The following is a 56391-nucleotide window of genomic DNA, read 5'->3' on the forward strand; positions in this document are numbered from 1 at the left end:
GACGCTCCTGCACCTGCCGAACAATGTCGGCGTCGTGCTCGGCCTTGGCCTGAACCTGCTGGTGGCGCTGCAATTGGCTGACATGCGGATCTGGAAGCTGCGCCGCACCGGCTATCTCGAAGCCGGCAGCGTGGTTGCCCGCGATATCGACGAGGCGGAACGCCGCTTCTTCAAATATTGGACCCCGCCGCGCCCGCCGGTGCTGCAAGGGCCGCTCATCCGCACCCAGCCCGCCACCGCTGCGCCCGGCTATGGCGCGCCTATCATCGGTTCGTTCCCGGAGCCGCGCGCATCATGAAAGTGGCCATTGTCGATTATGGCTCCGGCAATCTGCACTCCGCCGCCAAAGCTCTCGAGCGGGCCGCCAACGGCCTGGGCGCGGACGTGATCGTCACCAGCGATCCCGAAATTGTGCGCACGGCTGACCGGGTGGTGCTGCCCGGCGTCGGCGCGTTCGCCGATTGCCGGCGCGGGCTTGAAGCGGTGGACGGCATGGTGGCGGCGCTGGAAGAGGCCGTGCACGGACGCGGGCGGCCGTTCCTCGGCATCTGCGTCGGCCTGCAATTGCTGGCCGACCGCGGGCTGGAACACGGCGTCACCGCCGGCCTCGGCTGGATCAAGGGCGAGGTGGACCGCATCGCCCCTTCCGATCCTGCGCTGAAGATCCCACACATGGGCTGGAACACCCTGACCCTCGCCCGCCCCCACCCGCTGTTCGAGGGCATTCCCACCGGGGAAAAGGGGTTGCACGCTTATTTCGTCCATTCCTACCAGTTCGTCCTCGCCGACCCCGCCGATCTCGTCGCCACCACTGATTACGGCGGCACGATCACGGCGGCGGTGGCGAAGGACAATGTGGCGGGAACCCAGTTCCACCCCGAAAAGAGCCAGACCCTCGGTCTCGCCCTGCTCGGCAATTTCCTGAAGTGGCGCCCGTGATCCTGTTTCCTGCCATCGACCTGAAAGACGGCCTCGCCGTGCGCCTCGAACAAGGCGACATGGAGCGCGCGACCGTATTCAGCCGCGATCCCGCCGCCCAGGCGGCGGAGTTCGAGACCCTGGGCTTCCGCTATCTCCATCTGGTGGATTTGAACGGCGCTTTCGCCGGTCATCCGGTGAACGCGGCGGCGGTGGACCGCATCCTGGAGACGATCTCGATCCCGGTACAACTCGGCGGCGGCATCCGCGACCATGCCACCATCGAGGCCTGGCTGGAAAAGGGCGTCACCCGCGTCATTCTCGGCACCGCCGCCGTGCGCGACCCCGGCCTCGTGAAGGAAGCCGCCAAGGCTCATCCCGGCCGCGTTGCCGTGGGGCTCGATGCGCGCGACGGCCGCGTCGCGGTGCAGGGTTGGGCGGAAAGCTCCGACGTCTCGGTGGAGGACATCGCCCGCCGGTTCGAGGATGCCGGGGTTGCCGCCATCATCTTCACCGACATCGCCCGCGACGGGCTGATGAAGGGGCTTAATCTCGATGCCACCATCGCGCTCGCGGACGTGGTGAATATCCCGGTCATCGCCTCCGGCGGCCTCGGCGCGCTGAGCGATGTGGAGGCTCTGCTGGAGCCACGGGCGAAAAAGCTTGCCGGCGCCATCTCCGGCCGCGCGCTCTATGATGGACGTCTCGACGCGCGCGAGGCGCTGCAGCTCATGGCCGGGCGCTGAGGCTTGGACCTCCGCGTCGGCCCGGCGGCCGCTCTACCGCTACGGCAGCTGGAAATTTGAGGTGCTGTGCCCCATTTTCCGGCAAAAGATGACATCAGGTTTGAATTCGGCCATAGGTTTGCGCCGCACGCTCGAGTTGTTCCACCATGCTCAAAGTCCGCGTCATTCCCTGCCTGGACGTGAAGGACGGCCGCGTCGTCAAGGGCGTCCAGTTCGTCGACCTGCGCGATGCCGGGGACCCGGTGGAAGCCGCGCGCGCCTATGACGCCGCCGGCGCGGACGAACTGACGTTTCTCGACATTACCGCCAGCCACGAGGATCGCGGCACCATCCTGGATGTGGTGCGCCGCACCGCCGAGCAATGCTTCATGCCGCTGACCGTGGGCGGCGGCGTGCGCACCGTGGAGGATGTGCGCACCTTGCTGCATGCCGGAGCGGACAAGGTCTCCATCAATACCGCCGCCGTGAACCGCCGCGCCTTCGTGGGCGAGGCGGCGGAGAAGTTCGGCGAGCAGTGCATCGTGGTGGCGATCGACGCCAAGAAGGTGAGCGCCCCCGGCGAAGCCAATCGCTGGGAGATCTTCACCCATGGCGGACGCAAGCACACCGGGCTCGACGCCATCCAATATGCCCGCGAGGTCGTGGACCTCGGCGCGGGCGAGATCCTGCTGACCTCCATGGACCGCGACGGCACCGGCATCGGCTTCGACGTCGCGCTGACCCGCGCGGTCTCGGACGCGGTGCATGTGCCGGTCATCGCCTCCGGCGGCGTCGGCGCGCTCGATCATCTGGTGGAAGGCATCCGCGACGGCGGCGCCGCTGCGGTGCTCGCCGCCTCCATCTTCCATTTCGGCACCTTCACCGTGGGCGAGGCCAAGGCCCATCTGGCACAGGCCGGCCTTCCGGTGCGCCTGGATGCGTGAGGCACCGCCTGCGGCCTTCCCGCCTATTGGACATGAGCATGACTGACGCGACACCGACCGATGCGATGCCGAGCGATGGGCGCGTGACCCTGGTCGACCTCGAAGGCATCGTGGCCGCCCGCGCCGCCGCGACGGCGGATGCGTCCTACACCCGCTCCCTGCTCGACAAGGGGGTGGCCAAATGCGCGCAGAAGCTGGGCGAGGAAGCGGTGGAGACGGTGATCGCCGCACTTTCCGAGCCGCCGGCGGCGCTCGTCGCGGAAACCGCCGATCTGCTTTACCATCTCGCCGTTCTCCTTCACGCACGGGGCGTGTCCCTTGATGACGTCCACGCCGAACTCGCCCGACGCACCGCTCGATCCGGTCACGACGAAAAGGCTGCGCGACCCCGCGGCTGAAGCCTCGTCGGCAAGGAGACGCCAGATGGACCAGCAGGTCGATCCCGGCCTATCGCCCTATCGCACCTTCTCCCGTGAGGAATGGGCGGTCCTGCGTCAGGACACCCCGATGCCCTTGCGGCAGGAGGAGATCGTGCGTCTCCAGGGCCTGAACGACCGCCTGTCCATCAGCGAGGTGGAGGAGATCTACCTCCCCCTGTCGCGCCTGCTCTCGCTCTATGTGGGCGCGACGCAAAGTCTGTTCCGCGCCATGAGCCACTTCCTCGACCATGGGAACCGGGGCGACGGCAAGATGCCCTACATCATCGGCGTCGCCGGCTCGGTGGCGGTGGGCAAGTCCACCACCGCGCGCGTGCTCCAGGCTCTGCTCGCCCGCTGGCCCAACACCCCGAAGGTGGACCTTGTGACCACCGACGGCTTCCTGCTGCCCAATGCGGTACTGGAACGCGAAGGTCTGATGGAGAAGAAGGGCTTTCCCGAGAGCTACGACCTGTCGCTGCTGCTGCGCTTCCTCACCGACATCAAGGCCGGCCGCCGACCGGTGCGCGCCCCGCTCTACAGCCATTTCTTCTATGACGTGATGCCCGACCAGCGGGTGGAAGTGGACCGGCCCGACATTCTCATCGTCGAGGGGCTGAACGTGCTCCAGACCGGACGCCTGCCGCGCGATGGCAAGGAAATCCCGTTCGTTTCCGACTTCTTCGACTTCTCGGTCTATATCGACGCCGACGAGGACATTCTCCAGCAATGGTATGTGCAGCGCTTCATGCGCCTGCGCTCCACGGCGTTCATGGACCCCATGTCCTATTTCCATCGCTATTCGAAGCTGACCGAGGAGGAGGCCAAGGCCACCGCCCTCTCGATCTGGCAGCGCATCAACCTGCCAAATCTGCAGGAAAACATCCTGCCCACGCGCCAGCGCGCCGACCTGATCCTGCGCAAGGCGGGCGATCACGAGATCGCCGAGGTCAGCCTGCGCAAGCTGTGACACCACGGGGCAGGAAGTCGCGAGTGGTCGGCATCATTTTGCTTCTGTCGAACAGCTACCCAAAGGTAAAATCACCTGAATGTGATGGTATTTTTGACGCAACTCCTGGTGCGCTGCACAAATATTTTCAGTCTTCATAAAATTCAATCGTTTCAAATGAATCTCGGGTGAAGCAAATTTTAGCTTTCCCAGCGTCATATCTTTTTCAGCATCGATTAATGCTCTGACGGCCGCCGTCATTACGTTCCGGCATTTGCGCGGCGCGGCATGTACAGCGCGGCGATCCGCCCTAGCATCCCGGCAAAATAGATCGGGAGGATCGTTATGCTGAACGCCACGGGGACGCCGCGCATCCGGCGCACCCAAACCATAACCCTCGCCCTGTTGGTGACCGCGGGGGTGGTGAATTACGTGGACCGGGCGACCCTGGCAGTCGCCAATCCACTCATCCGCGAGCAATTGCATTTCTCCATCGGCGAGATGGGCCTGCTGCTTTCCGCCTTCCTGTGGGCCTATGCTTTCTCCCAATTGCCGGCCGGCGCGCTGATCGACCGGTTCGGGCCGCGCTTGTCGCTCACGGTGGGGCTCACCTGCTGGTCGCTGGGACAGATGCTGGGCGGGCTGGTTCAGAACTTCTGGCAGTTTGCCGGCGCCCGCTTCATCCTCGGCATGGGCGAAGCGCCCCATTTTCCCACCTGCGCCCGCATCTCGCGCGACTGGTTCAATATCCGACAGCGCGGCACCGCGACCGGCATCTGGAACAGCGCCTCCTCCCTCGGCACGGCGATCGCGGTGCCGCTGCTCACGGTGCTCATGCTGACTTTCGGCTGGCGCTGGATGTTCGTGGCCATGGGCCTTGCCGGCCTCGTGCTTGCTGCCACCTACTTCCTGATCTTCCGCAACCCGGAGCAGGCGAACCTCACGGCGGAGGAAAAAGCCTTCCTGAAAGAGGGCGATCCGCTCGACGCGCCCGCCCGCGTCACGTGGGCCGACTGGAAACGCCTGTTCGCCTATAAGACCACCTGGGGCATGATCGCAGGCTATTTCGGCTGCATTTATGTCACCTGGCTCTACACCGCCTGGTTGCCCGGCTATCTGGAAATCGAGCGGCACTTCACCATCTCGAAGACCGGCTGGGTCGCCACCATCCCGTTTGCCTTCGGCGTGGTCGGCGCCGTGTCCGGCGGCCGGATCGTCGATGTCCTGGCGCGGCGCGGCGTCGAGCCCATGATGGCGCGCAAATATCCCATGGCGGGCGCACTGGTGCTCACGGCGCTGTTCACGCTGATAGCCGCCGAGGCGCCGAACGACGTGCTCGCCATCGCCTGCATCTCCGCCTCGCTGTTCCTGGTCTATTCCTGCTCGTCCTCCGCCTGGGCCATGGCCTCCGTCGCGGCGCCGGCCAATTGCACCGCCTCCATCGGCTCGGTGCAGAATTTCGGCGGCTATATCGGCGGGGCGCTCGCCCCCACCGTGACCGGCTTCATCGTGCAGGCGACGGGCACCTTCACTCCGGCCCTGATCACCGGCTCGGCGGTGGCCCTCGCAGCTGCCGTGATCTACTGGATCCTGGTCCGCCATCCGATCCCGGCCACGCTGGCCGGCCCGGCGGCGAAAGGCGCTCTGCTCGCCGGCGCGCCGGCGGAGTAGGTCGCGGAACTCCGCACCGCGATGCGCCCAATAAAAAAGGCCCGGAACGACCGGGCCTTTTTCGTGTCTCGCAAGAGGCGGATGCCTCACTCGCCGAGGCTGGGCTCCACATCCCCTGATGCCACCTGACCGGCGGCCTCCTCGGCGCGCTCGGCGCGCGAGCGATAGCGGCGGCGGCGACGGAAGGGAGCGGCATCCTCCTCGCCGGCGGCTGCAGGCTCGCCGGGTGCGGCATCGGCAGGCGCCTCGGCGCTCGGGGCGGGTGCCGGGCTTGCAACCGGATCCGGCGCGGGTGCCACAGGTTCCACGGCAGGCGCCGGGGGCGCCTCGAACGGCAGTTCGGCAGCGGTACGCTCCGGCGCGGGGGCAGCCTCCTCGACCGGGCGCGGGGCTGCGCGTTCCGCACGCACCGGACGCTCGCGCGGCTCGGCGCGTTCCTTCAGGGGCAGGCCGCCGGTGATGAAGGACGGCAGGCCGAGATCGGCAGGTTCGGCACGCTCTTCGCGCGGTGCACGGGGCGCACGTGGGGCATAGGTGCCCGCCCCCTCCTCCTCGCCGCGCGGCGCGCGCGGCGGACGGGGGGCGTAGCCCTGCTCATCCTCGGACCGGGGCGGGCGCGGCTCGCGCGGCGGGCGGGGGGCATAACCCTGCCCTTCCTCTTCCACGCGCGGGGCACGCGGTTGGCGCGGCGCATAGCCCTGGCCCTCTTCTTCCGCGCGCGGCGGACGGGGCGGACGGGCGGCATAGCCCTGCTCCTCCTCGGACCGGACCGGACGCGGCTCGCGCGGCGGGCGGGGAGCATAATTGCCCTGCCCTTCCTCTTCCACGCGCGGTGCGCGCGGTTGGCGCGGCGCATAGCCCTGCTCGTCGGAGCGCGGGCGATAGTCCCGGGGCTGCTGCTGGTAGCCCTCGCCACCCTCTTCGGTGCGGCGCTGGAAGCCGCCCTGGCGGTTGTCGCGCGGCTGGCGATCGTCGCGCACAAACCGCTCTTCCCCACGCGGCTGGCGATCGTCCCGCTGGGGGCGATCCTCGCGCGGCGGACGCGGCTGGAACTGCGCCTCCCGGCCATAGGGCTGCTGCTGGGGAGGCTGCTGGGGCTGCTGGCCCTCGCCGGCGGAATTCTCCTCGCCGTCCTCGTCCTCCTGGTCCTCGTTGCCGAAGCCGGGCTGCGGCTGCGGCGCGAACTGGCCCTGCAGGGAGGCGATCAGGCGTATATAATGTTCAGCGTGCTGGAAATAATTCTCCGCAGCCACATAGTCGCCGGACGACTGGGCATCGCGGGCCAGTTGGAGATATTTCTCGGCAATGTGGTGGGCGGTGCCGCGCACCTTCATGTCGGGGCCATTGGACTCGTAGACCCGCGTCAAAGGGTTGGAGCCGCGGCGATTGTTGTTGTTATTATTGTTATTATTGTTGTTACGGCCGCGCGGACGCTTCTGCTGACCATTTCTCATCTGAATCGTTCTCTACTCGCTCGGCGGTCACCGCCGTTCTGCGTCCGGTCCGCTCGGACGGGTGCCGGAAAGGCGCCCGCCGCAGCCGGGGTCAAAATCCGTCGGGGTGTCGTCAACCACGACCGCAGGCTGTGCCCGCGCTCAGTTCCGGTCCACACTGGGTTTGAGTTCGGATCGGTTCGACCATAAGCCCCGTTCCGCGCCAAAAGCGCGGCCAGCCAAGCCATTTCCCGACGCTCCCGTTGGCGGTTTGCGTGCGAGACAGTGGGTATTCGATCGTCCCGTGAAGGAAAGTCACGGCGCAACATCGGTGCGCCATCAACTTTCGCCTGCCACACCCCTGAAACAATCCCGTCTCAGACGCGGGCCTCAACCAAATGGACCGAAGCCCCGGTACGATTCCTGAGATGACACTAGCCAGTTCGCTTAGCCCTTCCAAGCGGTTTTTTCGCGGCGGGGCATCAAACGGCCTCCGGTCTCGGGCCGCGGCGAAGTTCCTGCGAATCGATATCAGCGCCCCCGCACAACCAATGCGCGCGGAATTCCGCCGAGATCGCGCCGGGCCGGGCCATCGACCCTAAGACCGGCGGCATGCACCAGCGCGGCCACGTCCGCCTCCTGCCCTACCCCGAGTTCGAGCACGCAAAGCCCGTCCGACGCCAGGAGGCGCGGCAGCGCAGTAAGAATCGCGCGATAGGCGTCGAGCCCATCGGCCCCGCCGTCCAGGGCCGCCGCAGGATCGAACAGCCGCACCTCGCGCGCCAGCGCGGGCAGATCGCCGCTCGGAATATAGGGTGGGTTGGAGACGACGAGATCGAACGACCCTTCCAGATCCTGCGCCCAGTCGCCTTCTCGCACCAGGCTGCGGGGCGAAAGCCCCAGTCGCGCCAGATTGTCGCGGGCGGTGCGAACCGCACCGGCCGCCCGATCCACGCCGGTTCCGAACGCCTGCGGCAATTCGCTCAGCAGGGCCGCGAGAATGGCCCCGCTGCCGATGCCGAGATCCAGCACCCGCAACTTCTCCGCCCGCCGTCCGGCGAGCGCGGCCAGGGCCGCTTCCACGAGGGTCTCGGTGTCGGGGCGGGGCACCAGGGTTTCTGGCGAGAGCTGGAACGGCAGGCTCCAGAACTCCTTCTCCCCGAGAATGCGCGCCACCGGCTCCCCCGCGAGGCGGCGCGCCATGCGGGTCTCCACGGCGGCAAGCGCCACAGCGTCCACGGTGCGATCGGCATCGAGCACCAATTCAGCGGGCGTCACATGGAGCGCATCGGCCAGCAACAGGCGGGCATCGAGATCGGCGCTCTGCACCCCGGCTGCGCTGAGCCGCGCCCCAAGGCTGCGGCGCAAGGCGGCGCGGGTGAAAGCGACGCCCGCGCCCATGCTCAATTGGCCTCGGCCGAGGCCATCAGCTCGGCCTGATGCTCGGTGATCAAAGCGTCGATGATCTCATCGAGCGCTGTGCCCGCAACCACCTCCTCCAGCTTGTAGAGCGTGAGGTTGATGCGATGATCGGTCACGCGCCCCTGCGGGAAATTATAGGTGCGGATGCGCTCCGACCGGTCGCCCGAGCCCACTTGCCCGCGCCGGTCGGCGGCACGGCCGGCTTCCTGGCGCTGGCGCTCGCCGTCCAGCAGGCGCGAACGCAGGAGCGCCATGGCGCGCGCCTTGTTGCGATGCTGGGAGCGCTCGTCCTGCACCGCCACCACGAGGCCGGTGGGCAGATGGGTGAGGCGCACCGCGCTTTCGGTCTTGTTCACATGCTGTCCGCCGGCCCCCTGGGCGCGATAGACGTCGATGCGCAGGTCGCTTTCGTTCAGCTCCACGTCCACCTCCTCCGCCTCGGGCAGCACCGCGACGGTGGCGGCGGAGGTGTGGATGCGGCCGGAGGTCTCGGTGGCAGGAACCCGCTGCACCCGGTGCACGCCGGATTCAAACTTCAGCCGGGCGAAGGCCCCGCGCCCGTGGATGGCCGCGATCACTTCCTTATAGCCGCCCATGGTCCCCTCGCTCTCGGAGAGGATTTCCACGGTCCAGCCCTTTTCCGCGGCATAGCGCGAATACATGCGGAACAGGTCGCCGGCGAACAGGGCGGCCTCGTCGCCTCCCGTGCCGCCGCGCACTTCCAGGATGATGCCGCGCTCATCCATGGCGTCCTTGGGCAGCAAAGCGAGGCGCACCGCCTTCTCCAGCCGCTCGATTTCGCCCGTGAGCCGCTCCTGCTCGCCCTCGGCCAGCGCCCGCATCTCGGGATCGCCGCCGGCTTCCGCCGCGAGATCGCGCGCCTCGGCAAGGCCGCGCTCGGCCGCCATCAGCGCCTGGACCTGCTCGACCACCGGGGTGAGATCGGAAAATTCGCGCCCGAGGCGGACATATTCGTCCCCCTCGGCGCCCGCCGAGAGCAGCGCCTCCACCTCGCGATGGCGCGCGACCAATTGTTCGAGCTTGGCGAGGGGCAGATCACTCACGAAACACCGCACGACAGGAGAAACGGGCTCAAAGCAGCAGCCCGCTCTGCTCGGCGAAGGCGCGCAGCGTCGAACGCACATCCACGGCGCCGGTGGTATCCGCCAGCAGGGGCATCAGCACGGCGCGGGCCGCTGCCACATCCAGCCGCAGCAAGGTGGACTTCACCGGTCCGATGGCGGCCGGCGACAGCGACAGCGCGCGATAGCCGAGCGCCGCCAAGGCGATGGATTCCAGCGGGCGCGAGGCCAGTTCGCCGCACAAGGTCACCGGCTTGCCGTGACGCGCGCCCGCCTGCGCGACCATGTGGAAGGCGCGCAGCGCCGCCGGGGAGAGCGGATCGAACCGATCCGCCACGCGCACATTGGCGCGGTCGGCGGCGAACAGGAATTGCACCAGATCATTGGAACCGACCGAGAGGAAATCCACCCGCGAGAGGATCTCGTCCAGCTCGAACAGCAGCGAGGGCACCTCGACCATGGCGCCGACGAACACCCGCTCGGGCAGCCCATGGCCATGCTTGCGCAAATGGGTCAGCTCGCGCTCCAGGATCGCCTTGGCCTGGTCGAACTCACCCGAGGTCGCGACCATGGGGAACATGATGCGCAGCTCGCGCCCGGCGCCCGCGCGCAGCAGCGCCCGCAACTGGCTGCGCAGCAGGCCGGGGCGATCCAGGCCGAGGCGGATCGCCCGCCAGCCGAGCGCCGGATTCTCCTCCTCCACGGTGCGCATGTAAGGCAGCACCTTGTCGCCGCCGATATCCAGCGTGCGGAAGGTCACCGGCCGGCTGCCCGCCGCGTCCAGAACCGCGCGGTAGAGATTGAGCTGCTCGGAGATGCGCGGGAAGGTGGACGCGATCATGAACTGGAGTTCGGTGCGGAACAGGCCGATGCCGGTCGCGCCCGTCTCCGCGATATGGGGCAGGTCCACCAGCAGGCCGGCATTGAGGTGCAGATCCACCGCCACGCCGTCCTTGGTGACCGAGGGCAGGTCGCGCAGGGCGGCATATTGCGCCTGCCGGCGGGCACGGAAGCGCACCTTCTCGGCATAGGCGGCCTCGACATCGCCCGGCGGGCGCAGATGCACCTCGCCCGCCTGCCCGTCGACGATCACGGGATCACCGGGATCGGCGAGGCCGGCGGCATTCTCCACCTGCCCCACCGCCGCGATGCCGAGGGCGCGCGCGACGATGGTGACGTGGCTGGTCGTGCCGCCTTCTTCCAGGATCAGGCCGCGGATGCGGGTGCGGTCATAATCCAGCAGCGCGGCGGGGCTCATGTTGCGGGCGACCAGAACCGCGTTTTCCGGCAGGTCCGTTCGGTCGGAGGCGCGGCCGCGCCCGGTCAGTTCGCGCAGCAGACGGTTGGCGAGGTCGTCGAGATCGTGCAGGCGCTCGCGCAGATAGGGGTCGGAAGCGCGCATGATGCGGGCGCGGGTGTCGGACTGCACCCGCTCGACCGCGCCTTCCGCGGTGAGGCCGGACATGACCGCTTCGCGCATGCGGTGCATCCAGCCCCGGTCATGGGCGAACATGCGGTAGGCTTCGAGAATCTCGCGATGCTCGCCGGCCTTGGAGAGGCCGTCATCCTCCAGCAGCAGATCGATGGAGGCGCGCAGCTTGCCGATGGCGCCGTCGAGCCGGATCACCTCCTTCGGCACGTCGTCGGCGATAACATTGGTGACGATGATGCGGGGCTCGTGCAGCACCACATGCCCGAGGCCCAGGCCGTCCGCCAGGGCAACGCCGGTGAGATGCAGCGGGCGGCGCACCGCCGGCTCGGCGCCGGGCTTGGCGAGCGCGGTCAGCTCGCCGGAGGCGATCATCTCGGCCAGCACCATGGCGGTGGTCTGGAGCGCCTCGATCTCCTCTTCCGCATAGGTGCGGCGGGCGCGGTTCTGCACCACCAGCACGCCGAGCGTATTGCCCGCGCGCAGGATCGGCACGCCCAGGAAGGAATTATAGATTTCTTCGCCGGTTTCAGGGCGATAGGAATATTCCGGATGGTGCTGGGCGTCGGACAAGGCGAGGGATTCCGCCTCCCGCGCCACATGGCCCACCAGGCCTTCGTCCACCCGCATGACGGTCAAGTGAACCGCATCGCGGTTCAAACCTTCGGTAGCATACAGCTCAAGCGTCTGGTCGACGCGCAGCACATAGACCGAGCACACCTCCGCCACCATGTTGGCGGCGATCAGGACCACGATCTTATCCAGGCGGTCCTGGGCGCTGACCGGCTCCGCCATGACCTCGCGGAGACGTCTTAACAGCACCCGAGGCCCGCCGAGCGCGCCACGCATCGGCCGCATCCTTCAAGAGTTGCGAGGCGTTCTCACCTCGTTGATCGCCGACGACCGGTCCCCGCAGCCTGATTATCAGCTATCGAGACCGTATAGCGAATGGAGAGTCCGCACCGCAAGTTCGGTATAGGCGGAGTCGATCAGGATCGAGATCTTGATTTCCGATGTGGTGATGGCGCGGATGTTGATGCCCTTGCCCGCTAGAGCGCGGAACGCATCCGCCGCCACGCCCGCATGCGAGCGCATGCCGATGCCGATCACCGACACCTTGGTGACGTCGGTTGCCCCTTCCACCACCTCGAAGCCGATGGAATCGCGCGCCTTTTCCAGCGCCGCGCGGGCCCGGTCGTAATCCGCCGAGGGCACCGTGAAGGTGATGTCGGTGAAGCCGTCCGCCGACACGTTTTGCACGATCATGTCCACATTGATGTGCGACTCGGCCAGCGGGCCGAACACGGCGGCGGCGATTCCCGGCTTGTCGGCCACGCGGCGGATGGAGACCTGTGCCTCGTCCTTGGCGAAGGCGATGCCGGTCACCACCTGCGATTCCATCTGGTTTGCCACGATTTCCTCCTCGTCGCAGATCAGCGTGCCCGCCGCCTCGACCGTGCTCATGTGGGGCGCGTCCGGATCCTCGAAGCTGGAGCGCACGAAGGTGCGAACCTTGTGCACCATGGCCAATTCCACGGAGCGCACCTGCAAAACCTTGGCGCCCAGCGACGCCATTTCCAGCATTTCCTCGAACGCGATGCTCTTCATGCGCTTGGCACGCGGCACCACGCGCGGGTCGGTTGTATAAACGCCATCCACATCCGTATAGATGTCGCAGCGCTCCGCGCCAATGGCGGCGGCAAGGGCGACGGCACTGGTGTCCGAGCCGCCCCGCCCGAGGGTGGTGATGCGGCCGGAGGGCAGGTGAACGCCCTGGAAGCCCGCCACCACAGCCACTTCGCCCGCATCGAGCCGCCCGGCCAGCGCCGTGCCGTCGATCTCAAGGATACGGGCGGAGCCGTGGGCGTCGTCGGTGGAAATCGGCACCTGCCAGCCTTGCCAGGAGCGCGCGTTCAGCCCCTTGGCCTGGAGCGCGATGGCCAGAAGGCCGGACGTGACCTGCTCGCCCGAGGCGACCACGGCGTCATATTCGCGCGCGTCGTGCAAGGTGGAGGCCTCGCGGCACCAGGCGACCAGCTCATTGGTCTTGCCCGACATGGCGGACACCACCACCACGACGCTGTAGCCGGCATCCACCTCGCGCTTCACGTGGCGCGCCACGTTCTGGATGCGTTCGATCGTGGCGACGGAGGTGCCGCCGAACTTCATGACAAGCCGAGCCATGGCTCGCATTCTCTCTAACAGGGGCTTTGGATAAAGGGTTCAGCCGGCGTTGAGGCGCCGGGGGCCGTCATCGGCGAGGGGCGTGGCACCTCGCATTCGGCACGCATCATTTTCGCGCGCGTTTCTCCATGCCGCACCGCGGGGCGCGGATTGAAACGAACATGACGGTAGCCGTGTGGCACATTCCCTTGACCCTCCCCGCGCCCGGTTGAACGACACGGGTTCTTGAAAGTGGCGCCTCAATAGCGCTCCGGGGCGCTTGGGGCAACTGCGCGGTTTTGCGCAAGCGCCGGGGAGCCGTCTCAGGCGCGCCGCATTTGCTCCAGGAAGGCACGCACCTCGCCGCCGTCCACGTCCTTGGCGATGAAGGCCGCGCCGATGCCGTGCACCAGAATGAAGGTGAGCGCACCGCGACTGACCTTCTTGTCCTGGCCGATCAAGGTCATCAGCCCGTCCGTGTCCGGTAGCTCGCCCGGCACGTCGGCGATGCGCGTCGGCAGGCCGAGGCTTTCCAGATGGCGGGTCGCGCGCACCACATCCTGCCCGTTGCACAGGCCGAGGCGGGCGGAGAAGGCGAACGCCAGCGCCATGCCGATGGACACCGCCTCGCCATGCAGCAGCCGGTCGGAAAAGCCCGCGCCGGCCTCCAGCGCATGGCCGAAGGTGTGGCCGAGATTGAGCAGGGCCCGGTCGCCGGTCTCCTTCTCGTCGCGGGCGACGATGGCAGCCTTGGCGGTGCAGCTTGCCGCCACCGCCTCCACCCGCGCCGCGCCCCCGGCGAGCACCTCGGCGCCGTGCGCCTCCAGCCAGCCGAAAAAGGGCGCATCGCCCAGCAGGCCATATTTGGCGACTTCCGCATAGCCGGCGCGCACCTCGCGGGCGGGCAGCGTGTCGAGCGCGGCGGTGTCCGCCACCACCAGCACCGGCTGGTGGAACGCGCCCACGAGATTCTTGCCCTGGGGCGAATTGATTCCGGTCTTGCCACCCACGGAAGAATCCACCTGGGACAGCAGCGTGGTCGGCGCCTGGACGATATCCACGCCCCGGCGCACCACGGCGGCGGCAAAGCCGGCGAGATCGCCCACCACCCCGCCGCCCAGCGCCAGCACCAGATCGCGCCGCTCGATCCTTGCCGCGATCAGGCCCTCGGCGACCTGCTGCAGGCCGGCATAGCTCTTGGACTTCTCGCCCGGCTCGACGATGACGGCGGAATGGGGAATGCCGGCCTGCGCGAGCGAGGCCTCCACCGCGCCGAGATGACGCTCCGCCACGTTACGGTCGGTGACGATGGCCACCCGCGCACCCGGCCGCACGGCGGCGATGCGCCCGCCGATGCCCGCGAGCAAACCGGGGCCGATGGCGATGTCGTAGGGGCGGCCGGAAAGATCGACCCGCACGGTGCGGGCACTGGCCTCGGATGCGGTGGGAGACGGTGCGGCGGAAAGGCTCGGCATGACAGGCTAGTCCTGGATCGGCGAGAAGTGGCGCGTGACGGCGGCAATCACTTCTTCCACCACGGTTTCATGCACGACGTCGCGGGATTCCACCCGCACGTCGGCAAGGGCATAGATGTGCTCGCGCGCGGCCAGCAAAGCGGCGAGCTTGGCCTCGGCGTCGCCCTGGGCGAGCAAGGGACGGTCGTTGCGCTTCTTCACCCGGCGCAGCAGCGTGTGGAGGTCCGCCTCGAGCCAGACTGAAACCCCGGCATCGGAGATGGCCGCGCGGGTTTCCGGGCTCATGAAGGCGCCGCCGCCGGTGGCGATCACCATGGGGCCGGATTGCAGCAGGCGGGCGACCACGCGCTTTTCGCCCTCGCGGAATTCCGCCTCGCCCCGGCTGGCGAAAATCTCCGGGATGCTCATGCCGGCGGCCCGGACGATTTCCTCGTCCGCATCGACGAACGGCAAGGCGAGACGCCGGGCGAGGCGGCGTCCGACCGAGGATTTTCCCGCCCCCGGCATACCGACCAGCACGATCGAACGGGCCCCGAGCCGCGCCAGGAGGGCGCCGTTCGACGCCGCGTCCGGCATCGTCCCAGGCTCTCGCTCCGTATCGCCGCCCAAGGATACCTCCGTCCCAGCCCATGGCCCGAAATAGGCGCACGGCGCAAAAAAGCGCACTAGCATTGCCGTGGCGGAGGGGCAATGGCGGTTGAAAGAGCGGCGCGCGCATGTCACCTGTGCAAGGGCGCGTCGCCTTCGGGCGATTCGCCCGGAACGCACGTCAGGCAAACCCAGGTATACCGCACCGTGCCCAGTCTGATCCGCCTTCTGGCGGCGATCGCCCTTCTCGCAGCGCTGGTCTACGGCGGCGCTTATTGGCTTGCCAACCGGGTTGAGCCGGTAACGCGGGACGTGACCATCACCGTCCCCAACGACCGCTTCCAGAAATGAGGCGCGGGCGATGACCCGGGCCGGCCGCTCCCGTGCCGGCATCTCAACCAGCGGGCCGCTGGCCCTGTTTCTCGACATGCAGGCCGTGGAGCGCGGTGCGAGCCCCAACACGCTCGACGCCTATCGCCGCGACCTCGAGGATTTCTCCGCCTTCCTGACCGGCCGGGGGGAGCGGGTGGAAACCGCCGGGACGCCGGTGCTGCGCGCCTATCTCGCCGAGCTCTCGGAACGGGGATTCAAAAGCGCCACGGTGGCGCGGCGGCTCTCGGCGGTTCGCCAGCTCTATCGCTTTCTTTATGCCGAGGGCCATCGCACCGGCGATCCCGCCGCCGTGCTGGAGGGGCCGAAGCGCGGCCGGCCCTTGCCCAAGGTGCTGAGCGTGGAAGAGGTCGGCCGCCTCATCGATACCGCCCACCAGCGTGTGGCCGAGGCCGAGACGCCAGGTGAAAAACTGCGCCGGTTGCGGGTCGCGTGCTGCATTGAGGTGCTGTACGCCACCGGCCTGCGCATCTCGGAGCTGACCTCCCTGCCCGCCACCGCCGCGCGGACGCGGGCGGACGCGATCATCGTCACCGGCAAGGGCGAGAAGGACCGCCTTGTGCCCCTGAGCGGTCCGGCCAAGACGGTGATGGCGGCCTATCTCGATGCGCGCCGGGACAACGGGCTCGACGCCTCCCGCTGGCTGTTTCCCACCAGCGCGAAATCCGGCCATGTGACGCGCCAGCAAAGCGCGCGCGAGCTGAAGGATCTCGCCGTCGCCGCCGGCCTCGACCCTGCGCGCCTGTCGCCCCATGTGCTGCGCCATGCCTTTGCGAGCCATCTGCTGGCCCACGGCGCGGACCTGCGCATCGTCCAGACCCTGCTGGGACACGCCGACATCTCCACCACGCAGATCTACACCCATGTGCTGGACGAGCGGCTCAAGGCCATGGTGCGCGACCTGCATCCCCTGTCGGGCGAGTAGCGGGCGGGGCATTCCGCCGCCGCTGCGGGAAAACCCCTGCTTGCCCCTTTCATCATGCCGCACCGGGCCTTATATTCATCCGGCTGGCGCAAGCCAGATATGGCGATAAACGGTTGTCGGAATAAGCCTTTCGGACCCGGGGGCAGTACCCGGCGCCTCCACCAGAATCCGTTGATCCGCAGAGGTTTGCGGGTTGCGGCGGGGGCGAAATAGGATCGACGAGGGTGTAAAGGGCTTTCTTTCGCTCGGCATGGTTCCGCCGATATCGGGCCGACCTATAGTTGCGAATGACAACTATGCTCCGGTTGCCGTTGCCGCGTGAGCGGTAAAGGTACCGAAATAAAAGCCCTACCGGGTAGCACTGGATAGGCGGGGTTCGGAGGCACCTGGCAACAGAAGCCTCCACTTCCCTCCAGGGCCGGCCGGACCTGCGGGAAGCGGAGAGGTCTCATGTCGGTTCGCGCAGGAGGCATCCTGTCTTTTCGCGGCGCGCGAGTTCCTTCTGAATTGGACACCGGCCGCGAGCAGCGCACCCCATGTCTTCGGTCGATCATATCCGGTACGATCTTCTGGCGCAGGAAGCCCTGCGCGGCGTCGTCCGCCGCGTGCTTTCCGACGTTGCCCGCGACGGGCTGCCGGGCGACCACCATTTCTACGTCTCCTTCGATCCCCGCGCCCCCGGCGTGCGGCTCTCGCAGCGCATGCGCGAGAAATATCCGGAGGAAATGACCATCGTGCTCCAGCACCAGTTCTGGGACCTGAACGTGGGCGAGCACGCCTTCGAAGTGGGTCTCTCGTTCGGCGGCATTTCAGAGCGCCTGCTGGTGCCCTTCTCCGCCCTCAAGGGCTTCTTCGACCCTTCGGTGAGCTTCGGCCTCCAGTTCGAGCTGGCCGGCGGCGAGGAGATCGAGACCACGGGCGAGACTGCCACGGACGCCCCGACGCGCCTGCCCGGCGCGGGCGCCTCGATCCGCCCGCTGCGCGGCGCGGGATCGGAACCCGCCCTTGCCTCCGGAAAGGGCGAGGCCGGCGACGGCATCCTGACGATGAAGCCGGCCGCCACCGATATCGCCTCCGCCACCGGCAAGGTTTCCGCGCAGGACACCTCGCCCGGCACGGGCAAGGGAACCGAGAAGCCGGGAGCCGGCGAGGCCGGCAAGGACGAGCGTCCCGCTGGTGGCGCGGAAGTGGTGCGGCTCGACGTTTTCCGCAAGAAATGAGCCGGTGCGCCGCGTCTCGCCGCATCCGCTTTTTCCTGGGATCCGTTCCCCTGTCGCCGTTCCCCCTGTCTCCGCGCTCCCTGTCTCCGCGCTCCCTGTCCGCCCTGTGTGCGTGCTGGTCCCTCAGTCCGGCCGTCCCTGAGCATGTTTGATCATGAGCATGTTTGATGTCGCCGTGATCGGCGCCGGGGCCGCCGGCCTCGCGGCGGGGCGCGCGCTGCAGGGCAGCGGCCTGTCCGTGGTCGTGCTGGAAGCCGCCGCTCGCATCGGCGGGCGGGCTTATACCGACACCACCAGTTTTTCCATGCCGTGGGACCTCGGCTGCCATTGGATGCATTCGGCGCTGACGAACCCCTTCGTCGCCATCGCCGATAGACTCGGCTTTTCCTATCGTCGCTCCACCCAACATTATATCCGCAAGCTGCACCTCGGCGCCCGCTGGGCCGAGGCGGCGGAGCGGGACGCGGCGACCGACGCCGTCGAGGCGGCGTTTGCCGCCATCGCCGCCGCCGGCATGAACGGGCGCGACGTCGCCGCCTCCGACGTCATTGCCGACGCGGGCGAATGGGACCGCCTGGTGCGGCACTGGATCGCCCTGATGACCGCCGCAACACCGGAGGCCGTCTCCACCCTCGATTTCGCCAAGTATCACGACGGCGGCGAGAATTGGCCGGTGGTCGAGGGCTATGGCGCCTTGGTCGCCGCCCATGCGGGGGATGTGCCGGTCACGCTCGAATGTCCGGTGGCGCATGTGGACTGGTCCGGCACCGGGGTGCGCCTTGCGACGCCGCGCGGCGACATTGCCGCCCGTGCGGTGGTCGTCACCGTGTCCACCACCGTCATGGCGCGCGGGCACCTGCGGTTCGCCCCAGCCCTGCCGCCGGACCTTGCGGAGGCCATGGAGGCTCTGCCCCTCGGTGTTTCGGAAAAGGTGGCGCTCGGCTTTGATGCCGACGTATTCGGCTTTGCCGAGCGGGCCGGCGTCAATGCCATCGATTTTGCCCGGCCTGATTGCCCGCCGGTGAATTTTCAGATCATCCCTGGTCCGCGTCCGCTCGCCATCGCCCATATGGGCGGCGCGAGCGGGCAGGCGCTGGTGGCGGATGGCCCCGATGCCATGGCCGATTTTGCCCTGGCCGGGCTGGTGGACGTATTCGGCGCAGGTCTCCGCGACCACGTCACCGGATGGCGGGCGACGGCCTGGGCCGTCGATCCCCACATCGGCGGCGGCTATTCCTGCGCCCTGCCCGGCCAGGCCGATCTGCGGCGCCGCTTGTTCGCGCCGCTTGCGGAGCGCATCGTGTTCGCGGGCGAAGCGGTATCCGAGCATGCCTTTTCCACCTGCCATGGCGCCCATCTCTCCGGGCAGGCTGCGGCCGCGCGCGTGGTCTCCCTGCTGAAAGGCACCGGCTGATGCTTCCTCTCGCCCAGATCGTCGCCGTCGCCGAGAACGGCGTCATCGGCAAGGATCAGTCCCTGCCCTGGCATCTCTCCTCCGATCTGAAGCGTTTCCGCACCCTCACCTGGGGGCGGCCGGTGCTGATGGGCCGGCGGACTTTTCTCTCCATCGGCCGGCCCCTGCCGGGACGCATCTCGGTGGTGCTCACCTCCGATCGCGACTTCCAACCCGAAGGCGGTGTGCGCGTCGGCCATGATCTTGGGGAAGCATTGACCCTGGCGGAACAGGCTGCCCTGGAGCTGGGCGCCGAGGACATCATGGTGATTGGCGGCCAGCGGGTGTTCGCCGAGACCTTGCCCCTGGCGGATACGATCCACCTCACCCGCGTGCACGCCACCCCCGCGGGCGATGTGGTCTTGCCGCCGTTTGATCCCGCCGAATGGCGCGAGGTGGAGCGCGAGGGGCCGATTCAGGGGCCGAAGGACGATTACCCCTTCACCTACATCACCCTGACACGGGCCTGAGACTGGCCCTGCGCCCGCGCGGGCCTGCTCCGGAGGGGGCGGGCTTACCTCTAGAGGTCGACCGCGCAGCGGGCGGGTGAGGGGGCCGGGGCTTTCCGGAACGATCCAAGCCCCGCAGACAGGGCGCCATGCCCCCTCACCCCAACCCTCTCCCCGTCGGGGAGAGGGAGCACGGCGGCTTTTGCAGCTCACGCGAGGCCGGGGAGGCGCGAGACCCACCTCTCCCCGAGGGGGAGAGGTCGACCGCGCAGCGGGCGGGTGAGGGGGCCGGGCCTTTCCGGAACGATCCAAGCCCCGCAACGGGGCGCCATGACCCCTCACCCCAACCCTCTCCCCGTGGGGGAGAGGGGGCGGAGCGGCGCTATCCCCGGCGGGCAGAAGGAGCAGGCAGAGGAGAGCTGGGGTCAGTCTCCCGGCACCAGCGCGGGAGGCCGCAGCAAATTGCCGAAGCCGGGCGTCGGCGGGGCGTAGCTCCCGCCGTCCGAAGGCAGCGAGGGGCGGGCCGGACGGGCCCGGTTGGACGGACCGATCTCGATCGGCGGGGCGAGCGGCGGCGCAGGCGCGCGGGTTCGGCCCTCCACCTGGCGCGGCGTCTGGCTGGAGGGGCGTGCAGAGGGGTGCGTCCGCTCCGCCCCAGTCCTCGGCTCGGAGGTGTCCTGTGCGGCCGCCGCAGGTTCCCCCGCGCCACGGCCCTCCTCCGGCGCGGCCGGCGCCGGTGCGGCGGGCGTCGCAACGGGAGGCTGCGGCGGCGCAGGGTCGATGGCCGGAACATTGGACGGGATGCTTGCCGGCGCCGGAAGATTGACTGGCGCGGGGTTCGCCGTGCCGCTGCCGGCGGAGGGAGCGGGCACCAAGCCCTGCCGCTCCTCCAGCCTGCGGGTTTCCCGCTCGATGGCGCGCATGGAAATTGCCGCCACCAGCGCCGAGGCGGTCACGCGCCGTTCCGGCGTCGCCAGCGGACCGCGCCAGGAAATGCTGCCGCCGGGCACCGCCCCGCCGGCCTCGGTGGATTCCAGATCCAGCGTCGCATCGAGCCAGAGGCGCGGCAGGTCGAGCGTGCCGGAAAATGCCGTGCGCGTGGTTTGCACCTGCGCGCGCGCCGAGGGTAGGCGCACGACGCCGTTCACCAGGTTCACCGTGCTGTCGATCGCGTCGAGCTTGAGCGGGCCGCGCGCAAGGGCGCGGTCGAACATCGCCAGCACGCCGCGCTCTTCCGGCGGCTTGCCGGCGGCGGTATCGGCCAGCACGGCCTGGATGGCACCGGGATCGGCGGCGGGAATCTCCAGCGGCGCGAAGCTCAGCGTCCCCTGCCCCGACAGGCTCTGCACGATGGCGAGCGGCGAGCGGCCGACCCCGCCCATGTCCACCGAGGCGGACAGGCGGCCGGTGGGGCCGGCGCGCGGGGCAAGCGGCCGGGTCAAGGCGGCGAGGTCCACGCCGTCGAGCCCGAGATGTCCCTCGGCGGCCACCATGTCGGGGCGGCGGCGCAAGGTGAGGCTGGCGGTGAGCGTGCCGCCGCCGATCCCGCCCTTGAGGTCGCGCAGCTCCAGCGTGGAGTCGCGGGTCTGGAGTCGGGCCTTGGCATCCTGCAACACATAGGTGCCGTTCACATCGAGCTGGCGGGCGGAAAGGTCGAGCGCCAGCGCCAACGGGGTCGTCGGGACGGGCGCGAAGCGGGCCGCCGACCAGGGGCCGTTGCCCACCTCGGGACCGATGCTGCGGGCGCCCCACAGGCCGATCAGGCGCGGCAGGGAGAGCGCGTCGAGATCGAGCCGGCCGGTAAGGCGCGGCACCGCCCCGCCCTCGATCGCCACGGCACCCGCAACGGGCGCACCGCCCAGCAGGCCGGTCACATCGTCCAGTTTCCAGGCTTCTCCCGCCCGCGACACGGAGAAGCCGAGCGCCGCCGGCACCGGGCCGGCCTCGGCCGCGGCGGCCGCCGCAACGAACAGCCGCGCGGCGTCCGGGCCGTCGACGCGCATCGCGAGATGCGGCTGCAAGGTGCCGTCGGCGGCGCGGCGCACCGGGCCCTTGGCGCTCGCCACCATGTCGGCGAGCACAAGGCGCCCGTCGAGTTCGGCATCGTCGGTGCCTGAGGGCACCAGGGCAAGGGTGAGCTGGCCGGCGCCGAGGCCGGGCCGCACTCCGGGCAGGCCGGCGGCCTCCAGCACCCGCGCGCCGTCGCTCGCGGTCAGCGCCAGATCCACGCGCGGCGCGCCGGCATCCGCCGCCTGCACGAACGCCGCGCGGCCGGAGAGCAGGCCGAGCGTGCCGGTCATGCGCAATTCGCCCGCGCCCTTTTCGCCCCAGGCGGCGGTGCCGGTGAGAGCGACAGGCGCGGCGACCGGCAGCAGGCGCGTCATGATTTCGCCCGCGCGCGCCCCGGAGAGCAGCCGCGCCAGCGGCACGAGGCCGTCCGCCTTGGCGCCGGCGACCGACAGGTCGAGGCGCCCTTGCACCGGCGCGAGGCGGGTGAGGGTACCCTTGCCTTCCAGATGCAGGCCCGCGAGGTCGTCCAGGACCAGGCGCGAGACCGTCCAGGCCCCGCCGCTGCCCGCGGCCGCCAGAGACATCGTGCCGAGCGGCATGCCGCCGACCGTGAGCCGCCGGCCCTCCAAGGCGATGCCGCCGTCCAGCGCGCCGCCGGACAGAGCGAGCCCCTGGCGCGCCGCCGCCAGCACGGGATCGAGGTCGAAGCCGGAGATCGACAGGGAGAGGTCGAGCCGCGGCCGGTCGCCGGCCGCGAACTGCCCCGAGCCGGAAACCGCCGCCGCGCCAAAACTGCCGTCGAGTTGCTGCACGCCATAGCGCCCGTCCCCGGCCGTGATGCGGCCGACGAGCTTCACCGGGCCGGACACCGCCCCGGCATAATCCGCCGCGCCGCGCGGTGCCGCCCAGCGCAGGAAGGCGACGGGATCGTCGCTGGAAAACGCCAGATCGCCGGTGAACCCGGTGCCGCCCGCGCTGCCCGGCGCGCCGGAGAGGCGCAGCGCGCTCTGCCCGGGCAGCTTGGCTTCGGCGGTCTCGATGCGCCAGCCGGAAGGGCCACCGACGAGATCGAGCCGCACCTCGCGCATCACCGTGCCGGCATAGGTGAGCTGCTCCGCCGCAATGCCGATGCGCGAGGGCACGTCGAGCGCGGGCAGCGCATTGAACGCCGCCGCAAGGCCGGCCAGCGCCTCCGCCGGGCCAGATGGCGCGGCGCCCGACGGTGCGCGCAAGGCATCCGCATCCAGGGCGCGGGCATTCAGGACCACGTCGAGCCCCAGCGCCCGGCCGAGCCCCAGACGCGCCGAGCCGGCGAGTTGCACCGGGCGGGCGGTGTCGGCCAGAGACAGGTCCAGCGTTTCCGCCACCACCGCCTCGGGGCTGGCCCGCAGCATGCCGGACAGGCGCCAGCCATCCTGCCCCGGGGTGCTCGCCGCCCCGTCGCCGGCGCGGGCAAGGCTGCCGCGCCCCTCGAACCGGGGCATGCCGTCGTCGAGGCGGAAGGTGCCGTCGAGATCGAGGGTGAGCGGGCGCGAGCGGTCCTCGGCGATCAGGCGCATGCGGCTGCCGTCGGCACCGAAGGCGGCGAGGCTGAGGCGGGTACCATAGCGCCGGCCGCCAGTCTCCACCTCGCCCTCCAGGCGGAACGGCCCGGCGAGCGAGCGGGCCTCGCCGCGCAGGTCGAGGTCGGTGAAGCGCACGGTGCGATCGGCACCGCGATCGAGAATGTCGAGCGTCCCGCTCTCGATCGCGAGCTGGGACACGGAGAGGCCGCGGGGCGCGGCGGCGCCGGTGGGCAGGGCCACCCGGCCGGCGCTGTCCAGCACCAGGCGCATGTGCGGCCGCACCAAGGTCAGCGACTTCGCCTCCACCGTGCCGCGCACCAGCGCGCCCAAGGCGAGATCGGCCCGCAATTCGTCGGCGACCGCGCCGGTGGAAACGGCGTCGGCGCCGATCGACACGTTGCGCAGGATGATCCGGGGAGTGGGCAGGATGTCGGCGTAGATATTGCCGCGGATCACTACGGGCACGCCCAGGGTCCGGCTCGCCTGGGCCTCGAACGCGCCGCGCCAGGCGGTCCAATCCACCACGAACGGCGCCGCGAAGGCGGCGACGATCGCAAGGATCACCGCCGAGGCGATCGTGATCAGGACGCCTTGCACCAGCCGGTCCTCGCTTCATGGGGCGCGCCGCAGCGGGCGCGTTGGGGAAGTCTAGCGCGGAATGGTAACGTTGGGATGGTGGCGATCCAATGGACGCGGCGGGGCGGGCCTCAGATTTTGAGGATCTTGCCCGGATTCATGATGTTCAGCGGATCGAACGCCCGCTTGATCGCCCGCATCGCGTCCAGGGTCGCTTCGCCATGCTCGGCGGAGAGATATTTCATCTTGCCCTGCCCCACCCCGTGCTCGCCGGTGCAGGTACCCTCCATGGCGAGCGCGCGGTCCACCAGCCGCGACATGAAGCTCTTGGCCTTGGCGAGGTCGGCGGGGTCCTCCACGTCCACCATCAAGGTGGTGTGGAAGTTTCCATCGCCCACATGGCCGACGATGGGCGCGATCAGCCCCATCTCGACGATGTCGCGCTTGGTCTCCATGACGCATTCGGCGAGGCGAGAGAGCGGCACGCACACGTCGGTGGCCACCGCCTTCGCGCCCGGCCGCATGGGCATGACCGACCAATAGGCATCGTGCCGGGCCTGCCACAGGCGGGTGCGGTCTTCGGGCTTGGCGGCGAACACGAACGGGCCGCCGGAAAATTCCGCCGCGATCTCGCCGAACCGCTCCGCCTGCTCGTGGGCGCCGGCTTGCGTGCCGTGGAATTCCACGAACAGATGCGGGGTCTCGGGCAGATCGAGCTTGGCATAGGCGTTGGAGGCCTTCACCTGCTCTTCATCCAGCAATTCGATGCGGGCGACCGGAATGCCCGACTGGATGGTGGCGATCACCGCGTTGCAGGCATCCTCGATGCTGGCGAAGGGGCATACGCCGGCGGTGATGGTCTCGGGAATGCCCTGGAGGCGCAGCGTCAGCTCGGTGATGATGCCGAGCGTGCCCTCGGCCCCGACGAACAGGCGGGTGAGATCGTATCCCGCCGAGGATTTCTTCGCCCGGCGCGCGGTGGTGATGAGCTCGCCGTTCGGCAGCACCGCTTTCAGCGCCAGCACGTTGTCTTTCATGGTGCCGTAGCGCACCGCATTGGTGCCGGAAGCGCGGGTCGAGGCCATGCCGCCCAGCGAGGCATCGGCGCCGGGATCGATGGGAAAGAACAGCCCCTGGTCGCGCAGATCCTCGTTCAGCCGCTTGCGGGTCACGCCGGGCTCAATGACGCAATCGAGGTCCTCGGCGTGAATGGCGAGAATTCGATTCATTCCCGACAGGTCGATACAGATTCCACCCTTCGGCGCATTGACGTGGCCTTCCAGCGAAGTGCCGGTTCCCCAGGGGATGATCGGTATTCGATGGGCTGCGCAGATGCCGACAACGGTCTGCACATCTTGTGTGCTCTGCGCGAAAACAACGGCATCTGCCGGCTCATTAGGCAAATAGGTCGTGATATTTGCATGCTGCTCGCGAACAGCATGGGAGGTAACGACTTTGTTACCTAATGTCGCTTGCAAAGACTCCAGGGCTTGCTGCAGCCCCGGCAACGATTCGCGCGTGACCGCGGCATCGGCAGCAAACATTTAAGAATCCTTTAAAATCAGGCCGTCCAGCGGAATGGGGCCAGCAGCTTAGCGGCCTGCCGGCATTCGGCAAGGGGCCTGCGCCGGTAGCGCCCTGCCTCAGCTTTGCATGATGTTTCCGCATGGCAGCCAATCTTGTGCCATTTCGTCGGTGACCAATGTCGAAACTCACGGCACACTGCGTAGCGAGCAGGCAATTCTCTGAATTCCGTGCCCCCTCGACCAGGGAGAGCGCCATGTTGGACAGGATCGACTTCGAACCGGTATTCTTCGCCCCCTTCGTTTCTTCGCCCATGCGGGTGGAGAGCCAGTGGATCGACTATAACGGCCATCTGAACATGGCCTATTACAACGTCCTGTTCGACCGGGCCTTTGACGAGGCTTTGGCCCTGCTCGGCCTCGGCCCGCAATATGTGCGGGTGCGCGGCTTCTCCTTCTTCACCGCCGAAGCCCACGTGCGCTATCTGCGGGAACTGCCGGCCAACGCCGACGTGCGCGCCACGCTGCGCCTGATCGATTACGACGAGAAGCGGCTGCATCTCTTCCAGTGCCTGCACCACGGGACGGAAGGATGGATCTCCGCGACCTCGGAGCAGATCGCCCTGCATGTGGATCTGGCGTCGCGGCGAGTGACGCCGTTCGCGGACGACGTGCTGGAGCGGGTGGCCGGCATGCGCTCGGTCCATTCCGCGCTGCCGGACCCGGAGGGCATCGGCCGGCACATCACCCTCGGCGCGCGCTGCTGATCACGCAAGCGGCACGCTGCCGATTTAGGCATCGGCGCCGCCCCGCGGCGCCGAAATCCTTTAAGAATCCCATTTTCTACGCTGCGCAGGGTGCAGGTCAGCCATGCTGACTCATGTATTCTAGTGCGGCGCAACACAGGCCATATTGCAACGCATCATCAGCCGCACGGGGCGGCCAAGCGTTGGAGGCCTGTCATGGGCACCCTTACTTTCTCGACCGATACCTTCTCGACCGCCAAGACCACCGACACCACCGCCGCCAAGCCGGCTGCGGCCAAGAAGGGCGTCTTCGCGCGCATCTATGATTCGATCGTCGCCGCCCGTGCCGCCCAGGCCGAGCGCGACTTCATCACCTATATGCAGCGCACCGGTTTCGACCCCCGCAAGTGATCGACCACGGCAAGTGATCGGTCAGCGACAGGTCTGCGCCCCGCAACCCGGGGCGCGCCACCTGCCGACCAAATTGCCGACACCGAACACGCGGTAGCCTAACGCGCGGTCGTCGCGGTCACACGCAAGCCGCCGACACGCACAAGCAGCCGAGCGCACGGGACCGCCACCCCGGCGGAACAGTGCGGCCGGTCGCGGGACATGCCGACGGTTCCATTTCAAGGTGAGGCCACCTGTTCTCAGGCGGCCCAGCGCGGGGTCGGCTTGCTGCCCGCCACCGACAAGGTCAGCGTCGTCCAGCCGTCGATGTCGCGGCGGCGCACCAATTGCAAGCCCTGCGCCCGATAGGCGGCAAGCGCCGCATTGGCATGGGACGGCAGCAGCCCCGACAGCACGACCCGTCCTCCCGGCGCCAGCAACGGGCGCAGCGGCCGCGCGAGGCGCTTCAGCGGCGGCAGCAGAATATTCGCCAGGATCAAGTCATAGGGGCCTGGCCGGCGCACCGCGTCGGCACCCGCGCCGGCCGCCAGCACCATGCGGATGTAAGGCCCGGCAAGATTAGCCCGGGCATTTTCCCGCGCCGTCCGCACCGCCACTTCGTCGAGATCGCTCGCCACGACAGGCACGCGGAATTGCCGCGCCGCCGCGATCGCCAACACGCCGGTGCCGGTGCCGACGTCCAGGACCCGGGTGGGCCGGCCGACCCGCGCGGCATCCACGATGGCCGCGAGGCACCCTTGCGTGGTGCCGTGATGGCCGGTGCCGAAGGCAAGCGCCGCTTCGATCTCGATGCCGATGCCATTGACCGGAACCCGGGCCCGATCGTGCGAGCCGTGGACATGAAACGGCCCCACCTTCACCGGCGCCAATCCCTCCAGGCTGGCGGCGACCCAGTCCTGTTCCTGCAATTCCCCGAACGTGACGCTCGCGGCAAGCTCCGGGCCGGCCGCAACGCTCACCAGTTCGCGCAGGCGCTCAGGGTCGAACGCCTCGCCGGCATAGACCTCGACCGCCCAGGAGAGATCCGGCTGCTCGAAATTGGCCACCGCCACCTCGGCGGGGTCGAAGCTTTCCGCCAGCAGGTCCGCGATGCGGCGCGCCTGCATCTCGGGCGCGGAAACCCGCATGAAATGGGTGGCATCGCTGGGCAGCAGGCCTTCAAACATCAGGGATAATCCGGACGGAACGTTGCATTCAGGCCTCGAACGCGCCAACGACGCGATCGCGACCCAGTTGCCTTGCGGCATAGACCCGCTGGTCGGCCACGGACAAGAGCTTGCCGACACTTTCTCCGTCCAAGGGCGCGGTGGCGATGCCCACGCACAGCGAAAGATCCACCCCCGCCGGCATCTGAAGGCCCCCCACGCGCTGGCGCAGCGCGGCGGCGAGCTGGGCCGCCATCATGTGCGGCAGGCCGGGCGCCAGCACGACGAGGGCATCGCCATCATAGCGCACCACATAATCGCCGTTGCGCAGCCCCTGGGCGAGGGCATCGGCGATGCCCCGCAAATTCCGGTCCACATCCGCCCTGTCGGTATCGCGCCGATCCTTGAGGCCGTCCACCCGCACCATCAGTAGGCTCATCGGCCGCCCGGTGGCCCGGGTGATGCTGAGGAGGTCGACCAGCAGCGGCTCCAGCCGGGCCCGATGGAACGCTCCGGTCGCAGCATCATAGCGCAGCCGCATCCGCCCGCCTCCCAGATCCCGTCGCGCCATTGCCTCATGGCCGCTCAGCGGGAAATCGAGACGCCGCCGATAATAGGAGATGAGCGCGGAATAGACGCCCGATGCGGCGATTTTGCCGAGCCACCCCCCGAGGCCGGCGGCGAGAGGTGCATCGTACACGAGATAAATCACCCCGAAGAAGAAGATCTGATCGAACGTATTGATCAGCGACAGGGTCAGCCACGATGCCAGGAAGCTGCGTCGGCGCAGGATGCCAAGCAGCCGGTCGTAGAGGCGGAACATGACCAGGCACTCGATGAGCAGGAGCAACGTGCTCCAGAGCATCAACATGCCGACCTGGCTGATCTGCGGAATATCGTCCTGGCGCATGGGGACAAGGCGCCTGTGGTCGAGAGCCAGGAACGCCACCACGATCACCACCGCCACGCTGCCGAGAAGCAGCCCGATGACCGGCTGGCGCGCCACCTCGGGCCCTTCGATCATGTGGGTCATCAACAGCAGGCTCAGTGTCCCCGCATAGAACACCACCGAACCCGGCGACGCGGCGAGGCCGAACGGCAGAACCAGAAACACGGACATCGCGAGATAGACCGCGAACACGTGCAAGGCGCCCAACGCGGCGAAAAATGCGCTGATGCCGATCAGGAAGCGGGCGCGGAACAAGGCAAGCATCAGGCTGCCGAACACGGCCATTTCCACCAGCAGCAGGACAAGATTGATGATCGCCATGGCTCGCCGGTAAGATTGGTGCGACCCGCCCCCGCGGTGCGTCGGACCCGTGGTGCGTTGGACCCGTAAAGTACCGTCCCGCGTCGCGCAGTACACCCCGTCGCGTGCGAAGTTCACATGACGGCTCCCCGCATCTCCGACCGCCGGGCAGGGAAGCGGACCGCGCGACGCTCCGCCCCCGCCAAGCCGGACGTCGGGTGTAGAACTTCTACGGAAATTCCGGATTCATCCGCTGAACATGCTGTTTACGCGGGCTTGAATCCGCTGTTCTTCTGCGCCGCGCCGATGTTTCACATGAAACATTTGCTCTCGGGCGCGGCGGAAAACCGTTACCCCCGCAGGCTTTCCGGGCCGGGTCAGACCTTCTCGACGAAGCTCTCCAGAACCCGCTTTTCCCCAGCCTTGTCAAATTGAACCGTCAATTTATTTCCATCGATTTCGGAAATCTCGCCATAGCCGAACTTGATGTGGAACACCCGCTCGCCTTGCTTGAAGTTGGAGGGCGCCCCGGTCGAGGAGGCGAGCAAGGTTCCCTCGATCACCGCCCCGCGTCCGCCCCGGCCGGCGCCGAAAGCGCCAGTGCCGCGCTCGGAAAAGCTGCCGCCTGAGCCACCGGCCGAACGGGCATTCTGGGCGCGCTGCCAGCCCGGCGTGGAATAAGTGGAGGAGAAGGGCTCCACCTTGGCGGCGCGATCGAACCGGCTTTCGCCGTAGGAGCCGCCGCCATAGCCGGAACCGCCCCAGCCGAAGCCGCCTTTGGATTCCTGCACCTCCACATGGGCGTCGGGCAACTCGTCCAGGAAACGGCTGGGCACGGTGGAATTCCACATGCCGTGGATGCGCCGGTTGGAGGCGAAATAGATGCGGGCGGAGAGCCGGGCGCGGGTGATGCCCACATAGGCCAGCCGCCGCTCCTCCTCCAACCCCGCCTTCCCTTGCTCGTCCAGCGCCCGCTGGTGCGGGAACAGCCCCTCCTCCCAGCCCGGGAGATAGACGGTGTCGAACTCCAGCCCCTTGGCCGAATGCAGCGTCATGATCTGCACCGCATCCTCGCCAGGACCCTTGTCGGCATCCATGACCAGGGAGATGTGCTCCAGGAACCCTTGCAGATTCTCAAATCCCTCCATGGAGCGCACCAGCTCCTTGAGGTTCTCCAAGCGTCCGGCCGCCTCGGCGGAACGGTCCTTCTGCCACATCTCGGTATAGCCGCTCTCGTCCAGGACGATTTCGGCAAGCTCGGTATGGGGCAGGTCCTGGGAGCGCGCGCGCCAGCGTTCAAACGCTTGTAGCAGGCCGCGCAAAGTGGCGCGCACCTTGGGCTTCAGCTCCTCGCTCTCGGTCAGGGCGCGGGTCGCCTCCTGCAACGGCACGCCGGCCGCGCGGGCGACATCGTGGATCTGCTTCAAGGTGGCATCGCCGATGCCGCGCTTGGGCACATTGACGATGCGCTCGAAGGCAAGGTCGTCGGCCGGGGAGAGCACGCAGCGCAAATAGGCCAGGGCATCGCGGATTTCCGCCCGCTCATAGAAGCGCGGGCCGCCGATAACCCGATAGGGCGTGCCGAGGGTGACGAAGCGGTCCTCGAACTCGCGCATCTGGAACGAAGCGCGCACCAGGATGGCGATCTGCGAGAGCGGGTGACCCGCGCGTTGCAGCGTCTCGATCTCGTCGCCGACGGCGCGGGCTTCCTCACCGCTGTCCCAAGAACCGGTGACGCTAACCTTCTCCCCCATCTCGCCTTCGGAGAACAAGGTCTTACCGAGCCGGCCCTGGTTGAAGGCGATGACGTGGGAGGCCGCCGCCAGAATATGGCCCGTGGAGCGGTAATTGCGCTCCAGGCGGATCACGGTGGCGCCGGGAAAATCGCTCTCGAAGCGCAAGATGTTGTCCACCTCGGCGCCCCGCCAGCCATAGATGGACTGGTCGTCATCGCCAACGCAACAGACGTTCTTGGAACCCTGGGCCAGCAGGCGCAGCCACAGATATTGGGCAACGTTGGTGTCCTGATATTCGTCCACCAGGATGAATTTGAAGCGGCGATGATAATCCGCCAGCACATCCGGATTCTCGCGGAACAGGCGGATGCCCTCCAGCAGAAGATCGCCGAAATCCACTGCGTTCAACGCTTTAAGCCGCGCCTGATAGGCGGCATAGAGCATCTGACCCTTGCCGTTGGCGAAGGCCGAGCCCTCGCCGGGCGGCACGTTGGCGGGCGAGAGGCCGCGGTTTTTCCAGCCATCGATGGTGTTGGCCAAAAGCCGCGCCGGCCAGCGCTTGTCGTCGATATTTTCCGCCGCCAACAATTGCTTCATCAGCCGGATCTGATCGTCGGTATCGAGGATGGTGAAGCCATTCTTCAGCCCGACCAATTCGGCATGGCGGCGCAGAATGCGCACGCCGATGGAATGGAACGTGCCGAGCCACGGCATGCCCTCCACCGCATCCCCCACCATGGAATGAATGCGTTCCTTCATCTCCCGCGCAGCCTTGTTGGTGAAGGTCACGGCGAGAATCTGGGACGGGAAGGCGCGGCCGAGATTGAGGATATGAGCGATGCGGGTGGTGAGCACACGCGTCTTGCCCGTGCCCGCGCCGGCAAGCACCAGCAGCGGCCCGTCGATGGTTTCCACCGCCGCCCGCTGTTCGGCATTGAGACCGTTGAGATAATTGGGTAAAGGCGCGGCGGAGGCGCCACCCGCCCGCGCGCGCGCGGCGATGCCGCCGGGGCGCAATGCGGGGGCCTCGACGCTTTCGTCTGCGGCCCGCAGGCCCTTTTGCTCGACAGGAATGGACACTCTCTCGCTCTCGCGGCCTCGCTCTCGGGGCATGTGCTGATTCTGTTATGAGAACAAAGTGGCATTGCAGGGACGCGATTGCGAGGGGCGGCGCCCGTTTCCATGGAAAAGCCTGAAGGCGGGCTGATAGGATGGAAGAATCCCGGCGACGGGAACACCGGAAAACGGCAGCAGGACGATGGGCGGAAAGACCAAGGCGCGCGCGCTGCCCGTGATGGCCAACAGCCCGAGCGCAGCAAAGGCGAAGGTGCACGAGGACGAGCCCCCCGCCTATTGGCGCGCGCAGGAAATGCTGCTGATCCAGCAGATCATCGGGCTGATCGGCAAGGGGCTGCAAGTGGAGCACATCCTCCACGAGATGCTGCACCTGCTCTCGGAAATGCTCGGGCTCAACCGCGGCCGCATCGTGCTGCGGGATCCGGAAAGCGGCCTGTACAAGATCCGCTATTCCTACGGCCTCACCGAACGGGAAAAGGCCCGCGGTCGCTACCAGGCGGGAGAAGGCATTACCGGACGGGCGCTCGGCCATGAGCAATTGATCATCGTTCAGGACATCGACCAGGAGCCCGACTTCCTGTTCCGCGCCGTCGATCGTGCGACCCTGCCGCAGGAGCCGGTGGCGTTCCTGGTGATTCCCATAAGGGTCGAACGGCGCACCGTGGGGGTGCTGGGCTGCCATCGCATCCGCAATCGCAGCCGGCCGTTTTCCGACGACATCACCCTCCTGCGGATCTGCGCCACCCTCGCCGGGCAAGTGCTGGAACTGAACGAAATCCTGGAGCGCAAGACCCGCGCGCTGGAGGAACACAACCAGATGCTCGCCCGCGCGCTGGAAACCCACAGCGCCCGCTACGGCATCATCGGCACCGCCCCGGCGCTGCTCAAGGCCCTCGCGGAACTTGAATTGGTGGCGGCGGCAAATGCCAACGTCCTGCTGCTGGGCGAATCCGGCACCGGCAAGGAAGTTTTCGCCCGCGCTTTGCATCTGGCCAGCCCGCGCCGCGACCGGCCGTTCATCAAGGTCAATTGCGCCGCCATTCCAGAGACCCTGTTCGAATCCGAGCTGTTCGGCTATGAGCGCGGCGCCTTCACGGGGGCCAGCGATGCGCGGGCGGGCTGGTTCGAACAGGCCGGCAGCGGCACCATTCTGCTGGACGAAATCGGCGAATTGCCCCTCGCCATGCAAACCAAATTGCTCCGCACCCTTCAGGAAGGCACCATCACCCGGCTCGGCGGCAAGAAGGAAATCAAGGTCGACGCGCGTCTTGTGGCTGCCACCAACCGCAATCTCGAACGCGAAGTCGCCGCCGGCCGGTTCCGCGAGGATCTCTATTACCGGATCAATGTGATCCCGATCCGACTACCCTCGCTCTCCGAGCGGCGCGACGACATTCCCGCTTTGGTGATGCATTTTGTCAGTCGTTTCAACGAGGCCAACCAGCGCAACGTCAATTTGACCGCCGCCGCCATGACCCGGCTGCGCGAGCACCCCTGGCCCGGCAATATCCGGCAATTGTCGAATTTCATCGAGCGCCTCGTCCTGCTGGCGGACAGGCCCTCCCTGGATGCCGCTGACCTGGATCCGTTCCTCGCCGCCGCCCGCATCTCGCCGCAAACCGTGTCCGAAGAGAGCTTCCACCGTTCCATGGCGCCGCATGCACAGGGAGGGATGGTGCCGGCTTTCCGACCCTATCTGCGCGCCGGCTCGCATTCGCCCGAAGACCTCCGCCGGGCGCTTGAACAATGCGGCGGCAACAAATCCCGCGCGGCCCAGATGCTGGGGCTGACGGCACGGCAATTTCACTACCGCTGGCTGAAAGCGGGCATCGACCAAGAAGGCAGGATGCCTCACTCGTAGAGTAAATGTTGACATTGTGAACATTGTCTACATTAAGAGCCTCATGCGCAGAGGAAAAAATCCATCCCTGCAAGCCATTTTAACCCCTAAAACTGTTGCAACGTATCGCTTTCCACGCAACTCTTCCCCTGCGCACGAAAGTGGCATGGGGGTTGCTATCAGGTTGGTGGAATGCCTATGGGCATGGGCCCTCAGAATCCTTTCGAAAGGACGCACCAGTGAGCAACGCGACCGAAGCTGTGAAGACCATCACCACCTATCTGCGACCCATCGACCGTGACGGTCTGCTTGGATTTGCCGAGAAGGGCCGCGAGAATCCCGAGCGGCGCGGAACCAATGTGGTGCGCACGGTGGTCGAAGGGCAGTATCGGACCTTGAACTATGTGGGCAACCACCAGCCCGTGGTGGTGGACGAACCGCCCCATCTGTTCGGCCAGGACACCGCCCCCGCCCCCGGTGAGATCGTGCTTTCCGCTCTTGGCGGCTGCCTTGCGGTCGGCATCACTGCCGTCGCCACTTGGAAGAACGTCAAGCTTTCCAAGCTGGAGCTGCAGGTGGAAGGCGATATCGGCAATACGGCCGCTTGGGGTGCTGGCGGCGCCGAGCGCGAACCTGCACAGATGGGCTTCCAGGATATCCGCGTGAAGGTCACCATCGAAGGCGATGCAACGCGCGAAGAACTCGCGGAAATCGTGAAGCGGGCGAACTATTTCTCTCCCGTCGCCAACACCATGCGGAACCCTATCCCCTTCAGCATCGGCCTCGCCGACTGAAGGGGGGGTCGGCGCGAGGCTCCTGCCCTGGCCCGCCTCGCGCCGACCCACTCTTCACCCCCCATCCCACATTTTGATCTGTCCCGCCCCTGAGCCGGAGGCCACGATGACGCTTGCCCAGTTGCATCCTCCCACCGCGCCCCAGCCTGATCGCGCGGACACCATTCTCACCACCACCAAGGCGATCGCCGAAGGCCCCCTGCGGGCGTCGGTCAACGCCATCGACCATGGCCACTATCCGCTTGAAATCTTAGCCGGACTCGGCGAGGCCGGAGCCCTCGGCGCGCATCTTGAGCGCAACGGCGGGCGCTTCGATACAGCGCTCGGCGCCATGGGCTCCGCCGCCGCGATCTGCGGCGCCACCGGCTTCCTCATGTGGGCGCACGATGTCTGCGGCCTCTATATGGAACAGTCGGGCAACCCGGCGCTCATGGGGCCCATGCTGGAGGACCACGCCGCAGGGCGCACGTTCGGCGGCACCGCCCTCTCCAACCCCATGAAAGCGCTGGCCGAAATCGAACCCATGCTGCTGCGCGCCCGCGTCACGCCGGGCGGCTATCTCGTTACCGGCTCGCTGCCGTGGGTCAGCCATATCGCGCGCGGTCAATATTGCGGGGCCATTGCGCGGGTTTATCGCGAGGATGGGACCGCGTCCCACGAAATCATGTTCATCCTGCGCTGCGACCCGCCGGTGGAGCTACGCCCCTGCCCGCAATTCTCCGGCATGGAGGGGACCTCGACCTTCGGCATTCGGCTCGATGATTATTTCGTGCCCGAGGCGGATATGGTGGCAGATCCCGCCCGCCCGTTCATCAAGCGCATTCGCGGTGCCTTCATCCTGTTGCAGGCCGGCATGGCGGTGGGCGTCGTCCAGGGTGCCATCGATTCCATGCGCGAGGTGGAGCCGACCCTCGGCCATGTGAACCGCCACCTCAGTGACCGCCCGGACGAAATCCAAGGTGAGTTGGACGCGCTTGTCGGGCACGCTTTGATGCTGGCGCAAACACCGTTCGAGAATGACACGGATTATTTCCTCGACGTGCTCGACACCCGCGCCCAGGGCGCAGAGCTGGCTCTGCGGGCCACCCAATCTGCTTTGCTGCACCAGGGGGCACGGGGATATCTCATGTCATCGGCCCCACAGCGGCGGATCCGCGAGGCGCACTTCATCGCTATCGTTACGCCCGCCATCAAGCATCTGCGGTGGGAAATGGCCCGCCTCTCGCGCGAGGAGATGCCGGCATGACCCCGACCGAAACCTCCGAGATCGTCTGGCGGCAGTATATCTGCCGGGCCTGCGGCATGATCTATGACGAGAAGGAGGGCGACCCCGACAGCGGCATCGCCCCCGGCACGCGGTTCGAGGATATTCCCGAAGATTGGGAATGCCCGATCTGCGGGGTCCGAAAGACCGATTTTGAGCCTTATGTACATTCCGCGCCCATGGCTGCGATCGCGGCGTCGGTGGTTCATGCGTCGCGCCGGCCGGGCGTTGTGATCGTCGGCGGAGGGATCGCCGGACGCACGGCCGCAGAAGCTGTGCGGGCGTTGGACGGGGAAATCCCCATCACAATGGTCACGGCCTGCGCGGGCGATGTCTACCACAAGCCCGAACTCTCCATCGCATTGGCCCGTGGTCTCTCCGAGCAGCGGCTGAGGAAGGAGAGCGGCGCCCATATGGCTGCCCGGCTCGGCGTGCGGCTGCTGGACGGCGCATTTGCCATCTCGCTCGCGCCCGAGCGCCATCGCCTGCACACCACGCGCGGCCCCCTCGCCTATTCGCACCTCATTCTCGCCCAAGGCGCCCGGCCGGCGCTACCGCCGGCCTTACCAGCCGACCTGTGCTGGCGGGTCAACGACCTCGGTGCCTGGTGCGGGCTCGCCGCGCACCTTGATGGCGCAAGCCGGCAAATCATCATCGTCGGCGCCGGCATGGTCGGTTGCGAACTGGCGGAGGACTTCTCCCGCGCCGGCCATGGGGTCACCTTGCTGGACCAGCAGGACATGCCCCTGGCGGCCCTCTTGCCGCCGCTCGCCGCCGGCCGGCTGCGCGCCCGCCTGGAGGGATTGGGCGTGCGCTTCCTGGGTGGGATCACCGTCGAGCGGGCGGAACGCGGCAACCAGGGCAGTGCCATTCTCACGGTGCGAGACCGCACCGGCGGGCGCGGCGTGCTCGCGGCGGAGGTCCTGGTGGCGGCCACCGGCCTCGTGACACAGAGCCGGCTCGCCCGAACGGCGGGCCTCGCCTTCGATCGCGGCATCGTGGTGGACAAGCTGAACTTGCGCACAAGTGCGCCCGATATCTACGCGCTCGGCGACTGCATCAGCATCGAGGGCGCGCCCTGCCGCTTCATCGAGCCGATCGCCAAGCAGGCCGAGGCGATCGCCCATGACCTGCTGGGCCGGCCACATCAGGGCTATACTCATGCCCAGCCGGTGATCCGCCTGAAAACCCGGGTCCTGCCCCTGGTGATTCACGGCGCTCCCCACCCGCAGGGCGATTGGCGGGTGATCGCCGACGACGGCGCCCATCTCGAAATGGAGCAGTGGTACGCGGGGGAACTTCAGGCCCGCCTCGCCGCATGAACAAAAACGGCGCCCGAGGGCGCCGTTTCGCATCGATGGGTACGGCCACTCACCAAGCGGCGCGGCACACCCTCTGCACCCAATAGGGGCTCCACCAGCACTTGAGGAACGGGCCGGCGTGATCCAGCGGACGATAGACCGTCGGTGCCATCACCAGTGTCACGGGGCCGCCGGCGGCGGGCAGATCGCCGTCCAGCAGGCCGACGTCGAAGGTGAGCGTGGAGCCGGACTGAACCACGTGGGCCAGTTCGACGATCACCTGAGTGGGCGTTGCGCCGAGGATCGTCAGCGCGGCATTGGGGGGATCATTCTTGAAGATGTCGGCGGTGGCGTTCCAGAGCTTCGCGAATTGCTCGGCCGTCATGGTCCCGCCGATGCGCTCGGGACGGTCCACCGTGAAGGTGGTCAGGGGCGCGACGCCCGTGAGCACCAGCTTCTTGCCGTCATAAGCCACGTTCGCGGCCTGCAGCGTCAGCATCATTTCGATCGGACGGGCGATCTGGACTTCCGGCCGACGCGGCGTGCCGGCCTGAGTGGTACCGGGGCCTTTGTCAGTGGCGGCGGCGGGAGCCGAGGGTGCGGGCGCCGGCGTCTGGGCCAGGCTCGCGAAACCCGACACGGCGAGAAAAAGGCCCGCCAAAGGTGCAATCACTTTCATGGCCCGTTCGTCCTTCCTAGTGCCCGGTGGCCGCGCCCAGAGGACGCGGGCGCAGCTATAGCGCAAATTGGCGATGAGAAAACCGTGTCGTGGGGCGAAGCCGCCGGGGACATGCCTCGTTCAGCTGGAGAAGCTGCGCGGCGGCGGGCTCACCACCTGGGCGCTTCCGCCCCGAATCTCCATAACCGCAAGGCTGCGCTCGTTCGTGCCGTCGGCGCGGAAGCGGAACGGACCGTCCACACCGTTGAAGCCGGAGGGATTGGTGAGGGTGGCGTCGGTCAGCCCTTCCGGGCCCTGGGTCCGCATGATCGCCGAAACCAGCGAGACCGCATCATAGGACAAGGTGGCCGTGCGCACCGGGTCGCTGCCGAACCGCTGGCGGTAGCGTTGGGAGAAATTGCGCCAACCGGACGCGTCGGGCGCCGCGAACTGGCCGCCCTCCATGCGCGGATCGGCCAGCAACGTGGGATTGTCCCACAGGCCGGTGCCGAGCGGGCGAACCTTCTTGAGGTCGACACCTGCCGCCACGAGCTGCTGCACCACGCCGACCACCTGGTCCGGCGAGTCGGGAATGAATACCGCATCCGCCTGAGGGGCCAGCATGGCGATGCGTTTGGCAGCGTCCGCAAGGCGCGCGGGCGTATAGCGCTCGATGCCCATGACGCGCCCGCCGGCATCTGCCGCGACCTGCTGGAGCGCACCCTGTGCCACCGTGCCGTAGGCATTCTCCGGGATCATCGCGATGAAGGAACGCCGCCCCTGGGCGATGGAATAGCGCACGATGCGGTCGACATCGCTCTGCGGCAGGAAGCTCAGGAGATAGACCCCCTGGGTCGCCACATTGGTGTCGGTGGAGAAGGCGACGACCGGGATGTTGCGAGCCCGTGCTACCTGGGACACCGCACCCACCGAATGGGCGAACAGCGGGCCGAGAATGATCCGCGCGCCTTCATTGATCGCGGCTTCGGCCGCGGCGCGGGCGCCCTGGCTGTTACCGGCATCGTCCTTGACGATCAGTTGGAACGCCGGTGCGCCGCCCTCCGAGATGGCCAGCTCCGCGGCATTGCGCATGGATTGGCCGACCAGGCCGGCATTGCCCTGCGCGCCCAATGGCAGAATCAGCGCCACTGCGGGTCCGTTGGCAACCGGCGGCACATTGGATGGCCCAGCCTGCGGGCCGAGATCGACGGCACGGCCGCCCACATCGCCAGCGCAAGCGGCGAGCGCCGCTGCAGACGCCAACCCGCCGCCAAGGCGCAAGCCACGGATCAGAACCTGACGCCGCGTGGTCGCGAGGGAAGCGGAGAGCCCGGGGGGCGGGGAAGGCACGCGATGCGTCACACGTTTCTCCTGCGGGCGCCGAGCCTTGGCGCAGGTTTCAGGATTACCCTTATGCCGGCAATTTGGCGAGGGCGCGACCCCGGCAAACACTACGACCGCAAAGTTGGCCGGCATATCGGCCGCGAAGACCGGTCTGTCGCCACTGTAATTTCACAATCATAACCGTTAATTAAGAGCCGCCAGACTCGCCAAAGGACGCATGCCCATGCCCGCCACCATCCAAGCCTTCTTTGACGAGCCCACGCACACGGTAACCTATCTGGTGGCCGACCCCGCCTCGAAGGATGCGGCGATCATCGACCCGGTCCTGGACTATGATCACAAATCCGGCACGGTTGATACGCGCTCGGTCGAAGCGGTACTCGCGGCCGCAGCGGATCGGGGATACCGCGTCGTCTGGACCCTTGAGACCCATGTCCACGCCGACCACCTCTCCGGGTCGCCCTTGATCAAGGCGCGAACCGGCGCCCGTATCGGCATCGGGGCCGAGATCGTACGGGTTCAGCAGATCTTCCGCCCGGTGTTCAACGCCACCGATCTCAAGGCCGACGGGAGCGATTTCGACCATCTGTTCCGCGACGGCGAGCATTTTTCCATCGGCGCCCTGGATGTGGAGGTGCTCCACACGCCGGGCCATACGCCTGCCGACATCTCCTACAAGATTGATGATGCGGTGTTCGTGGGAGATACCTTGTTCATGCCCGACTATGGCACGGCGCGCGCGGACTTCCCCGGCGGCGATGCCCACCAGCTCTATCGCTCCATCCATCGGCTGCTGGCTCTACCGCCGCAAACGCGCCTGTTCATGTGCCACGACTACAAGGCGCCGGGCCGCGACATCTATGCCTGGGAATCGACCGTTGCGGCTCAACGCAGCCAGAATGTGCATGTGGGCGCAGGCGTGAGCGAGGATGCGTTCGTCGCGATGCGCACCGCGCGCGACGCGACCCTTTCGGCGCCGGCGCTCCTGCTCCCGTCCATCCAGGTGAACATGCGCGCCGGACGGTTTCCGCCCGCCTCGGCCAATGGCGTGCATTATCTGACAATTCCCGTTCGCGTGAAGGAAAATGCCGCGATGCCAGCCTGAGGGGCTGCGAATTCGAATCTGGCCTCACACGAGCAATTCATTGCGCCGCGCCACTGGGGTAAGGTGGAGGCTATGACGCTACCTGCCGAACGCCCACGCTCCTTCACCCTTGCCGGTACCACCTTGCCCGCGGCGCGCCTCGCGCCGGGATTGCATGTGGTGGCAACGCCCATCGGCAATCTCGGCGACATCACGGTTCGGGCGCTCGAAACCTTGGCGGGGGCAGATATCATTGCCTGCGAGGATACGCGCATGACGCGCCGCCTCACCGAGCGTTACGGCATCGAGGCACCGCTGATCTCCTATCACGACCACAACGGCGCCTCCATGCGCCCGAAACTGCTGGCGCGGCTTGCTGGCGGGCAGGCGCTGGCGCTGGTGTCGGACGCCGGGACGCCGCTCATCTCCGACCCCGGCTACAAGCTGGTGGTGGAGGTCGCCGAGGCGGGCCATCGCATTTTCCCCCTGCCCGGTGCCTCCGCCCTACTCGCCGCATTGGTGGCGGCGGGCCTGCCCACCGACCGCTTCCTGTTCGACGGATTTTTGCCGCCCAAGCCCGGCCAGCGGCGCAACCGCATCACCGAGCTCTCGCGCATTCCCTCGACCCTGGTGCTGTATGAGACCGGCCCGCGCCTCGCCGAAAGCCTCGCCGACCTCGCCGAGATTCTGGGTCCGCGCCGCGCCGCCGTGTGCCGCGAGCTGACTAAGACATTCGAGGAAGTGCGGCGCGGGCCGCTGCCGGAGCTTGCCGCCCAATATGCCGGCGAACGCAACCCCAAGGGCGAGATCGTCCTCGTGGTGGGTCCGCCGGTGGAACAGGCGGCGCAGGATAACGACGTGGATGCCGCGCTCGCCCGCGCCCTGGCGGAGCATTCGCTGAAGGATGCGGTGGCCGCGGTCGCCGCCCTCACCGGCCGGCACAAGCGCGAGGTCTATGCCCGTGCGCTCGCGCTCTCCCAGGCGGGCGAGAACGGTGAAGAGGCGCCGCACGAGGCATGACCGGACCGGTCAAGATCAAGCGCGCGAAGGCGCCGCCGGCGGACACCCCGGCCCGCCGAAAGAAGCAGGCGGCCCATGCGCGCGGCCTTGCCGCCGAAGACCGCGCCGCCGCGCTGCTGCAAGCCCAGGGCTTTGCGATCCTCGCCCGCCGCGTGCGCACGGGCGCCGGCGAACTCGACATCGTGGCGCGCAGCGAAACGCTTGTGGTGTTCTGCGAAGTGAAGCTGCGGGCCGATCTGGTCCAGGCTGCGCACGCGGTCCTGCCGCGCCAAAGGCGCCGCATCGCCGCCGCCGCCGAGGCTTATCTGGCCGTCAATCCCGCGCTCGGCGGGCTCGACATGCGGTTCGACGCGATCCTGCTGGGCCTCGATGGCGCGGCCGAACATCTGCCGGGGGCGTTCGACGCTGACGCGTGATGGCAGCGCGTAAGGGCGCCACGCCTATTGCAGGAAGGCCCGCAAGGTCGCGATCACCTGGGCGCGGCTCTGGGCCCAGAACAGATGGCCGCCCTCGAAATAAGCGCTCCAGGCAAAGGGGATACGACCGGCCACCGTCCGCGCATTGGCGGGCGGCAAGACTTTGTCCGCACGCCCGCCCATCACCAGGGTCGGTGTGGTGAGCGCGGGCAGCGCGTCATAACTGGCATCGGAGGCGGAAAACTGCCGCAGCGCCTCCACTTGCCGGGTGCCGGTCTCATCCGAACAGGCCGGCGCGGCGGGAATTGTGCCCGCCTTGCGGCCGGCGACCGCGCGCAGAACCAAGGCGCGGCCGGCTTCCTGGCCGGCAGCATCCTCCGGGAAGAACAGCGCCAGCACCTGTGGCAGCGCGAGCGTGTGGTGGGCGATCGCCTCCAGCACGCCCGGCGCCGGCGGCACCTCGTGGCTGCCGCCGGGGCTCGGCGCCAGCAGCATGAGCGAACGCAGCATCTCCGGATGGCGGACCGCCACCTGGCTCGCGATCATGGCGCCCATGGAATAGCCGAGCAGGTCCACATTCCCATAGCCGAGCGCCCGCACCAGGCCGGCGGCATCGTCCGCCATCTGCGCGATGCTGGTGTGGTTCTGCGCCGTATCCGAGGAGAAGCCGCAGCCGCGATTGTCGATCACGATCAGCTTACGGTCATGGGCGAGCGCTTCGAGCAAAGCGAGATCCCAATCGGCCATGGTGGCGCCGAGCCCCATGATCATCACCAAAGGCGCGCCGTCGCCACGGGCATAATAACCCATCTCGATCTCGCCCACCTTCACCCGCTCGATGCGCGGCTGGAAGGCGGGCTCGGCCTGGAACGGAGCGGCGGGTGCCGGCGCGCCTTGCGCGAGCGCCGATCCGGAGAAAAGCAGCATGCAGATCGCGGCCAGCGCCGCGCCATATCGCCGGATCATCTCGTCCCCTCGCCCCCGCCGCACGGGCGCAGGGGTGCGGAAAAACGGGGTCCGCGTCAAGCGCGGCGCCGCGCCGGTCTGGCGGCAAGGCGGATGCGCCTATAGATAAGGCTCGACACGCCTTTGCCGGGCGCCCCGCCGGAGATTTCCATGGCCCTTCAGGTCGCGGTCCAGATGGACCATATCGCCCGCATCAATATTGCCGGCGATTCCACGTTCGCGCTTCTGCTCGAAGCCCAGAAGCGCGGCCACGCGCTGGTGCACTACACCCCCGACCAGCTCGCCATGCGCGACGGCAAGGTGTTCGCCACCGTCGAGCCGCTCACCGTCGCCGACGAGGCGGGCAAGCATTTCACCCTGGGCGAGAAACGGCGCGTGGCGCTTTCAGATTATGACGTGGTGCTGCTGCGCCAGGACCCGCCGTTCGACATGGCCTATGTGACCTCAACCCATTTCCTGGAGCGCATCCATCCCAAGACCCTGGTGGTGAATGACCCGGCCCAGGTGCGCAACGCGCCAGAGAAGATTTTCGTCACCGACTTCCCGGACCTGATGCCGCCCACTCTGATCACCCGCGACCTCGCCGAGATCAAGGCCTTCCGCGCCGAGTTCGGCGACGTGGTGATGAAGCCGCTCTACGGCCATGGCGGCGGCGCCGTGTTCCGCCTGACCGCCGACGACCTGAATTTCGGCTCGCTCTATGATTTCTTCGCCGTCACCTTCCGCGAGCCCTGGGTGATCCAGCGCTTCCTGCCGGCCGTGAAGCACGGCGACAAGCGCATCATCCTGGTGGACGGGGAAGCCGCCGGCGCGGTCAACCGCGTGCCCAGCGAAGGCGATCTGCGTTCCAACATGGTGCGCGGCGGCGCGGCAAAGCCCACGGACCTCACCCACCGCGAGCAGGAAATCTGCAGGCGCATCGGCCCGGAGCTGCGCGCGCGCGGCCTGCTGTTCGTCGGCATCGACGTGATCGACGGCAATCTGACCGAGATCAACGTCACCTCGCCCACCGGGCTGCGCGCCATCAAGCGGCTCGGCGGCCCCGATATCGCCGCGCAGATCTGGGATAAGATCGAGGAAAAGCGCGCCGCCTGAACGCGTCCTTATCCCGTGTCGAGGTGACGCCATGCCCCAACCCCTGACCGTTTCCATTCCCCACAAGCTCGGCAAGGCGGAGGCGACGCGTCGCCTGCAGGGCGGCCTCACCAGCGTGCGCGCCAAGTTCGGCGACAAGCTGCAGGTGATGGAGGAGACCTGGACCGATTCCCACCTGCAGTTCCGCGTCGGCGTGCTCGGCCACACCGCCCACGGCACGCTCGATGTGGCCGATACGGCGGTTCATCTCGCCGTGGAATTGCCCTGGCTGCTGCACCTGATGGCGGAGAAGGCGAAGGCGCTGATCCAGAAGCAGGGCAACCTCATGCTGGAGCAGAAAAAGTAAGGTCCGCGACGCTCAGGCGGGCGCAAACACGAGGGTCGCGGTATCCAGCGTGAAGCTGCCGTCGGCCTCGATCGCGAAATGGTCACGCACGTCGCTGACGGCCATCTCCTGCAGCGCGCGGATGGCCGCCGCATGAAGCTCCGATGTATTGATGCGGGCGATCCAGGACCCGAACTCCAGCCGCAGCCGGCCATCGGTGACCGATTGACATGCGAGCCGCGCCTCACGTGCGCGCTCCACCCATTCGCGCACCGCAAAGTCCCGGGCATGGGACGGATCACGCAGCAGTTCGACGGCCTGAAGAAAAGTGTCGAGCACAGCGGATGGCGGGGCGACCACATCCATGAAAATAGCGCGGCCACTTTGTTTCAGCACCCGTCTGGTCTCGGCGAGCCCGGCGGAGAGATCGCGCCAATGGTGCGCGCTGTAGCGCGAGATCACGAAATCGAACGTCGCGTCCGGAAACGGCAGCTTCTCTGCCACGCCCTGTGCGGTTTCGATATTGGCGAGGCCGCGCCGACCCGCCTCGGCCGCTACGGCTTCCAGCATGCGATCGGAGAGATCATAGGCCACCACGTGTGCCACATGGGGCGCCACGGTGAAGCTGACATGGCCGCCGCCGCACCCAAGATCGAGCACGCGGGCCGCACCGCGCCCTGACATCATCTGCGCCAAGGCGTCAAGATCCGCGCCCTTCGCGTGCACCGCGCTTGTCACATAAGCGGCGGCCTGCGGGCCGAACTGCGCGGAGATGAGGCGCTCATGCTCGCCCTCCAGAAGGTCTGTCATCGTCATGATCAGGGCTTTTGGTTCAGGCGCGACCACCGCGCGCGGGGAACAGTTGCGGGCCAATGTCCCAACTCATCGCACCATAGCAATGATGCAGGCGAGGGCAAACGCGACCAGCAGAAAGCGGGCGCATACCGGCATTGCGTTACGCACCGGGCCGAACGCGAGCGGCAGGAGGCGCGCATTGCCGCCAAGGCTGCCCCATTCGGCGGAACCGAAGGGCTCCGGCGCGTCGCGATCGGCCAGCGGGCGGGTCGAGCCTTTGAAGCTGGACGCGTGGGAAGAGGATTGGACATGGGTCATGGATCGACCTTCCGCAGCTGGCACACCGTGCCGGGACATCAAGGGGACGCGCGGCCTCGGCTTCAGCCGAAAGCCGCATTCAAGGCGAAGGCCAGCAACACGACCGGCCCGAAGATCAACACCTTCAGCGCCATGCGGGTCAGCGGCCCGGGAGGGACATGCCCGCCGGAACGACGCCCGAAGAGAGGGAGCGCCTGCCGGCGGGCGTAGGGCGCAAGGTGGAACGGATGCAACTCGGTCATGGGCATATCCTCACGGCAGCCCTTATCCGCCCGCATGTCGTAAGGCCGCCATCGGAAATCCGGTGTTGCGGCGTAAGGGCCACATAAGGGCCAACGTTCCCAATATGTTCTTGTCAGCAGGCGCGCCCTCCACTACCGTAAGATACGGGGCGAGCCGGGGGGCGGGCGTGATCCAGCGTGTAGCGACAGTGGCATTCGAGGGCGTCGATGCCCGGCCCGTGGACGTGCAGGTGCATGTTGCGCCCGGCCTGCCAGCCTTCACCATCGTGGGCCTGCCGGATAAGGCCGTGACGGAAGCCAAGGAGCGCGTGCGCGCCGCCCTCATCGCCTCGGGCCTCGCGCTGCCGGCCCGCCGCATCACCATAAACCTCGCACCGGCCGACCTGCCGAAGGAGGGGTCCCATTACGACCTTCCCATCGCGCTCGGCCTGATGGCCGCCATCGGTGCCATACCGAGCGATGCGCTCGCCGGCTTCACTGTGGTCGGGGAACTCGGGCTCGACGGGTCCATCGCCGCCGTGGCCGGCGTGCTTCCCGCCGCAATCGGCGCCAATGCGCGCGGGCACGGCCTGATCTGCCCCGCCGCCTGCGGCGCCGAAGCCGCCTGGGCCAGCCCCGATATGGAAATCCTCGCACCGCTCTCGCTGATCCAGCTTGCGAACCATGTCACCGGCCGACAAGTTCTGGCCCGCCCTGATCCGCGCCTGCGCCCGCCCGGCGGATCGGACCTGGATCTGAAAGACGTGAAGGGCCAGGAAACCGCCAAGCGCGCACTGGAAGTGGCGGCAGCCGGCGGCCATAATCTGCTCTACGTGGGGCCGCCCGGCGCCGGAAAATCCATGCTGGCGCAACGCCTGCCCTCCATCCTGCCGCCGCTCTCCCCGGTCGAGATGCTCGATGTCTCCATGGTCGCCTCGGTGGCCGGCGCGATCCTCGACGGCGCGCTGGTGGATCGCCGCCCGTTCCGCGCCCCGCACCATTCGGCCAGCATGGCGGCCATGGTGGGCGGCGGGGCGAAGGCCAAGCCCGGTGAGGTTTCGCTCGCCCATCATGGGGTCCTGTTCCTGGACGAACTACCCGAATTCTCGCCCCAGGTGCTGGATTCCCTGCGCCAGCCGCTGGAAACCGGCGATGTGCTGATCGCGCGCGCCAACCACCGCGTCACCTATCCCGCTCGGTTCCAATTGATCGCCGCCATGAACCCGTGCCGCTGTGGCCATGCCGGAGATCCCGGCTTTACCTGCAAGCGGGGACCACGCTGCCAGGAGGACTACCTGGCGCGCCTCTCCGGCCCGTTCCTCGATCGCATCGACATGCATCTTGACGTGCCGGCCGTCACCGCAGCCGATCTGGTTCTTCCCGCGCCGACCGAGGGCTCAAAGGAAATCGCCGCGCGGGTTGCGGCCGCGCGCGCGCTCCAGGCCGAGCGCTATGCCGCCCTCGACCGGCCGGACGTGCGTATCAACGCCCACGCCTCGGGGGCCTTGCTCGAGGTGGTGGCGCGCCCGGATGCAGCCGGACTCGCCTTGCTCCGCGACGCGGCGAGCGCCATGAACCTGTCGGCCCGGGGCTATCACCGCGTGCTCAAGGTGGCGCGCACGCTGGCAGACCTTGCAGGCGCGGAGAGCCTGGGCCGCAAGCATCTGGCCGAGGCGCTGGCCTATCGCGCCATGGCGGAACGGCCACGCGCCGCCGCTTGACCCCCCGCCGCGCCAGCGAGCCCCAGATAGGCGAACGCTACATGGCGTTGATGGCGAGGCCTTCGTAATAGGTGATCTGGCACAGATCGCCCAGCTCCACCTTCTGCAGATCGGCGAGCACCTGCGGATTGGCCGCCTTGACCGTCCGCACCAGCCCGTCCAGGCCCTCGAAGCTGATGGTGCCGTTGGCCTTGTCGATATTCACCAGCATCGAAGTGATGGTGATTTCCCGGAAGCCGTAATCCTCGGGCCAGCCCGGCAGACCGTCCTTGAGCACCAGTTCCGAGATCGCCACGCCCGGCGTACCCTGGTGCGCCTTGCCGAGGGCGGTGACGAGGCCGGGCAGCACCCGGATCAGCAACTGCCGGCTATTGGCGAGCTGCATCACATCTCCTAGCAGCGGCGGCGCGATCACCGCCCAGCGCTTGCCGTTCGGGGTTTCCAGCACCACCCGGCGGGTGGCGGGATCAGCCGAGACGAACCGCGCCTTGTAGCTGAGCACATTCATGGTGCCCACGCCCGGAACGACGATGGTGGAGACCGAGGCGGCAGCCGGCACGGACTGGGCCTGCACCACAGCGGAGCCCGCCACGGCGAGGATGAGGGCGCAACCGGCAATGCGCGACAAAAACCGAATCTTGGACATGACACCCCCGAATCCCTGCAACCTTACGGTATGTCATCGCGCTAGCATGGGTCGCAAGGTCCCGCAATGCGCGGGCGTATGTCATATGACGAAGGCGGGTGTCACATTCCGTCATTGTCACATAGCCGTAGGAAAACTATGGTGAATGTTGTGGTCACGCGGGACAGACGCGCACAATGCGCGGGCCCCGCTTTCGCGCTCGTCAGGGCGGCGTGCGGCGTCCCATGGAACCGCCGCCGGCCAGCGGCGGCCCGAGGAGGGGGTCGTTGCATGAAACGCCAAGAACAGTCCGGTCCCGGATTTGACCCGCAGCCCTTCAGCTGGCCCGCTTTGGTCGGCCGCGGCATTGATGTGGCCAAGGAAGGCTTCGCCAAGTTGCCCGGCAGCAAGTTCGGCGCGCCCTTGTTCGCGCCCCCCGTTGCGCGCGATGCCGGAAAGCTGCCGCTGAATGGCCCGCAGAAGCTGGTCTCGGATTTCCGCGCCTATTCCGGCATCCGCCACCGCGAGGCGGTCCCCTTCGGCGAACCCGTGGTGCTCGGCCGGCTCGGGCCGCTGGAAGTGCGCCTCGCCCGCACCGCGCGCGACGTGCGCCGCGCCCAGCGCCTGCGCTACAAGGTCTTCTACGAGGAGATGTCCGCCGTCCCGGACGCTGCGGCTCGCATCGCCCGGCGCGACGTGGATGCGTTCGACTCCATCTGCGACCACATGCTGGTGCTCGATTATGAGGCCGGCAAGATGGTGCTCGGCCGGCGCAAGCCCAAGGTGGTCGGCACCTATCGCCTGCTGAAGCAGGAGGTCGCGGATCGCCACGGCGGCTTCTATACCCAGAGCGAGTTTGACGTAAACCGCATCGTCGACGCGCATCCGGGCCTGAAATTCCTGGAGCTTGGACGCTCCTGCGTGCTCAAGCCGTACCGCAACAAACGCACCGTCGAGCTGCTCTGGCACGGCGTGTGGGCTTATATCCTGCGCAACAATATCGACGTGATGATCGGCTGCGCGAGCCTGGAGGGAACTGACCCCGAGGCGCTCGCCCTGCAGCTGTCGTTCCTCCACCATCATGCGCTGGCGCCAGTGGAATGGCGCGCCCGCGCCCTCGACAAGCGTTATGTGTCCATGGACCGCATCCCCAAGGGCGAGATCAACATGAAGGCGGCGCTGCACGCTCTGCCTCCCCTGGTGAAGGGCTATCTGCGCCTCGGCGGTTTCGTTGGCGAGGGCGCAGTGGTGGACCACCAGTTCGGCACCACCGACGTTCTGGTGGTGCTGCCGCGCTCCATCATCAGCGCGCGTTATGTCGAGCATTTCGGCCCGACGGCGAACCGTCACGCCATCTGAGGCGGCCGATCCAGCCGCGGGGGCGCAACGGGGGCCCTCGCCCGCCCCTGTCGCGGCGCACGGCTTTCTGCCATAGCTTTGACCCGCGCGAGCTTGGACCCGCGCGCCCGAGCCTGCCCATGATCGAGATCACCCCCCGCATCGCCATTTCCGAGGACGAGATCGAACTCGCCTTCGTGCGTGCGTCGGGACCGGGCGGGCAGAATGTGAACAAGGTTTCGAGCGCCGTTCAATTGCGCTTCAACGCCTTTGGGTCCCCCAACCTTCCCGATGGGGTCAAGCACCGGCTCATCCGCATCGCCGGCAAGCGGATGACGCAGGACGGCGTCGTCATCATCCAAGCCCAGCGCCACCGCACCCAGGAGCGCAATCGCGCCGATGCGCTGGAACGGCTGGTGGAGATGATTCGCGAAGCCACCTATGTGGCACCGATCCGCCGGCCAACCCGCCCCACCCTCGGTTCCAAGGAGCGGCGCCTGGAATCGAAGGAGCGGCGCGGCGTGGTCAAGAGCCTGCGACAGAACAAGCCGGAGGCGGACTGACCCCCGTTACGCGGATTCGGCCGCCTGCAGCAGCTTCTGCGCCGCCGCGCGGGCTTCCGGCGTGATGCTTGCGCCGGCCAACATGCGGGCGATCTCTTCCTTGCGATTCGCGGCGTCGAGCGGGGCCACCCGCGTGGTCACCGGCGCATCCTTGCCTGCCCCCGCAGAAGCCTTCGAGATCAGCAGATGCTGTCCGGCCCGTGCAGCCACCTGCGGCGCGTGGGTGACGCAGATCACCTGCACCTGACCGGCCAGGCGCGAGAGGCGATGGCCAATCGCATCGGCAACCGCGCCGCCGACGCCGGTATCGATCTCGTCGAAGATCAGCGTCGGCGCCGAGCCGCGATCCGCCAGCACCACCTTCAAGGCCAGCAGGAAACGCGCCAGCTCACCCCCCGACGCCACCTTCATCATCGGGCCGGGGCGGGTGCCGGGATTGGTGCGAACCCAGAATTCCACCCGGTCATAGCCTTCCGGCCCTGGTGCCTGCGGATCGCTGACGATGCGGGCGGTAAAATGCGCCCGTTCAAGTTTCAGCGGCGGCAGTTCGGCATCCACCGCCGCATCGAGCTTCTTTCCCGCCGAGTTGCGATCGCCGGAGAGCCGGGCGGCGGCCGTGCGATAGGCCTCCTCCGCCAGCGCAACCTTGCCTTCCAACTCCGCCAGAGTGGTTGCGCTTCGGTTCAAGGCGTCCATCTGGGCGACGAACTGCGCAGCCACCTTGGGCAGATCGTCGATGGCGCCACCATATTTGCGGGCGGCCGCGCGCAGGGCGAACAGCCGCTCCTCGACCCGCTCGAGATCGTGCGGATCAAAGGCCGCGTCGCGCAGTGCGGTCTCCAGATGCGAGCGGGCCGTCTCCAACGCATCGAGGGCGAGGTCGATGGCTTCCACGGCCGGGCGCACGAGGTTTTGCGATTCGCCCGCGCGCCGCTCCAGCCGCCGCACCGCCGCCGCCAGCGAGGGCACGGGCGAGCCGCTGCCGCCGACCGCCTCCAGAGCCTCCGAGAGATCGCCGGCGATCTTCTCCGACCGCATCATGGTGGTGCGGCGTTCGGAGAGCATGGTTTCCTCCCCCGCCTCGGGAGAAAGGGCGGTGAGTTCGTCCACCGCATGGCGAATGAAGTCGGCCTCCTTCCGGGCCTCTTCCAACCGCGCCCGCTCGGCGCCGGCATCGGCCAAGGCGGCACGCCACGTCCGCCACAGGCGGCCGACCGATTCGGTCTTCGCGCCGAGGCCCGCGAACGCATCCAGCAGCGTGCGGTGGGTGGTGGGATCGACCAGCGCGCGGTCGTCATGCTGGCCGTGCAGTTCCACGAGCCGTGCGCCGAGCGCCCGCAGCGTCTGTACGCTCACCGGCTGCTCGTTGATGGTGGCGCGGGTGCGCCCATCTGCCATCTGGATTCGGCGGACGATCAATTCGCCTTCGTCGGCGATGTCGGCGGCGGAGAGGATTTCGCGGGCCGGGTGGGCGATCGGCAGGTCGAAGACCGCCGTCACCTGCCCCTTGGCCACGCCATGGCGCACGAGCCCACCGTCGCCGCGCCCGCCCAGCGCTAAAGAGAGAGCGTCCAGCAGGATCGACTTGCCTGCGCCCGTCTCGCCGGTCAGGACGGTCAAGCCGTCCGCCAGCGCAAGATCGAGCTTCTCGATCAGAACGATGTCCCGGATCGAGAGAGAGGAGAGCATGGTTTCCTAGCCGAGACCTAGCTTTTTGAAGGCCTGGCTGATCCAGGACCCCTTGTTCTCGACCGGAAGATTGCCGCTCGATTGAACTAGCTTATAGGCGTCCTTGTACCACTGGCTATCGGGAAAATTATAGCCGAGCACGGCAGCGGCGGTCTGGGCCTCCGAGATGATGCCGAGGGCCATGTAAGCCTCGGTCAGGCGGAACAGCGCTTCTTCCACCTGCCGGGTGGTCTGATATTGGGTCACCACGACCTTGAAGCGGTTGATGGCGCCGGTGTAGTTGCGGTTCTCCAGATAATAGCGGCCGATCATCATTTCCTTGCCGGCCAGCTGGTCTCGCGCCACTTCCACCTTCTTCTTGGCGGAGGCGGCATATTCGGTGTTGGGATATTTGCGAATCACCTCATCCAGTGCGTCCAGCGCCTGTCGCGTCGCCCTCTGATCGCGCGTGATGTCGGGGATATTGTCGAAATAGGCAGAGGCGACGAGATAGCTCGCGTAGGGCGCATCAGCGGAGCCGGGATGCAAGGCCATGTAGCGCTTGCCGGCGGCGATAGCCTCGTCGTACTTGCCCGCCTCGTAATAGACGTAGGTGTCCATCAGCAGCGCCTTGCGCGCCCATTCCGAATAGGGATGGGTGCGGTCGAGATCCTCGAACCGCTTGGCAGCCGCGAGGAGATCGCCCTTGCGCATGAGGGTAAGGCCCTCATTGTAGATCTTCTCTGCGGGCTCGTCGGGCGGAATAACGTCGTCCTTGTTGCTGGCGCAGCCTGCAAGGCTGGTCGCAAGAAAGAGCATCCCAAGCAGTCCAGCCGCCCGGGTACGCAGGAATGCGGCGTCAGTGAAAAGGCGCATCACGTGAAGGTTCCATCCCAAGCCGTCGGCTTTCGTGCAGAACGCCGCAGACTACGCGGCTAACGGCGCTTTCAGTCGGCAATGTGGCGGGCACGGGCGCAGAGGGCGCAATTGCGTTTCCATCGCCCGGTTCGGAGAGGTTTTTAAGGGCGGTGACGCGGACGTCAAGCCGGCGCGGGAGCCGCTGTGCGCAGCAAGGCCCGCCCCTGGCATAAGGCGTGCGGGCCGGATCCGAGAAAATCCCGGCCGACCCGTGCACCAAATCGAAAATCAACACGCAGGACGCGTCGCGCCTCAAGGTGCCGATGGACCTCAGCGCTCCGGCGCGTAGGCGAGGACGGGGGCGCCGACAGCGAGCTCTGCGCCTTCGCGGCGGCCGCGCACGGGGGCATCCACGACGGTGAAGGCCGTGCGGTCTGCGAGCAAGGCGTCCACCACGTTGAAGTTCAGCTTGTGGCCGCCGCGGAACGAGCGATAGCGGGCCATCAGCGGCAGGCCGGCGAGGGCAAGGTCGCCCACGGCGTCCATGGCTTTGTGGCGCACGAACTCGTCTTCGAAGCGCAGCCCTTCGGGATTGAGGATACCGGTATCGCCGAGACACACGGTATTTTCCAGCGAGGCGCCGCGGGCATAGCCGGCAGAGCGCAGACGCTCCACATCCTTCAGGAAGCCGAAGGTGCGGGCGTTCGCCAGTTCACGGCGGAACACGCTCGGGGTCAGGTTGCCGGCGAAACGCTGGCGGCCGATGCCGGCATGATCGAACTCGATCTCTACTTCCAGGCGGAAGCCCGCGTCATAGGGCAGAAGCTCGCCGAAGGAGGCGCCGTTCTCGATTCGGATGGGCTTCAGCACCTTGAGATATTTGCGGCGGGCGGGCAGCACCGCGACGCCGACCGCATCAATGGCGGCAACCACCGGGCCAGCGCTGCCGTCGAGGATCGGAACCTCCGGGCCGGTGACTTCCACGTACGCATTGTCGATCCCAAGGCCGGACAAGGCAGAGAGCACATGCTCGACCGTGGAAACGAGGGCGCCGCTTTTGTCGCCGAGCACTGTGGCAAGATCGGTCGCCTGCACCGACTGGCGAGAGACCGCCATCTTGCGCGGGGCCTGGTCGGCGAAGGTGCGGATGAAAACGATACCAGTGTCTGCGGGTGCGGGCTTCAACGTGAGAGAGGCTTCGATGCCGCCGTGAACGCCAACGCCTGAAAGAGCGATTTCGCCGGCAAGGGTCGTCTGCATCTCGGAAGCCATATGGACCCCGGAAACCGTCACGACCCAAAGGTCGCCGCATTCCCGCCTCTAATGTTTCACCGCACCTGCCCAATTTTGCCGCTCGGCTGAGATTTCTTTGGACCCGGTGTGGATCCCATCCCGCGCCAGCAGCGTTAGGCAAAGTTCGAGGGTCAACCTAGCGGGCTCGTTGCGCTGCGCCAAATCACGCTTGCTTACCGCCTGTTACCAAACAGGACACAAAAAACTTCATGGTTATCAAATGCTTACGCCCGGAGGGGTGCTCCGGGCGTAAATTCGTGTGACCAGACGCCGGCTCTTGGCCGGCGAATCAGTTCGCCTGGCGGCGCAGGAAGGCGGGAATCTCCAGCTGATCTTCCTCGTGCCCATGCTGCGGTGCAGGACGGCTGGGAACCTCGGCCACCGGGCGGGCCGGCGGACGCTTGGCGAATTCCGAGACCGGCTCACCGGGGCGTCCGGCGGGCTTCTGCGGGGCGCGCGGATCGGGCGCCCGCATGCTCGCCTGTTCGCGGCGGGCAGGAGCGGCTTCGGGTTCCTCGTCGCGACGACCCATGCCCACATTGGCGAGGCGTTGCAGCAAGGTCATGCGCTTCTGCTCGGCCACCGGCTCGCCGCGCTGGGCACGGATCTGGTTCTGCGCGGGCATCGGCAGTTCATCCACGCGGGGCATGCGCGGCGCGCGCGGGCGCTGGGCCTGCGGGGGAATGTAAGGCGCGAACTCTTCTTCCTCCACCGGGGCCGGCGCGGGCGCGGGCTCGGGCTCGGAATAGAAGGAGGGCTTCGGCGTGGCGGCGCGGATGGTCACGTCGTCAATGGCCACCGAGCGCTGGGGCGCGGGCTTCGGCGCGGACGCCGCCGCCGTGTCGAGTTCCATCAGGTCCTCGGCCGAGATGGCGGCGACAGCACTGCGGATCTGGGCTTCGCGAGCCTGTTCCACGGCGACCCGGCCGGCATTGGACATCTTGCGGCCCTGCAGGTCGGGCAAGCCGTTGCCGCTGGTGGCGATCTGCTCGGGGATCACGGCGGGATCGATGCCGGTGGCCACCACAGACACGCGGATGATGCCGTCCAGCGACTGGTCGAACGTGGCGCCGAGGATGATGTTGGCGTCGGGATCCACTTCCTCGCGGATGCGGGTCGCCGCCTCGTCCACCTCGAACAGCGTCATGTCGTTGCCGCCGGTGATGGAGATCAGCAGCCCGCCGGCGCCGCGCATGGAAGTCTCGTCCAGCAGCGGGTTGGCGATGGCGGCTTCGGCGGCCTGGATGGCGCGCTTGTCGCCGGAAGCTTCGCCGGTGCCCATCATCGCCTTGCCCATGTCGCGCATTACGGCGCGCACGTCGGCGAAGTCGAGGTTGATGAGGCCTTCCTTCACCATCAGGTCGGTGATGCAGGCCACGCCGGAATAGAGCACCTGGTCGGCCATCGCGAAGGCGTCGGCGAAGGTGGTCTTCTCGTTGGCGACCCGGAACAGATTCTGATTCGGGATGACGATCAGGGTATCGACCGTCTTCTGCAATTCGTTGATGCCGTGCTCGGCGACGCGCATGCGGCGCTGGCCCTCGAAGTGGAAGGGCTTGGTCACCACGCCCACCGTGAGGATGCCGAGTTCGCGGGCAGCGCGGGCCACCACCGGAGCAGCGCCGGTGCCGGTACCGCCACCCATGCCGGCGGTAATGAACACCATGTGCGAACCGGAGAGGTGGTCGCGGATTTCGTCCAAGACCTCTTCTGCCGCGGCGCGGCCGACTTCCGGCTGCGAACCGGCCCCGAGGCCTTCGGTCACCGCAACGCCCATCTGCACCAAGCGCTCGGCCTTCGAAAGCGACAGAGCCTGCGCATCGGTGTTGGCGACCACGAACTCCACGCCGGTCAGTCCGGCCGTGATCATGTTGTTGACGGCGTTGCCGCCGGCGCCGCCGCAGCCGAACACGGTGATTCGCGGCCGCAACTCGCGAATGTCAGGCATCTGAAGGTTGATCGTCATGTTCCCACTCCATCGCGCCCTGGGCGCCGGCACGCCGTCCGAATCCGTGGCTCCCCCCTTTGTTAAGGGGAATACCGTTAACCATCTCTAAAAGCCGTCCCTCAACCAGCGCCCCACGCGGCCAAAATATGTGCCGCCCTCCGCGCCGACCGCCTGACGGCGGCGAGGCTCGAAATGTTCGAGACCCGCAACCTGGGGGTAGACCAACAGTCCCGCAGCCACCGCGAAGGCGGCGCCGCGCGCGGCCTCCGGCAGGCGTGAAACACCAAGCGGGCGGCCGATTCGCACCTGCGGGCCGATCACCCGCGCCATGAGATCCGGCAGCCCCTGCAATTGCGCCGCGCCGCCGGTCAGCACCAGGCGGCGGCCCGCATCCCCCCCATGGCCGGAGGCCTTGAGGCGGTCGCGCAACAGTTCAACAATTTCTTCCGCACGCGGCTTGACGATGGTCACCAGCCGCGATTTCGGCACCGAATGGGGATGGTCGCGCTCGTCACCCGACAAGGCGGGGATCGTCAGCATGTCGTGGTCGTCGGAGGAAACCGCCACCACCGCCCCATGCAGCGCCTTCAGGCGCTCCGCGTCCGTGAGTCGTGCGGGCAGCCCCCGGGCCACGTCGTTGGTGATGTGCTGGCCGCCAACCGCAATGCCGTCTACGTAGACGCAGTGCCCGCCGGAGACGATGGAGAAGGTCGTGGTGCCCGCCCCCATGTCGATCAGCGTGACGCCGAGTTCCATCTCGTCATCGGTGAGCGATGAGAGCGCGGCGGCATAGGGCGCCGCCACCATGGCCTCGATGCCGAGATGGCATCGCTCCACGCACAGGACCAGATTCTTCAGCGAGGTGAGATCGCCGGTCACCACATGCATGTCGACGCCGAGTTCGCGCCCCAGCATGCCGCAGGGCTCGCCGATGCCGCGCCGCCCGTCCAGGGAATAGCCCACTGGCAGCGCATGCATCACCGCGCGCCCATCGCCGACCGCATAGGTGGAAGCGGCTTCCAGCACCCGGCGGATATCGAACTCCTCGACCGCCGGGGCAGTCAGCCGCACCGCAGCCTCGTAATGCTGCGAGGACAGGCGAGCACCGGAGACGCCGAGAATCACCGAGGCGATCTGCACGCCCGAAGCGCGCTCCGCCATGTCCACCGCCTGGCGGATCGCCAGTTCGGCGCGGGCCATGTCGATCACCGCCCCGCCCTTCACTCCATGGGCCCGCGTATGGCCG

51 protein-coding genes and 1 other RNA gene (2 of these 52 cut by a window edge) are annotated in these 56391 nt (G+C 67.6%); 27 read left to right on the forward strand and 25 right to left on the reverse strand.

Features of this window, described 5'->3' with window-relative positions:
• The 6 genes from V5F77_RS00755 to coaA form a co-directional block, all read left to right on the forward strand.
• Window positions 1-298: the 3' portion of a DUF2628 domain-containing protein gene (locus tag V5F77_RS00755; RefSeq protein WP_429003397.1), read on the forward strand. 194 nt of this gene lie to the left of the window's left edge; only the last 298 of its 492 coding nucleotides appear in the window; its start codon lies off the left edge, out of view; the stop codon is at window positions 296-298.
• Window positions 295-939 carry an imidazole glycerol phosphate synthase subunit HisH gene (hisH, locus tag V5F77_RS00760; protein ID WP_429003398.1) on the forward strand — a complete coding sequence of 215 codons (645 nt, stop codon included), beginning with the start codon at window positions 295-297 and terminating at the stop codon, window positions 937-939. Before V5F77_RS00755 ends, hisH begins: the two co-directional genes overlap by 4 nt.
• Window positions 927-1664, forward strand: coding sequence for a 1-(5-phosphoribosyl)-5-[(5-phosphoribosylamino)methylideneamino]imidazole-4-carboxamide isomerase (hisA, locus tag V5F77_RS00765; protein ID WP_429003399.1), 738 nt, complete (start codon window positions 927-929; stop codon window positions 1662-1664). The genes hisH and hisA overlap by 13 nt, the downstream gene beginning before the upstream one ends.
• A 146-nt stretch (window positions 1665-1810) precedes the next feature.
• Window positions 1811-2587, forward strand: coding sequence for an imidazole glycerol phosphate synthase subunit HisF (gene hisF / locus V5F77_RS00770; RefSeq protein ID WP_429003400.1), 777 nt, complete (start codon window positions 1811-1813; stop codon window positions 2585-2587).
• 38 nt (window positions 2588-2625) lie between these two features.
• On the forward strand, window positions 2626-2985 hold the full coding sequence (locus V5F77_RS00775) for a phosphoribosyl-ATP diphosphatase (RefSeq protein WP_429003401.1): 360 nt from the start codon (window positions 2626-2628) through the stop codon (window positions 2983-2985).
• Window positions 2986-3010: 25 nt separating this feature from the next.
• Window positions 3011-3973 (forward strand): type I pantothenate kinase, encoded by a 963-nt coding sequence (gene coaA / locus V5F77_RS00780; RefSeq protein ID WP_429003402.1) that lies wholly within the window; start codon window positions 3011-3013, stop codon window positions 3971-3973.
• A 33-nt stretch (window positions 3974-4006) separates the two neighbouring features.
• On the opposite strand, the gene V5F77_RS00785 is transcribed toward coaA, so the two are convergent.
• Window positions 4007-4213: a hypothetical protein gene (locus V5F77_RS00785; RefSeq protein WP_429003403.1), complete on the reverse strand. Its 207-nt coding sequence runs from the start codon at window positions 4211-4213 to the stop codon at window positions 4007-4009.
• 84 nt (window positions 4214-4297) lie between these two features.
• Here V5F77_RS00785 and V5F77_RS00790 point away from each other — a divergent pair, with 84 nt between their 5' ends.
• Entirely contained in the window at window positions 4298-5623 is a 1326-nt protein-coding gene (locus tag V5F77_RS00790) for an MFS transporter (protein ID WP_429003404.1), read from the forward strand.
• An 86-nt stretch (window positions 5624-5709) separates the two neighbouring features.
• Here the strand turns inward: V5F77_RS00790 and V5F77_RS00795 are convergent, their stop codons facing one another.
• From V5F77_RS00795 to V5F77_RS00825, 7 genes are all read right to left on the reverse strand, one after another.
• On the reverse strand, window positions 5710-7077 hold the full coding sequence (locus V5F77_RS00795; RefSeq protein WP_429003405.1) for a DUF4167 domain-containing protein: 1368 nt from the start codon (window positions 7075-7077) through the stop codon (window positions 5710-5712).
• Window positions 7078-7587: 510 nt separating this feature from the next.
• Window positions 7588-8457, reverse strand: a complete 870-nt coding sequence (prmC, locus tag V5F77_RS00800) for a peptide chain release factor N(5)-glutamine methyltransferase (protein ID WP_429003406.1) — start codon at window positions 8455-8457, stop codon at window positions 7588-7590.
• A 2-nt stretch (window positions 8458-8459) separates the two neighbouring features.
• Window positions 8460-9542 carry a peptide chain release factor 1 gene (gene prfA / locus V5F77_RS00805; protein WP_429003407.1) on the reverse strand — a complete coding sequence of 361 codons (1083 nt, stop codon included), beginning with the start codon at window positions 9540-9542 and terminating at the stop codon, window positions 8460-8462.
• 28 nt (window positions 9543-9570) lie between these two features.
• Entirely contained in the window at window positions 9571-11838 is a 2268-nt protein-coding gene (gene ptsP, locus V5F77_RS00810; protein WP_429003408.1) for a phosphoenolpyruvate--protein phosphotransferase, read from the reverse strand.
• Between the two features lie 75 nt (window positions 11839-11913).
• Complete coding sequence (locus tag V5F77_RS00815; RefSeq protein WP_429003409.1) at window positions 11914-13173, reverse strand: aspartate kinase; 1260 nt, start codon at window positions 13171-13173, stop codon at window positions 11914-11916.
• Between the two features lie 302 nt (window positions 13174-13475).
• Window positions 13476-14627 (reverse strand): 3-dehydroquinate synthase, encoded by a 1152-nt coding sequence (gene aroB / locus V5F77_RS00820; RefSeq protein ID WP_429003410.1) that lies wholly within the window; start codon window positions 14625-14627, stop codon window positions 13476-13478.
• Between the two features lie 6 nt (window positions 14628-14633).
• A complete protein-coding gene (locus V5F77_RS00825; protein ID WP_429003411.1) occupies window positions 14634-15236 on the reverse strand; it encodes a shikimate kinase in 603 nt (200 codons plus the stop codon).
• Between the two features lie 186 nt (window positions 15237-15422).
• On the opposite strand from V5F77_RS00825, the gene V5F77_RS00830 reads away from it, so the two are divergent.
• The 6 genes from V5F77_RS00830 (at window position 15423) to V5F77_RS00855 (ending at window position 19673) form a co-directional block, all read left to right on the forward strand.
• The gene (locus V5F77_RS00830; RefSeq protein ID WP_429003412.1) at window positions 15423-15566 is read left to right on the forward strand and encodes a histidine kinase; all 144 of its coding nucleotides are present in this window, start codon (window positions 15423-15425) and stop codon (window positions 15564-15566) included.
• Window positions 15567-15576: 10 nt separating this feature from the next.
• A complete protein-coding gene (locus V5F77_RS00835; protein WP_429003413.1) occupies window positions 15577-16530 on the forward strand; it encodes a site-specific tyrosine recombinase XerD in 954 nt (317 codons plus the stop codon).
• Window positions 16531-16573: 43 nt separating this feature from the next.
• Window positions 16574-16937: a transfer-messenger RNA gene (gene ssrA, locus V5F77_RS00840) on the forward strand.
• A gap of 129 nt (window positions 16938-17066) precedes the next feature.
• Window positions 17067-17750 (forward strand): SspB family protein, encoded by a 684-nt coding sequence (locus tag V5F77_RS00845; protein WP_429003414.1) that lies wholly within the window; start codon window positions 17067-17069, stop codon window positions 17748-17750.
• A 154-nt stretch (window positions 17751-17904) separates the two neighbouring features.
• A complete protein-coding gene (locus V5F77_RS00850) occupies window positions 17905-19164 on the forward strand; it encodes a flavin monoamine oxidase family protein (RefSeq protein WP_429003415.1) in 1260 nt (419 codons plus the stop codon).
• Complete coding sequence (locus tag V5F77_RS00855) at window positions 19164-19673, forward strand: dihydrofolate reductase (protein WP_429003416.1); 510 nt, start codon at window positions 19164-19166, stop codon at window positions 19671-19673. Before V5F77_RS00850 ends, V5F77_RS00855 begins: the two co-directional genes overlap by 1 nt.
• 404 nt (window positions 19674-20077) lie before the next feature.
• On the opposite strand, the gene V5F77_RS00860 is transcribed toward V5F77_RS00855, so the two are convergent.
• Together V5F77_RS00860 and V5F77_RS00865 are read right to left on the reverse strand one after the other, a co-directional pair.
• The gene (locus V5F77_RS00860; RefSeq protein ID WP_429003417.1) at window positions 20078-23824 is read right to left on the reverse strand and encodes an AsmA family protein; all 3747 of its coding nucleotides are present in this window, start codon (window positions 23822-23824) and stop codon (window positions 20078-20080) included.
• 110 nt (window positions 23825-23934) lie between these two features.
• On the reverse strand, window positions 23935-25347 hold the full coding sequence (locus V5F77_RS00865; protein ID WP_429003418.1) for an FAD-linked oxidase C-terminal domain-containing protein: 1413 nt from the start codon (window positions 25345-25347) through the stop codon (window positions 23935-23937).
• 236 nt (window positions 25348-25583) lie between these two features.
• On the opposite strand from V5F77_RS00865, the gene V5F77_RS00870 reads away from it, so the two are divergent.
• On the forward strand, window positions 25584-26093 hold the full coding sequence (locus V5F77_RS00870; RefSeq protein WP_429003419.1) for a thioesterase family protein: 510 nt from the start codon (window positions 25584-25586) through the stop codon (window positions 26091-26093).
• A 195-nt stretch (window positions 26094-26288) separates the two neighbouring features.
• Window positions 26289-26483 carry a hypothetical protein gene (locus tag V5F77_RS00875; protein ID WP_429003420.1) on the forward strand — a complete coding sequence of 65 codons (195 nt, stop codon included), beginning with the start codon at window positions 26289-26291 and terminating at the stop codon, window positions 26481-26483.
• 239 nt (window positions 26484-26722) lie between these two features.
• Here V5F77_RS00875 and V5F77_RS00880 read toward each other — a convergent pair whose 3' ends face one another.
• From V5F77_RS00880 to V5F77_RS00890, 3 genes are all read right to left on the reverse strand, one after another.
• Window positions 26723-27649: a 50S ribosomal protein L11 methyltransferase gene (locus tag V5F77_RS00880; protein WP_429003421.1), complete on the reverse strand. Its 927-nt coding sequence runs from the start codon at window positions 27647-27649 to the stop codon at window positions 26723-26725.
• Between the two features lie 28 nt (window positions 27650-27677).
• Window positions 27678-28898 carry a diguanylate cyclase gene (locus V5F77_RS00885; protein WP_429003422.1) on the reverse strand — a complete coding sequence of 407 codons (1221 nt, stop codon included), beginning with the start codon at window positions 28896-28898 and terminating at the stop codon, window positions 27678-27680.
• Window positions 28899-29254: 356 nt separating this feature from the next.
• Complete coding sequence (locus V5F77_RS00890) at window positions 29255-31726, reverse strand: ATP-dependent helicase (protein ID WP_429003423.1); 2472 nt, start codon at window positions 31724-31726, stop codon at window positions 29255-29257.
• Between the two features lie 181 nt (window positions 31727-31907).
• Here V5F77_RS00890 and V5F77_RS00895 point away from each other — a divergent pair, with 181 nt between their 5' ends.
• The 4 genes from V5F77_RS00895 (at window position 31908) to V5F77_RS00910 (ending at window position 36910) form a co-directional block, all read left to right on the forward strand.
• Complete coding sequence (locus V5F77_RS00895) at window positions 31908-33551, forward strand: sigma-54-dependent Fis family transcriptional regulator (protein WP_429003675.1); 1644 nt, start codon at window positions 31908-31910, stop codon at window positions 33549-33551.
• 218 nt (window positions 33552-33769) lie between these two features.
• Window positions 33770-34324: an OsmC family protein gene (locus V5F77_RS00900; protein WP_429003424.1), complete on the forward strand. Its 555-nt coding sequence runs from the start codon at window positions 33770-33772 to the stop codon at window positions 34322-34324.
• A 106-nt stretch (window positions 34325-34430) separates the two neighbouring features.
• The gene (locus V5F77_RS00905) at window positions 34431-35570 is read left to right on the forward strand and encodes an acyl-CoA dehydrogenase (protein ID WP_429003425.1); all 1140 of its coding nucleotides are present in this window, start codon (window positions 34431-34433) and stop codon (window positions 35568-35570) included.
• The gene (locus V5F77_RS00910) at window positions 35567-36910 is read left to right on the forward strand and encodes an FAD-dependent oxidoreductase (RefSeq protein ID WP_429003426.1); all 1344 of its coding nucleotides are present in this window, start codon (window positions 35567-35569) and stop codon (window positions 36908-36910) included. The genes V5F77_RS00905 and V5F77_RS00910 overlap by 4 nt, the downstream gene beginning before the upstream one ends.
• A 49-nt stretch (window positions 36911-36959) precedes the next feature.
• Here the strand turns inward: V5F77_RS00910 and V5F77_RS00915 are convergent, their stop codons facing one another.
• Window positions 36960-37568, reverse strand: a complete 609-nt coding sequence (locus V5F77_RS00915; RefSeq protein ID WP_429003427.1) for a hypothetical protein — start codon at window positions 37566-37568, stop codon at window positions 36960-36962.
• 120 nt (window positions 37569-37688) lie between these two features.
• A complete protein-coding gene (locus tag V5F77_RS00920; protein ID WP_429003428.1) occupies window positions 37689-38909 on the reverse strand; it encodes a penicillin-binding protein activator in 1221 nt (406 codons plus the stop codon).
• A 199-nt stretch (window positions 38910-39108) separates the two neighbouring features.
• Between V5F77_RS00920 and V5F77_RS00925 the strand changes: the two genes are divergently transcribed.
• From V5F77_RS00925 to V5F77_RS00935, 3 genes are all read left to right on the forward strand, one after another.
• Window positions 39109-39996, forward strand: coding sequence for an MBL fold metallo-hydrolase (locus V5F77_RS00925; RefSeq protein WP_429003429.1), 888 nt, complete (start codon window positions 39109-39111; stop codon window positions 39994-39996).
• A gap of 72 nt (window positions 39997-40068) precedes the next feature.
• Window positions 40069-40995, forward strand: a complete 927-nt coding sequence (gene rsmI, locus V5F77_RS00930) for a 16S rRNA (cytidine(1402)-2'-O)-methyltransferase (protein WP_429003430.1) — start codon at window positions 40069-40071, stop codon at window positions 40993-40995.
• Entirely contained in the window at window positions 40992-41411 is a 420-nt protein-coding gene (locus V5F77_RS00935) for a YraN family protein (protein ID WP_429003431.1), read from the forward strand. Before rsmI ends, V5F77_RS00935 begins: the two co-directional genes overlap by 4 nt.
• A 24-nt stretch (window positions 41412-41435) precedes the next feature.
• On the opposite strand, the gene V5F77_RS00940 is transcribed toward V5F77_RS00935, so the two are convergent.
• The gene (locus V5F77_RS00940; RefSeq protein ID WP_429003432.1) at window positions 41436-42377 is read right to left on the reverse strand and encodes an alpha/beta fold hydrolase; all 942 of its coding nucleotides are present in this window, start codon (window positions 42375-42377) and stop codon (window positions 41436-41438) included.
• Between the two features lie 150 nt (window positions 42378-42527).
• On the opposite strand from V5F77_RS00940, the gene gshB reads away from it, so the two are divergent.
• Complete coding sequence (gene gshB, locus V5F77_RS00945; RefSeq protein ID WP_429003433.1) at window positions 42528-43472, forward strand: glutathione synthase; 945 nt, start codon at window positions 42528-42530, stop codon at window positions 43470-43472.
• A 31-nt stretch (window positions 43473-43503) separates the two neighbouring features.
• Window positions 43504-43818 carry a polyhydroxyalkanoic acid system family protein gene (locus tag V5F77_RS00950; protein WP_429003434.1) on the forward strand — a complete coding sequence of 105 codons (315 nt, stop codon included), beginning with the start codon at window positions 43504-43506 and terminating at the stop codon, window positions 43816-43818.
• 12 nt (window positions 43819-43830) lie between these two features.
• Here V5F77_RS00950 and V5F77_RS00955 read toward each other — a convergent pair whose 3' ends face one another.
• The 3 genes from V5F77_RS00955 to V5F77_RS00965 all read right to left on the reverse strand — a co-directional run bounded on the left by V5F77_RS00955 (window position 43831) and on the right by V5F77_RS00965 (window position 45152).
• Window positions 43831-44613 (reverse strand): class I SAM-dependent methyltransferase, encoded by a 783-nt coding sequence (locus tag V5F77_RS00955; protein ID WP_429003435.1) that lies wholly within the window; start codon window positions 44611-44613, stop codon window positions 43831-43833.
• A gap of 66 nt (window positions 44614-44679) precedes the next feature.
• On the reverse strand, window positions 44680-44910 hold the full coding sequence (locus V5F77_RS00960) for a hypothetical protein (protein ID WP_429003436.1): 231 nt from the start codon (window positions 44908-44910) through the stop codon (window positions 44680-44682).
• Between the two features lie 62 nt (window positions 44911-44972).
• A complete protein-coding gene (locus V5F77_RS00965) occupies window positions 44973-45152 on the reverse strand; it encodes a hypothetical protein (RefSeq protein WP_429003437.1) in 180 nt (59 codons plus the stop codon).
• A gap of 167 nt (window positions 45153-45319) precedes the next feature.
• On the opposite strand from V5F77_RS00965, the gene V5F77_RS00970 reads away from it, so the two are divergent.
• Window positions 45320-46852, forward strand: a complete 1533-nt coding sequence (locus V5F77_RS00970; protein WP_429003438.1) for a YifB family Mg chelatase-like AAA ATPase — start codon at window positions 45320-45322, stop codon at window positions 46850-46852.
• 37 nt (window positions 46853-46889) lie between these two features.
• Here V5F77_RS00970 and V5F77_RS00975 read toward each other — a convergent pair whose 3' ends face one another.
• A complete protein-coding gene (locus V5F77_RS00975; protein ID WP_429003439.1) occupies window positions 46890-47498 on the reverse strand; it encodes a hypothetical protein in 609 nt (202 codons plus the stop codon).
• Between the two features lie 270 nt (window positions 47499-47768).
• Between V5F77_RS00975 and V5F77_RS00980 the strand changes: the two genes are divergently transcribed.
• Together V5F77_RS00980 and arfB are read left to right on the forward strand one after the other, a co-directional pair.
• Window positions 47769-48836, forward strand: a complete 1068-nt coding sequence (locus V5F77_RS00980; protein ID WP_429003440.1) for a GNAT family N-acetyltransferase — start codon at window positions 47769-47771, stop codon at window positions 48834-48836.
• Between the two features lie 119 nt (window positions 48837-48955).
• A complete protein-coding gene (gene arfB, locus V5F77_RS00985) occupies window positions 48956-49378 on the forward strand; it encodes an alternative ribosome rescue aminoacyl-tRNA hydrolase ArfB (protein ID WP_429003441.1) in 423 nt (140 codons plus the stop codon).
• 6 nt (window positions 49379-49384) lie between these two features.
• On the opposite strand, the gene recN is transcribed toward arfB, so the two are convergent.
• The 5 genes from recN to ftsA all read right to left on the reverse strand — a co-directional run.
• Entirely contained in the window at window positions 49385-51067 is a 1683-nt protein-coding gene (recN, locus tag V5F77_RS00990; RefSeq protein WP_429003442.1) for a DNA repair protein RecN, read from the reverse strand.
• A gap of 6 nt (window positions 51068-51073) precedes the next feature.
• Window positions 51074-51922: an outer membrane protein assembly factor BamD gene (locus tag V5F77_RS00995; RefSeq protein ID WP_429003443.1), complete on the reverse strand. Its 849-nt coding sequence runs from the start codon at window positions 51920-51922 to the stop codon at window positions 51074-51076.
• Window positions 51923-52234: 312 nt separating this feature from the next.
• Window positions 52235-53176 carry a UDP-3-O-acyl-N-acetylglucosamine deacetylase gene (lpxC, locus tag V5F77_RS01000; protein WP_429003444.1) on the reverse strand — a complete coding sequence of 314 codons (942 nt, stop codon included), beginning with the start codon at window positions 53174-53176 and terminating at the stop codon, window positions 52235-52237.
• Between the two features lie 310 nt (window positions 53177-53486).
• Entirely contained in the window at window positions 53487-55163 is a 1677-nt protein-coding gene (gene ftsZ / locus V5F77_RS01005; protein WP_429003445.1) for a cell division protein FtsZ, read from the reverse strand.
• A gap of 87 nt (window positions 55164-55250) precedes the next feature.
• Window positions 55251-56391, reverse strand: the 3' portion of a protein-coding gene (gene ftsA, locus V5F77_RS01010) for a cell division protein FtsA (RefSeq protein WP_429003676.1). 149 nt of this gene lie beyond the right edge of the window; 1141 of the gene's 1290 nt are visible here — the last part of the coding sequence; the start codon falls outside the window, past its right edge — the gene reads right to left on this strand; it ends in the stop codon at window positions 55251-55253.

It is taken from the genome of Roseixanthobacter psychrophilus (genome assembly GCF_043195195.1).
GTDB lineage: Bacteria > Pseudomonadota > Alphaproteobacteria > Rhizobiales > Xanthobacteraceae > NCEH01.

Excerpts from the sequence above, each read along its gene's own strand:
- hisH (WP_429003398.1), top strand. The coding sequence starts at position 295 with ATGAAAGTGGCCATTGTCGATTATGGCTCCGGCAATCTGCACTCCGCC.
- hisF (WP_429003400.1), top strand. The coding sequence starts at position 1,811 with ATGCTCAAAGTCCGCGTCATTCCCTGCCTGGACGTGAAGGACGGCCGC.
- V5F77_RS00775 (WP_429003401.1), top strand. The coding sequence starts at position 2,626 with ATGACTGACGCGACACCGACCGATGCGATGCCGAGCGATGGGCGCGTG.
- coaA (WP_429003402.1), top strand. The coding sequence starts at position 3,011 with ATGGACCAGCAGGTCGATCCCGGCCTATCGCCCTATCGCACCTTCTCC.
- V5F77_RS00785 (WP_429003403.1), bottom strand. The coding sequence starts at position 4,213 with ATGACGGCGGCCGTCAGAGCATTAATCGATGCTGAAAAAGATATGACG.
- V5F77_RS00790 (WP_429003404.1), top strand. The coding sequence starts at position 4,298 with ATGCTGAACGCCACGGGGACGCCGCGCATCCGGCGCACCCAAACCATA.
- V5F77_RS00795 (WP_429003405.1), bottom strand. The coding sequence starts at position 7,077 with ATGAGAAATGGTCAGCAGAAGCGTCCGCGCGGCCGTAACAACAATAAT.
- prmC (WP_429003406.1), bottom strand. The coding sequence starts at position 8,457 with ATGGGCGCGGGCGTCGCTTTCACCCGCGCCGCCTTGCGCCGCAGCCTT.
- ptsP (WP_429003408.1), bottom strand. The coding sequence starts at position 11,838 with ATGCGTGGCGCGCTCGGCGGGCCTCGGGTGCTGTTAAGACGTCTCCGC.
- V5F77_RS00815 (WP_429003409.1), bottom strand. The coding sequence starts at position 13,173 with ATGGCTCGGCTTGTCATGAAGTTCGGCGGCACCTCCGTCGCCACGATC.
- aroB (WP_429003410.1), bottom strand. The coding sequence starts at position 14,627 with ATGCCGAGCCTTTCCGCCGCACCGTCTCCCACCGCATCCGAGGCCAGT.
- V5F77_RS00835 (WP_429003413.1), top strand. The coding sequence starts at position 15,577 with ATGACCCGGGCCGGCCGCTCCCGTGCCGGCATCTCAACCAGCGGGCCG.
- V5F77_RS00845 (WP_429003414.1), top strand. The coding sequence starts at position 17,067 with ATGTCTTCGGTCGATCATATCCGGTACGATCTTCTGGCGCAGGAAGCC.
- V5F77_RS00850 (WP_429003415.1), top strand. The coding sequence starts at position 17,905 with ATGAGCATGTTTGATGTCGCCGTGATCGGCGCCGGGGCCGCCGGCCTC.
- V5F77_RS00855 (WP_429003416.1), top strand. The coding sequence starts at position 19,164 with ATGCTTCCTCTCGCCCAGATCGTCGCCGTCGCCGAGAACGGCGTCATC.
- V5F77_RS00865 (WP_429003418.1), bottom strand. The coding sequence starts at position 25,347 with ATGTTTGCTGCCGATGCCGCGGTCACGCGCGAATCGTTGCCGGGGCTG.
- V5F77_RS00870 (WP_429003419.1), top strand. The coding sequence starts at position 25,584 with ATGTTGGACAGGATCGACTTCGAACCGGTATTCTTCGCCCCCTTCGTT.
- V5F77_RS00875 (WP_429003420.1), top strand. The coding sequence starts at position 26,289 with ATGGGCACCCTTACTTTCTCGACCGATACCTTCTCGACCGCCAAGACC.
- V5F77_RS00880 (WP_429003421.1), bottom strand. The coding sequence starts at position 27,649 with ATGTTTGAAGGCCTGCTGCCCAGCGATGCCACCCATTTCATGCGGGTT.
- V5F77_RS00885 (WP_429003422.1), bottom strand. The coding sequence starts at position 28,898 with ATGGCGATCATCAATCTTGTCCTGCTGCTGGTGGAAATGGCCGTGTTC.
- V5F77_RS00890 (WP_429003423.1), bottom strand. The coding sequence starts at position 31,726 with ATGCCCCGAGAGCGAGGCCGCGAGAGCGAGAGAGTGTCCATTCCTGTC.
- V5F77_RS00895 (WP_429003675.1), top strand. The coding sequence starts at position 31,908 with ATGGCCAACAGCCCGAGCGCAGCAAAGGCGAAGGTGCACGAGGACGAG.
- V5F77_RS00905 (WP_429003425.1), top strand. The coding sequence starts at position 34,431 with ATGACGCTTGCCCAGTTGCATCCTCCCACCGCGCCCCAGCCTGATCGC.
- V5F77_RS00910 (WP_429003426.1), top strand. The coding sequence starts at position 35,567 with ATGACCCCGACCGAAACCTCCGAGATCGTCTGGCGGCAGTATATCTGC.
- V5F77_RS00915 (WP_429003427.1), bottom strand. The coding sequence starts at position 37,568 with ATGAAAGTGATTGCACCTTTGGCGGGCCTTTTTCTCGCCGTGTCGGGT.
- V5F77_RS00925 (WP_429003429.1), top strand. The coding sequence starts at position 39,109 with ATGCCCATGCCCGCCACCATCCAAGCCTTCTTTGACGAGCCCACGCAC.
- rsmI (WP_429003430.1), top strand. The coding sequence starts at position 40,069 with ATGACGCTACCTGCCGAACGCCCACGCTCCTTCACCCTTGCCGGTACC.
- V5F77_RS00935 (WP_429003431.1), top strand. The coding sequence starts at position 40,992 with ATGACCGGACCGGTCAAGATCAAGCGCGCGAAGGCGCCGCCGGCGGAC.
- V5F77_RS00940 (WP_429003432.1), bottom strand. The coding sequence starts at position 42,377 with ATGATCCGGCGATATGGCGCGGCGCTGGCCGCGATCTGCATGCTGCTT.
- gshB (WP_429003433.1), top strand. The coding sequence starts at position 42,528 with ATGGCCCTTCAGGTCGCGGTCCAGATGGACCATATCGCCCGCATCAAT.
- V5F77_RS00950 (WP_429003434.1), top strand. The coding sequence starts at position 43,504 with ATGCCCCAACCCCTGACCGTTTCCATTCCCCACAAGCTCGGCAAGGCG.
- V5F77_RS00955 (WP_429003435.1), bottom strand. The coding sequence starts at position 44,613 with ATGACGATGACAGACCTTCTGGAGGGCGAGCATGAGCGCCTCATCTCC.
- V5F77_RS00960 (WP_429003436.1), bottom strand. The coding sequence starts at position 44,910 with ATGACCCATGTCCAATCCTCTTCCCACGCGTCCAGCTTCAAAGGCTCG.
- V5F77_RS00965 (WP_429003437.1), bottom strand. The coding sequence starts at position 45,152 with ATGACCGAGTTGCATCCGTTCCACCTTGCGCCCTACGCCCGCCGGCAG.
- V5F77_RS00975 (WP_429003439.1), bottom strand. The coding sequence starts at position 47,498 with ATGTCCAAGATTCGGTTTTTGTCGCGCATTGCCGGTTGCGCCCTCATC.
- V5F77_RS00980 (WP_429003440.1), top strand. The coding sequence starts at position 47,769 with ATGAAACGCCAAGAACAGTCCGGTCCCGGATTTGACCCGCAGCCCTTC.
- arfB (WP_429003441.1), top strand. The coding sequence starts at position 48,956 with ATGATCGAGATCACCCCCCGCATCGCCATTTCCGAGGACGAGATCGAA.
- recN (WP_429003442.1), bottom strand. The coding sequence starts at position 51,067 with ATGCTCTCCTCTCTCTCGATCCGGGACATCGTTCTGATCGAGAAGCTC.
- V5F77_RS00995 (WP_429003443.1), bottom strand. The coding sequence starts at position 51,922 with ATGCGCCTTTTCACTGACGCCGCATTCCTGCGTACCCGGGCGGCTGGA.
- lpxC (WP_429003444.1), bottom strand. The coding sequence starts at position 53,176 with ATGGCTTCCGAGATGCAGACGACCCTTGCCGGCGAAATCGCTCTTTCA.
- ftsZ (WP_429003445.1), bottom strand. The coding sequence starts at position 55,163 with ATGACGATCAACCTTCAGATGCCTGACATTCGCGAGTTGCGGCCGCGA.